At 61.0% G+C, this 55387-nt stretch carries 53 protein-coding genes and 1 pseudogene (1 of these 54 cut by a window edge); 28 read left to right on the top strand and 26 right to left on the bottom strand.

Annotation, left to right across the window (positions count from 1 at the left end; translation table 11 throughout):
* Together RLEG4DRAFT_RS60710 and RLEG4DRAFT_RS60705 are read right to left on the bottom strand one after the other, a co-directional pair.
* A protein-coding gene (locus RLEG4DRAFT_RS60710; protein ID WP_003576564.1) for an ABC transporter permease subunit crosses the window boundary here: on the bottom strand, positions 1 to 31 show its beginning. The gene continues 1271 nt to the left of window position 1, outside the view; only the first 31 of its 1302 coding nucleotides appear in the window; its start codon is at positions 29 to 31; the stop codon falls past the left edge of the window.
* 59 nt (positions 32 to 90) lie between these two features.
* Positions 91 to 1437, bottom strand: coding sequence for an extracellular solute-binding protein (locus RLEG4DRAFT_RS60705; protein WP_003576566.1), 1347 nt, complete (start codon positions 1435 to 1437; stop codon positions 91 to 93).
* 335 nt (positions 1438 to 1772) lie between these two features.
* Between RLEG4DRAFT_RS60705 and RLEG4DRAFT_RS60700 the strand changes: the two genes are divergently transcribed.
* Both RLEG4DRAFT_RS60700 and RLEG4DRAFT_RS60695 read left to right on the top strand, forming a co-directional pair.
* Positions 1773 to 2231 carry a YbaK/EbsC family protein gene (locus tag RLEG4DRAFT_RS60700; RefSeq protein WP_003576568.1) on the top strand — a complete coding sequence of 153 codons (459 nt, stop codon included), beginning with the start codon at positions 1773 to 1775 and terminating at the stop codon, positions 2229 to 2231.
* A gap of 84 nt (positions 2232 to 2315) precedes the next feature.
* Complete coding sequence (locus tag RLEG4DRAFT_RS60695) at positions 2316 to 3347, top strand: Tim44 domain-containing protein (RefSeq protein WP_003576570.1); 1032 nt, start codon at positions 2316 to 2318, stop codon at positions 3345 to 3347.
* Between the two features lie 85 nt (positions 3348 to 3432).
* Here the strand turns inward: RLEG4DRAFT_RS60695 and RLEG4DRAFT_RS60690 are convergent, their stop codons facing one another.
* A complete protein-coding gene (locus tag RLEG4DRAFT_RS60690; RefSeq protein ID WP_003576572.1) occupies positions 3433 to 4464 on the bottom strand; it encodes a hydroxyacid dehydrogenase in 1032 nt (343 codons plus the stop codon).
* Positions 4465 to 4755: 291 nt separating this feature from the next.
* Here RLEG4DRAFT_RS60690 and RLEG4DRAFT_RS60685 point away from each other — a divergent pair, with 291 nt between their 5' ends.
* The 7 genes from RLEG4DRAFT_RS60685 (at position 4756) to cydX (ending at position 12680) form a co-directional block, all read left to right on the top strand.
* Positions 4756 to 5355 (top strand): HupE/UreJ family protein, encoded by a 600-nt coding sequence (locus RLEG4DRAFT_RS60685; protein WP_003576573.1) that lies wholly within the window; start codon positions 4756 to 4758, stop codon positions 5353 to 5355.
* Positions 5356 to 5639: 284 nt separating this feature from the next.
* Positions 5640 to 6218 (top strand): GbsR/MarR family transcriptional regulator, encoded by a 579-nt coding sequence (locus RLEG4DRAFT_RS60680; protein ID WP_003576575.1) that lies wholly within the window; start codon positions 5640 to 5642, stop codon positions 6216 to 6218.
* Positions 6219 to 6222: 4 nt separating this feature from the next.
* Positions 6223 to 7953 (top strand): thiol reductant ABC exporter subunit CydD, encoded by a 1731-nt coding sequence (gene cydD / locus RLEG4DRAFT_RS60675; protein WP_003576577.1) that lies wholly within the window; start codon positions 6223 to 6225, stop codon positions 7951 to 7953.
* The gene (locus tag RLEG4DRAFT_RS60670) at positions 7950 to 9641 is read left to right on the top strand and encodes an amino acid ABC transporter ATP-binding/permease protein (RefSeq protein WP_003576579.1); all 1692 of its coding nucleotides are present in this window, start codon (positions 7950 to 7952) and stop codon (positions 9639 to 9641) included. The genes cydD and RLEG4DRAFT_RS60670 overlap by 4 nt, the downstream gene beginning before the upstream one ends.
* Positions 9642 to 9718: 77 nt before the next feature.
* Positions 9719 to 11299, top strand: coding sequence for a cytochrome ubiquinol oxidase subunit I (locus tag RLEG4DRAFT_RS60665; RefSeq protein WP_003576581.1), 1581 nt, complete (start codon positions 9719 to 9721; stop codon positions 11297 to 11299).
* Positions 11300 to 11305: 6 nt separating this feature from the next.
* Complete coding sequence (cydB, locus tag RLEG4DRAFT_RS60660; RefSeq protein ID WP_003576583.1) at positions 11306 to 12460, top strand: cytochrome d ubiquinol oxidase subunit II; 1155 nt, start codon at positions 11306 to 11308, stop codon at positions 12458 to 12460.
* Positions 12461 to 12557: 97 nt separating this feature from the next.
* Complete coding sequence (cydX, locus tag RLEG4DRAFT_RS60655; protein WP_003576584.1) at positions 12558 to 12680, top strand: cytochrome bd-I oxidase subunit CydX; 123 nt, start codon at positions 12558 to 12560, stop codon at positions 12678 to 12680.
* Positions 12681 to 12724: 44 nt separating this feature from the next.
* On the opposite strand, the gene RLEG4DRAFT_RS60650 is transcribed toward cydX, so the two are convergent.
* The 5 genes from RLEG4DRAFT_RS60650 to RLEG4DRAFT_RS60630 form a co-directional block, all read right to left on the bottom strand.
* A complete protein-coding gene (locus RLEG4DRAFT_RS60650) occupies positions 12725 to 14728 on the bottom strand; it encodes an aldo/keto reductase (protein ID WP_003576586.1) in 2004 nt (667 codons plus the stop codon).
* A 37-nt stretch (positions 14729 to 14765) separates the two neighbouring features.
* The gene (locus RLEG4DRAFT_RS60645; RefSeq protein WP_003576587.1) at positions 14766 to 15848 is read right to left on the bottom strand and encodes an ABC transporter ATP-binding protein; all 1083 of its coding nucleotides are present in this window, start codon (positions 15846 to 15848) and stop codon (positions 14766 to 14768) included.
* 18 nt (positions 15849 to 15866) lie between these two features.
* On the bottom strand, positions 15867 to 16703 hold the full coding sequence (locus RLEG4DRAFT_RS60640) for a carbohydrate ABC transporter permease (RefSeq protein WP_003576589.1): 837 nt from the start codon (positions 16701 to 16703) through the stop codon (positions 15867 to 15869).
* Positions 16700 to 17560, bottom strand: coding sequence for a carbohydrate ABC transporter permease (locus RLEG4DRAFT_RS60635; RefSeq protein ID WP_003576592.1), 861 nt, complete (start codon positions 17558 to 17560; stop codon positions 16700 to 16702). The genes RLEG4DRAFT_RS60640 and RLEG4DRAFT_RS60635 overlap by 4 nt, the downstream gene beginning before the upstream one ends.
* Before the next feature lie 88 nt (positions 17561 to 17648).
* Positions 17649 to 18923 carry an ABC transporter substrate-binding protein gene (locus RLEG4DRAFT_RS60630; protein WP_003576594.1) on the bottom strand — a complete coding sequence of 425 codons (1275 nt, stop codon included), beginning with the start codon at positions 18921 to 18923 and terminating at the stop codon, positions 17649 to 17651.
* A gap of 86 nt (positions 18924 to 19009) precedes the next feature.
* Between RLEG4DRAFT_RS60630 and RLEG4DRAFT_RS60625 the strand changes: the two genes are divergently transcribed.
* Positions 19010 to 19930, top strand: coding sequence for a helix-turn-helix domain-containing protein (locus RLEG4DRAFT_RS60625; RefSeq protein ID WP_003576596.1), 921 nt, complete (start codon positions 19010 to 19012; stop codon positions 19928 to 19930).
* Positions 19931 to 19945: 15 nt separating this feature from the next.
* Here RLEG4DRAFT_RS60625 and RLEG4DRAFT_RS60620 read toward each other — a convergent pair whose 3' ends face one another.
* From RLEG4DRAFT_RS60620 to RLEG4DRAFT_RS60610, 3 genes are read right to left on the bottom strand one after another with little or no spacing between them, the layout of a single operon-like run.
* A complete protein-coding gene (locus RLEG4DRAFT_RS60620) occupies positions 19946 to 20341 on the bottom strand; it encodes a VOC family protein (RefSeq protein ID WP_003576598.1) in 396 nt (131 codons plus the stop codon).
* A gap of 18 nt (positions 20342 to 20359) precedes the next feature.
* On the bottom strand, positions 20360 to 21454 hold the full coding sequence (locus RLEG4DRAFT_RS60615; RefSeq protein ID WP_003576600.1) for a Gfo/Idh/MocA family protein: 1095 nt from the start codon (positions 21452 to 21454) through the stop codon (positions 20360 to 20362).
* 10 nt (positions 21455 to 21464) lie between these two features.
* Entirely contained in the window at positions 21465 to 22475 is a 1011-nt protein-coding gene (locus RLEG4DRAFT_RS60610; protein ID WP_003576601.1) for a Gfo/Idh/MocA family protein, read from the bottom strand.
* A 368-nt stretch (positions 22476 to 22843) separates the two neighbouring features.
* Here RLEG4DRAFT_RS60610 and RLEG4DRAFT_RS60605 point away from each other — a divergent pair, with 368 nt between their 5' ends.
* Positions 22844 to 24004 (top strand): fumarylacetoacetate hydrolase family protein, encoded by a 1161-nt coding sequence (locus tag RLEG4DRAFT_RS60605; protein ID WP_003576603.1) that lies wholly within the window; start codon positions 22844 to 22846, stop codon positions 24002 to 24004.
* A 59-nt stretch (positions 24005 to 24063) separates the two neighbouring features.
* On the opposite strand, the gene scpA is transcribed toward RLEG4DRAFT_RS60605, so the two are convergent.
* A complete protein-coding gene (gene scpA / locus RLEG4DRAFT_RS60600; RefSeq protein WP_003576605.1) occupies positions 24064 to 26202 on the bottom strand; it encodes a methylmalonyl-CoA mutase in 2139 nt (712 codons plus the stop codon).
* A 98-nt stretch (positions 26203 to 26300) separates the two neighbouring features.
* Between scpA and RLEG4DRAFT_RS60595 the strand changes: the two genes are divergently transcribed.
* Positions 26301 to 27659 (top strand): LLM class flavin-dependent oxidoreductase, encoded by a 1359-nt coding sequence (locus RLEG4DRAFT_RS60595; protein WP_003576607.1) that lies wholly within the window; start codon positions 26301 to 26303, stop codon positions 27657 to 27659.
* A 1-nt stretch (position 27660) separates the two neighbouring features.
* Here RLEG4DRAFT_RS60595 and RLEG4DRAFT_RS60590 read toward each other — a convergent pair whose 3' ends face one another.
* From RLEG4DRAFT_RS60590 to RLEG4DRAFT_RS60570, 5 genes are all read right to left on the bottom strand, one after another.
* Positions 27661 to 28314 carry a methionine ABC transporter permease gene (locus RLEG4DRAFT_RS60590; RefSeq protein ID WP_003576609.1) on the bottom strand — a complete coding sequence of 218 codons (654 nt, stop codon included), beginning with the start codon at positions 28312 to 28314 and terminating at the stop codon, positions 27661 to 27663.
* Positions 28295 to 29380, bottom strand: a complete 1086-nt coding sequence (locus RLEG4DRAFT_RS60585) for a methionine ABC transporter ATP-binding protein (RefSeq protein ID WP_003576610.1) — start codon at positions 29378 to 29380, stop codon at positions 28295 to 28297. Before RLEG4DRAFT_RS60585 ends, RLEG4DRAFT_RS60590 begins: the two co-directional genes overlap by 20 nt.
* 89 nt (positions 29381 to 29469) lie before the next feature.
* Entirely contained in the window at positions 29470 to 30309 is an 840-nt protein-coding gene (locus tag RLEG4DRAFT_RS60580; RefSeq protein WP_003576612.1) for a MetQ/NlpA family lipoprotein, read from the bottom strand.
* 244 nt (positions 30310 to 30553) lie between these two features.
* Complete coding sequence (gene msuE / locus RLEG4DRAFT_RS60575) at positions 30554 to 31114, bottom strand: FMN reductase (RefSeq protein ID WP_003576614.1); 561 nt, start codon at positions 31112 to 31114, stop codon at positions 30554 to 30556.
* Between the two features lie 212 nt (positions 31115 to 31326).
* Positions 31327 to 32529, bottom strand: coding sequence for an MFS transporter (locus tag RLEG4DRAFT_RS60570; RefSeq protein WP_003576616.1), 1203 nt, complete (start codon positions 32527 to 32529; stop codon positions 31327 to 31329).
* A gap of 345 nt (positions 32530 to 32874) precedes the next feature.
* Between RLEG4DRAFT_RS60570 and RLEG4DRAFT_RS60565 the strand changes: the two genes are divergently transcribed.
* The 5 genes from RLEG4DRAFT_RS60565 (at position 32875) to repB (ending at position 38186) form a co-directional block, all read left to right on the top strand.
* Positions 32875 to 33333: a helix-turn-helix domain-containing protein gene (locus tag RLEG4DRAFT_RS60565; RefSeq protein ID WP_003576618.1), complete on the top strand. Its 459-nt coding sequence runs from the start codon at positions 32875 to 32877 to the stop codon at positions 33331 to 33333.
* Between the two features lie 26 nt (positions 33334 to 33359).
* Positions 33360 to 35309: an SARP family transcriptional regulator gene (locus tag RLEG4DRAFT_RS60560; RefSeq protein ID WP_003576620.1), complete on the top strand. Its 1950-nt coding sequence runs from the start codon at positions 33360 to 33362 to the stop codon at positions 35307 to 35309.
* Between the two features lie 130 nt (positions 35310 to 35439).
* On the top strand, positions 35440 to 35679 hold the full coding sequence (locus RLEG4DRAFT_RS60555) for a hypothetical protein (RefSeq protein WP_003576622.1): 240 nt from the start codon (positions 35440 to 35442) through the stop codon (positions 35677 to 35679).
* Positions 35680 to 35876: 197 nt separating this feature from the next.
* Positions 35877 to 37091: a plasmid partitioning protein RepA gene (repA, locus tag RLEG4DRAFT_RS60550; RefSeq protein ID WP_003576624.1), complete on the top strand. Its 1215-nt coding sequence runs from the start codon at positions 35877 to 35879 to the stop codon at positions 37089 to 37091.
* Positions 37092 to 37133: 42 nt separating this feature from the next.
* Positions 37134 to 38186: a plasmid partitioning protein RepB gene (gene repB / locus RLEG4DRAFT_RS60545; protein ID WP_003576625.1), complete on the top strand. Its 1053-nt coding sequence runs from the start codon at positions 37134 to 37136 to the stop codon at positions 38184 to 38186.
* 47 nt (positions 38187 to 38233) lie between these two features.
* Here the strand turns inward: repB and RLEG4DRAFT_RS60540 are convergent, their stop codons facing one another.
* Positions 38234 to 38584, bottom strand: coding sequence for a hypothetical protein (locus tag RLEG4DRAFT_RS60540; RefSeq protein ID WP_037093334.1), 351 nt, complete (start codon positions 38582 to 38584; stop codon positions 38234 to 38236).
* 57 nt (positions 38585 to 38641) lie between these two features.
* Between RLEG4DRAFT_RS60540 and repC the strand changes: the two are divergent.
* The 3 genes and pseudogenes from repC to RLEG4DRAFT_RS60525 form a co-directional block, all read left to right on the top strand.
* Positions 38642 to 39006: pseudogene (gene repC, locus RLEG4DRAFT_RS60535) on the top strand (replication initiation protein RepC); the annotation flags it as partial.
* 226 nt (positions 39007 to 39232) lie between these two features.
* Positions 39233 to 39799, top strand: a complete 567-nt coding sequence (locus RLEG4DRAFT_RS60530; protein ID WP_003576626.1) for a sugar transferase — start codon at positions 39233 to 39235, stop codon at positions 39797 to 39799.
* 123 nt (positions 39800 to 39922) lie between these two features.
* Positions 39923 to 41947: a polysaccharide biosynthesis protein gene (locus RLEG4DRAFT_RS60525; protein WP_003576628.1), complete on the top strand. Its 2025-nt coding sequence runs from the start codon at positions 39923 to 39925 to the stop codon at positions 41945 to 41947.
* 73 nt (positions 41948 to 42020) lie between these two features.
* Here the strand turns inward: RLEG4DRAFT_RS60525 and RLEG4DRAFT_RS60520 are convergent, their stop codons facing one another.
* From RLEG4DRAFT_RS60520 to RLEG4DRAFT_RS60510, 3 genes are all read right to left on the bottom strand, one after another.
* Positions 42021 to 43295, bottom strand: a complete 1275-nt coding sequence (locus RLEG4DRAFT_RS60520) for an O-antigen ligase family protein (protein WP_003576631.1) — start codon at positions 43293 to 43295, stop codon at positions 42021 to 42023.
* A 357-nt stretch (positions 43296 to 43652) separates the two neighbouring features.
* Positions 43653 to 43904, bottom strand: coding sequence for a hypothetical protein (locus tag RLEG4DRAFT_RS60515; RefSeq protein ID WP_003576632.1), 252 nt, complete (start codon positions 43902 to 43904; stop codon positions 43653 to 43655).
* A gap of 27 nt (positions 43905 to 43931) precedes the next feature.
* Complete coding sequence (locus tag RLEG4DRAFT_RS60510) at positions 43932 to 44330, bottom strand: DUF2934 domain-containing protein (protein WP_003576634.1); 399 nt, start codon at positions 44328 to 44330, stop codon at positions 43932 to 43934.
* 152 nt (positions 44331 to 44482) lie between these two features.
* On the opposite strand from RLEG4DRAFT_RS60510, the gene RLEG4DRAFT_RS60505 reads away from it, so the two are divergent.
* Together RLEG4DRAFT_RS60505 and uxuA are read left to right on the top strand one after the other, a co-directional pair.
* Entirely contained in the window at positions 44483 to 45202 is a 720-nt protein-coding gene (locus tag RLEG4DRAFT_RS60505) for a GntR family transcriptional regulator (protein WP_003576636.1), read from the top strand.
* A 44-nt stretch (positions 45203 to 45246) separates the two neighbouring features.
* Entirely contained in the window at positions 45247 to 46434 is a 1188-nt protein-coding gene (gene uxuA / locus RLEG4DRAFT_RS60500; RefSeq protein ID WP_003576638.1) for a mannonate dehydratase, read from the top strand.
* Between the two features lie 59 nt (positions 46435 to 46493).
* Here uxuA and RLEG4DRAFT_RS60495 read toward each other — a convergent pair whose 3' ends face one another.
* Positions 46494 to 47141, bottom strand: coding sequence for a TetR/AcrR family transcriptional regulator (locus tag RLEG4DRAFT_RS60495; protein ID WP_003576640.1), 648 nt, complete (start codon positions 47139 to 47141; stop codon positions 46494 to 46496).
* Positions 47142 to 47277: 136 nt separating this feature from the next.
* Between RLEG4DRAFT_RS60495 and RLEG4DRAFT_RS60490 the strand changes: the two genes are divergently transcribed.
* Together RLEG4DRAFT_RS60490 and RLEG4DRAFT_RS60485 are read left to right on the top strand one after the other, a co-directional pair.
* Positions 47278 to 48459, top strand: a complete 1182-nt coding sequence (locus tag RLEG4DRAFT_RS60490) for an HlyD family secretion protein (RefSeq protein WP_003576642.1) — start codon at positions 47278 to 47280, stop codon at positions 48457 to 48459.
* Between the two features lie 23 nt (positions 48460 to 48482).
* The gene (locus tag RLEG4DRAFT_RS60485; RefSeq protein ID WP_003576644.1) at positions 48483 to 50066 is read left to right on the top strand and encodes a DHA2 family efflux MFS transporter permease subunit; all 1584 of its coding nucleotides are present in this window, start codon (positions 48483 to 48485) and stop codon (positions 50064 to 50066) included.
* A gap of 96 nt (positions 50067 to 50162) precedes the next feature.
* On the opposite strand, the gene RLEG4DRAFT_RS60480 is transcribed toward RLEG4DRAFT_RS60485, so the two are convergent.
* A complete protein-coding gene (locus tag RLEG4DRAFT_RS60480; protein ID WP_003576647.1) occupies positions 50163 to 51032 on the bottom strand; it encodes an aldose 1-epimerase family protein in 870 nt (289 codons plus the stop codon).
* Positions 51033 to 51141: 109 nt separating this feature from the next.
* Positions 51142 to 51471, bottom strand: coding sequence for a DUF6665 family protein (locus tag RLEG4DRAFT_RS60475; protein WP_003576649.1), 330 nt, complete (start codon positions 51469 to 51471; stop codon positions 51142 to 51144).
* A gap of 143 nt (positions 51472 to 51614) precedes the next feature.
* Between RLEG4DRAFT_RS60475 and RLEG4DRAFT_RS60470 the strand changes: the two genes are divergently transcribed.
* The 4 genes from RLEG4DRAFT_RS60470 to RLEG4DRAFT_RS60455 all read left to right on the top strand — a co-directional run bounded on the left by RLEG4DRAFT_RS60470 (position 51615) and on the right by RLEG4DRAFT_RS60455 (position 54654).
* The gene (locus RLEG4DRAFT_RS60470) at positions 51615 to 53237 is read left to right on the top strand and encodes an ABC-F family ATP-binding cassette domain-containing protein (protein ID WP_003576651.1); all 1623 of its coding nucleotides are present in this window, start codon (positions 51615 to 51617) and stop codon (positions 53235 to 53237) included.
* A gap of 99 nt (positions 53238 to 53336) precedes the next feature.
* Positions 53337 to 53729, top strand: coding sequence for a VOC family protein (locus RLEG4DRAFT_RS60465; protein WP_003577247.1), 393 nt, complete (start codon positions 53337 to 53339; stop codon positions 53727 to 53729).
* Positions 53730 to 53798: 69 nt separating this feature from the next.
* Positions 53799 to 54389: a hypothetical protein gene (locus RLEG4DRAFT_RS60460; protein ID WP_003576655.1), complete on the top strand. Its 591-nt coding sequence runs from the start codon at positions 53799 to 53801 to the stop codon at positions 54387 to 54389.
* Positions 54390 to 54489: 100 nt separating this feature from the next.
* Positions 54490 to 54654, top strand: a complete 165-nt coding sequence (locus RLEG4DRAFT_RS60455) for a DUF1328 domain-containing protein (protein WP_003571841.1) — start codon at positions 54490 to 54492, stop codon at positions 54652 to 54654.
* Between the two features lie 80 nt (positions 54655 to 54734).
* On the opposite strand, the gene RLEG4DRAFT_RS60450 is transcribed toward RLEG4DRAFT_RS60455, so the two are convergent.
* Complete coding sequence (locus RLEG4DRAFT_RS60450) at positions 54735 to 55091, bottom strand: hypothetical protein (protein WP_003576657.1); 357 nt, start codon at positions 55089 to 55091, stop codon at positions 54735 to 54737.
* A 33-nt stretch (positions 55092 to 55124) separates the two neighbouring features.
* Positions 55125 to 55373: a membrane protein gene (locus RLEG4DRAFT_RS60445; RefSeq protein WP_003576658.1), complete on the bottom strand. Its 249-nt coding sequence runs from the start codon at positions 55371 to 55373 to the stop codon at positions 55125 to 55127.
* Positions 55374 to 55387: the final 14 nt, after the last annotated feature.

Here is a 55387-nt window from a genome sequence, read left to right as displayed (position 1 = left end):
TCAGCAGCCCGAGCGTTCTGGACGATTTCATGGAAGGCCTCCTCGCGGAACCGTCCGGGCGGCGGGATTGCCACCGCCCGGAGGAATGCTTCAGCGGATGACGATCTTGTCGCCGAGCGTGCTCCTCAGCTCGCTCTCGGCATCACCGACCGCGGCGTCGACGGTCTTGGCGCCGGTCCAGGATGCCTCAAGGTTCTTCCACATGATGTTCCAATATTTGCCGAAATCGGAATTGTTCGGCATCGCATTGGCATGCGGCAGCAGGCGTTCGGTGGCTTCGCGGGTCCAGCGGTCGGCCGAGTAGAAATCGACTTCCGATTCCGCCTCGGAAATGCCGAGATGGGCTGATTTGACCGCATGCAGCGCGTTGATGCGCGGCTCGGAGGCAATGGTGACCAGCTGGGCGGCGATCTCGGTGTCTTCCTTGTCGTGACCTGCGGTCAGGAGGTAGACGAGCGGGTGGGTCAGCGTGTTGGCCTTGCCGCCTTCGCCGGCCGGGATCAGCGTGAAGATCACGTTGCCGAAGAAGTCCTTGAGGCCTTCCTGGTTGACGAGGCGGGCATAGTGCCAGGTGCCCCCGTCCCAGATGCCGGCCTTGCCGGTCGCGACTTCCTTCCACCACTGGTCGCCCGGCATGCCGATGTGGTTCTTCTTGGTGACGCCCGCCTTAACGGCATCGGCGAAGAACTGATAGGTACGGGTCATCGCCGCCTTGTCGAAGACGAGCTTGCCGTTTTCCTCCATCGTGCCGCCGAAGCTGGTATAGAACTGCCAGTAGTCAGGGCCGTTGCTGGTGCGCGGATAGAAGCCGTAGCCGGGCTGGACGAGGCCTTTGTCCTGCATCTTCTTGGCGTCTTCGAGCAGGTTCTTCATGGTGTACTTGCCGTCCTGAACGTTCTGCGGCAGCGCATCCAGATCGGCGTCGCTATAGCCGATCGCCTTCATATACGGCTTCCAGAAGAACATCGGCCGGGATTCGGCATCCTGCGGAATGCCGTAGACGGTGCCATTGTAGGAGGCGATCTTCAGCAGGTTTTCGTAAATGCCATTGAGCGGCCAGGAGTCGAGATCGACGTAATCCTCGATCGGAACGATGAGGCCGGCCTGCGACCAGGGCGCGATGTCTTCATGGCCGCTGACGACGATGTTCGGGGCGGTCTTGGCTTCCGCCGCAAGGGTCAGCGCCTGCTTGAAGTCCTCCCAGGCGGAATAGGGCTTCTTCTCGACGGTGATCTTCAGATCTTCACCCTTCAGCGCGGCCTGGCGCTGCAACTGCTGGGCTGCGATCTCGATGGCGTCGAGGCGATAGACGTCGTTGGGGCCGGTGCCGCCGGCCCAGACGCTGATATGAACATCCTTGGCAAGCGCAATTGCAGAGCTCGAGGCCAGGATGGCGGCAGCGATGGCGAGGGATTTCAATGTCGGCAAAATAGTCATTTTCTTCATCTCCCCAGAAGAGCAGTGTGAGGCCTCTTTGACGGGTCATCACTGGTGTTGACGGCCGCTTCGAAAACCCACGAAAACGTGACATGTCCGCTCTAGGGGGTCGATGTAACGGCCGAATGACAAAATTGAGCACGTGTGCAAAATTATTATGACGATGTCCTGACGACTTGCAAGCGGCGGTTTTCGGCGGGCATGTTTTACGCTTGAAATTGCGCGATTCCTCATGCGTGCGGCGCGTCTTTTGAGACGCTGCAATACTTTCCACCTCGCATCGTGCTTTCCAAAAACCGGTTCCGATTTGCGGGCCGATGCGCTAGCATCGCGCAATGAGCCTTGAATCCGTCCGCGCCTTCCTCCGTGCGCATGCACCCGATATCGAAATCATCGAAACCGCCGAGAGCTCCTCGACGGTGGCGCTTGCGGCCGAAGCCCACGGCGTCGAGCCCGCCCAGATCGCCAAGACGATCTGTCTGCGTGTCGGCGAGCAGATGATGCTGGTCGTTGCCAGCGGCATGGCACGGCTCGACAATCGCAAGTTCAAGGATACGTTCGGCGCCAAAGGGCGCATGCTCGATGCCGAAGAGGTGGTAGCGGTCACCAGCCATCCGGTCGGCGGCGTCTGCCCCTTCGGCCTGCCTTCGCCACTGCCGATCTATTGCGATATCTCGCTCAAACGCTTCGACGAAGTCGTGCCCGCCGCCGGCTCGACGAATTCGGCCGTGCGCATCGAAACCGGGCGACTGGCGGCGCTGACCGGTGCCAGCTGGGTCGACGTCTGCCAGTAAGGCGGCGAAAAAACTTCAAACCCCGGAAAGAGTACCTATATCCTATCCCAACATGCCATGATTGCGCATGACAGGAGATCAGGAATGCCGAGTGCCGTTTCGCGTTTTGCCAAGATCGCGGCTATTGCCGCACTGACGAGCGCTACCATTTTTGCTTCCCTCGATAGTGCCGAGGCGCGCCGCGCCGGCAGCTTCGGTTTCGGGAGCCGCGGCACGCGCACCTTTCAGGCTCCGCCCGTCACCCGCACGGCGCCTGCACCCGTCGCGCCGATCGAACGGTCGATGACCCCGCGTCCGCAGACGACGGCACCCGCTACCGCGCAGCAGCCCTTCGGCACCCAGCGCCCCGGTCTCTTCGGGGGCTTCGGGCGTTCGATGATCGGCGGCCTGATTGCCGGCGGTCTCCTCGGCATGCTGCTTGGTCACGGTTTCGGCGGCGGCTTCGGCTTCCTCGGCATGCTGCTGCAGATCGCGCTGATCGGCGGCGCCATCATGCTCGCCATGCGTTATTTCGCCAACCGTCGTCAGCCTTCCTACGGCGCGGGTGGCCAAAGCCGGCCATTCGGCCAATCCAATGGCGGCCAATCCTCTGGCGCCCAGTCCTTTGGCATGTCGCCCGCGAATAATTCGTCCTTCCGGATCCCCGCGATCGGTTCCGGCTTCGGCGGGCAGCCTGGCGGCAACCGCCCGACCGACGAGATCGGGCTGGCGCAGGCAGATCTCGACCAGTTCGAGAAATTGCTGACCAGCGTGCAGACCGCTTACGGCGCCGAGGATTATGGCACTTTGCGCCGGCTGACGACACCCGAAGCGATGTCCTATCTTGCCGAGGAACTTGGCGAAAACGCCACCAACGGCGTACGCAACCGCGTCTCCGACGTCAAGCTGCTGCAGGGCGATATTGCCGAGGCCTGGCGCGAAGACGGTCAAGAATATGCGACGCTCGCCATGCGTTATAGCTCGATCGATGCCATGGTCGAACGCGATAGTGGCCGCGTCGTTTCCGGCGACGACCACCGTCCGAGCGAAAGCACCGAGGTATGGACCTTCGTGCGCAAGCCGGGCGCCGACTGGAAGCTCGCGGCGATCCAGGGCACAGGGCAGCGCGCCGCTTAAAGCTCCCGCGCATCGCACGATGCTATGTAAGCCGAGCCTTGGTTTTATGTCGCCCGAAACCGCTCAGCAGTTTTGGGCGACTGATTTAATTTACCGCGACCGGTTTGGAGCGCATGCGCGACACCGTCTCGCGTTCGGCTCGCTTGCAGCGCATCGGCGGCAGGCCGCGATCCACCAGGTCCATGTCTTCGAGCACCATGTCGCCCATCTTCTTGAAGGCACTGTCGAGCGCGCCGGCGCGGTGTGCCGAACGGATGAAGCCTTTCAGGCTCCGCACCGGGTGATCGGGCGGCAGCGGCTCTTGCGGGTAGACGTCGCTCGCCGCGACGATGTGGCCTGACGAGACGGCCGCCATCAGCGCTTCGAAATCGACGACGTCAGCGCGGCTGAGCAGGATGAAGGCCGCGCCCCGGCGCATGCTGGCGAAGGCCTCGGTGCCGAGGAATCCTTTATTTTCGCTGGTGACGGCTGCGACGACGAAGACGAAGTCGCTCTTCGTCAGGACCTCCTCCAGGCTTGCGGGCTCAACGCCGTTTTCCTCGAGGATCGAGCGGGGCAGCCAGGGATCGAATACCCTGATGCGGGCCCTGAAGCCGGAGAGCAGCCGGCGCAGTGCCTTGCCGAGATCGCCGAAGCCGACGATGCCGATCTCCGAGCCGGCAATCAGCCGCGCGCTTGCATTGCCCTCCCCGCCCCAGAGTTCGGCGCCCTCGCGGAACGCGACGTCCGCATCGACGATGCCGCGCGCAAGCGCCAAGGCGAAGCCGAGACCGATTTCGGCGACCGGTTCGGCAAAGACCTGGCCCGTGGTGACGACATGAATGCCGCGCTCGAAGAGCACGTCATAGGGCATGTTGTTGAGAAGATTGCTTTCGACGTTGAGGATCGAGCGCAAGGCCGGCATTTTTGACAGCGTTTCGGATGAAAGCGGCGGTTGGCCGATGATGTAGCGCGTCTTGCCGAGAATCTCGTCACCAAGGCCGGCGATATTGTCCGGATCGGCTTCGACGATTTCGTATTTTGCATGCAGTTCGGCGCGCGCCTTTTCGCTGAAGATCAGATCGAGCGTGCGTGGCTCGGGCGCGCTGATCGCCAGCGGCCGTTCGGTGTTTGTCATCGGTATCTCCTCCATCGCGGCAGTTTGCGCCGTCTCCGTCGGACGATTGATAGCCTCTGTGCGGGAGCCTTTCCAGATCACGGAAAGTGGAATGTGAAAGGACCCGCCTCTCGGTGTGGCGCCGCTTTCGAAAGTGGCATCTGCCTATCAGATAAGCAATTGAATTGGCTTGGCATTTGGCGAACGCAGCGTTGACGGCGCAAACGCTTTGAATTAGCTTGATGCTCGCGCCTGAACCATACCTTTGTTCAGCGGCCGCAGGATACTCGAAACTCACGAGGGGAATGAGCAATGAAATCAGCACTCAAGAGCGGCCTGCTTGCTTTGGCTGGCGCAGCGCTTCCAGCCGTTGCCTCCGCCCATCCTGCGATCGGGGAGGCTGCCGGTTTCAGCCATGGCTTTGCCCATCCGATGTCGGGCCTCGATCATGTCCTCGCCATGGTGATGGTCGGCGTTTTTGCATTCCAGCTCGGCGGCCGCGCCACCTGGCTGGTGCCGACGACCTTCGTTCTCATCATGGCGCTCGGTGGCGCCCTCGGCGCTGCCGGTATCAATGTTCCCTTCGTTGAACTGGGCATCGCGCTTTCCGTTGTCGTGCTCGGCGCCATCGTTGCGCTTGATGTCAAGGCGCCGCTCGCTGCAGCGCTCGGCCTTGTCGGCCTCTTTGCAATCTTCCACGGTCATGCGCATGGCGCCGAAATGCCGGAAAACGTTGCAGGTGCCGCCTATGCTGCCGGTTTCATGATCCCGACCGCACTGCTGCATGCCGCCGGCCTCGCGCTTGGTTACGCCATCGGCCAGGCCGGTGAACGTCGGGGCGTCTTCGTGACGCGCGTCGCAGGCGGCATCGCCGCCATATCAGGCGTCGGCATTCTGGCCGGCTTGATCTAAGCCGCCTCGATCGGCGGCGGCGCGCGTAAACGCCGTTAGTTATTGCAGTCAAATCAGAACGCCCGGCATGCGTAGCGCATGGCCGGGCGTTTCCACGTCCGCAAAGTGCTGCGGAATTGATCCAAGTCAAATCCGGCCGCGTCGCTTCCTGTTATATCCGAGGCACGATCAACGAACGGACATCCAAATTGACGCAGGGCCGCCTTGCCGATTGTCGGCGGGGCGCGAAGGTCGATATAGTGATTTCAGAAATTACTGAAATAACAGACGCAACGGAAAAGACTATGAACCTGCCGCCTCTCGTCCAGTCCTTCGTTCTCCATTTCGGCGAAATGGGCTCCCGCTGGGGAATCAACCGCACCGTCGGCCAGATCTATGCCCTGCTCTACGTTTCGCCCGCGCCGATCTGCGCCGAAGAGATCGCCGATGCGCTCGGCATTTCGCGTTCCAATGTGTCGATGAGCCTGCGCGAATTGCAGGCCTGGAATCTCGTCATTCTGAAACACAAGCCGGACGATCGCCGCGATTTCTTCACCACACCCGATGATGTCTGGCTCATCTTGCGGACGCTCGCCGAGGAACGAAAGAAACGTGAAGTCGATCCGACGCTGTCGGTTCTGCGTGAGATTCTGATGCAGCGACCGGCCAGCGACGCCGAACGGCATGCGCAGGCGCGCATGAGCGAAATGCACACGCTGATCGAGCAGCTGACGCATTGGTATGAGGACGTTAAACAACTTGAAACGGAAAGGCTTGCAACGCTACTCTCGCTGGGCGCGAAAGTGACGAAGCTTCTGGAGGCCAAGGACCGGGTCGTTTCGCTCGGCCGCAGCCGCCGGCCGAATCCTGCGAACAAGAGTTAGCGCCATGGGCACGGCTTTCTTCGACGCGAAGGACAGATCAGAGGCTCAGCCGCTGGATGGCGATGCGGTTTCGTCGCGTGGTGACACGGCAAAAAGCCGGCTTCGCAAAGCGGCGATGCTGCAGGCACTGGCCGCCGCCTTATGGATTCCGCAGGCGGGGTTGCTGGCCGTTTCCGTTGGCCGCATCGCCGATGGCGGCGGATTATATGATGTGCTCTGGCCGGCATTCGGCATCCTTCTCCTCGGAATTGCAAAAAGCTGTTTCGACGCGGCTGGCGGCCGCCTCGCCTTTCATGCTGCGCGCGCCGAGCTCAGCCGCAGGCGGCACATTGCTATCGCCGTGCTTTCCCTATCGTCGCCGATTGATCGCGGCCGGCCGGTTTCCGGCAAGGCCGCAAGCGTGATTGGGGAGCAGGCCGAACTGATCGTCCCCTATCTCGCCCGTTTCCAGCCGGCGCGCATGAAGGCGAGCCTGGTGCCGCTCGTCATCCTTGCCTTCATCCTTCCGGTCTCCTGGATCGCCGCCCTAGTTTTGCTGTTTGCGGCGCCGCTGATCCCCATCTTCATGGCGCTGATCGGCTGGCGTGCGCAGGCGGCCAGCGAAAAACAACTCGTTGCAACCGGTGGGCTCAACGGTTTCCTGCTCGATCGGCTGCGCGGACTGGCGACGATCCGTGCGCTCGATGCGGTTGATGCGACCGCGCTGCGGCTCCGCCGCGAGGCGGAATCGCTGCGCCTGCGGACCATGGCGGTGTTGAAGATCGCCTTTCTCTCCTCGGCCGTGCTCGAGCTTTTCGCAGCGCTGGGCGTTGCGATGATTGCCGTTTATGTCGGCTTCAGCCTGCTTGGCGAAATCCGCTTCGGCACCTGGACAGGCCGGCTCGACCTAACCCAGGGACTGTTCATCCTGCTGCTCGCGCCGGCCTTCTTCGAGCCGTTGCGCGAACTCTCGGCCGTCTGGCACGATCGGGTGGCCGGCGAAGCGGCGCTGAAAGCGCTGGACGCTATAGCTACAGGCGATTTGCCGATCCGGGGATCGGCCGAACCTTGCGCTCTCACCGAAACCGAGGCGCCTGACATTCGTCTTGAAAATCTCGCCTTCCGTTATGGCGTGGACGAACCGCTGATCCTCGACGGTTTCAACCTCGAGATCGCTGCAGGCGAACATCTGGCGCTTCTCGGCGCCAGTGGCTCCGGCAAATCGACGCTTCTTTCGCTGATATCGGGGCTGGCGCCCTGCACCGGTGGGCACATCGTCATCGGCGGCGTCGAGCTTGCGGATGACAGCGCCGCGGTGGTGCGCGGGGCCATGGCGTGGATCGGCCAGCAGCCGCACATATTTGCCGGCACCATCGCAGGCAATATTTCACTCGGCAGACCGGGCATTGCACGTGACGATGTCACGGATGCGCTTGGTGTCGCGAGACTCGGCAAGCTTGCCGAGGCCTATGGCAATCGGCCACTCGGCGAAGGCGGCATTGGGCTTTCCGGCGGCGAGGCGCTGCGGCTGGCGATTGCGCGTGCGGCCTGCAATCCGCATCTCAAAATCATCCTGGCCGACGAGCCGACCGCCCATCTCGACGCCGCCACCGCCGCCGAAGTGACCGAGAGCCTGCTTTCGCTCGCCAAGGGCCGCACTTTGATCGTTGCGACCCACGATCCGGTGCTTGCCGCGCGCATGCATCGCATCGTCCGCATCGACGCCGACATCATGATGAGGGAGGCGGCCGAATGAGTAGATTTGCTGCGGACCTCAAGCCGATCCTGCATCTCTTCCTTGCCGAGCGCCGGCGCGCACTGCTGCTCGGCGCAGTTCTTTCGGCAATGACTGTTATGGCGGGCATAGCCCTGCTCGGCCTTTCCGGCTGGTTTATCACCGCCACTTCGCTTGCCGGTCTTTCGGCCGCAGCCGCCATCACCTTCGACGTCTTTGCGCCTTCAGCCGGCATCCGACTGCTCGCCATCGTCCGCACAGTGGCGCGCTACGGCGAAAGGCTTGCGACCCATGATGCAACGCTCGGTGTACTTGCCGCTCTGCGCGAAAGGCTGTTTCGCGGCTTCGCCGAACCGGGTGCTGCGCGCGCGCTGTCGCATCGGCCGGCAAAGCTGCTGTTCCGACTGACGGCCGATATCGATGCGCTCGATTCTCTCTATCTCCGCATTCTCGTGCCGGCCGCGGTCGCCGTGGGGGCAGCCCTGGCTGCAAGCGTGGCGCTGGGGCTGATGCATCCCTTGTTCGGCCTGGGCTTCGGCCTGTTTCTCGCTGGCACCGGGCTGGGGTTGCCTGTGATCGCCGGCCATGCGGCGCGCAAACATGCCCGCCGGCGCGCCCATGGCATCGAGGCGCTGCGGTCGCGGACGATCGATCTCGTTGCCGGCCAGACCGATTTGCTGATGGCCGGCCGGCTGGCCGCGCAGAAAGAGGCGATCGCTGCGGCCGATGGCTACGCCGCCCATGCCGACGATCGGCTGAACCGTGTGGAAACCGGCCTGACATTCGGCTTCGGCCTCGTCTCGACCCTTCTGTTGACCGTATCGCTGCTCGCTGTCGCAGCTCTGGCGGAATCGGAGATGATTACCGCTCCCGTCGCCGCACTCGGGCTGCTCGTCGCCTTCGCGGCGGTCGAACCGTTTGCGGCGCTACGCCGCGGTGCACTGGAACTTGGCAGGACGCTGCTTGCGGCAAGGCGCATCGCGCCGCGGCTTGCCGTCGCAGATGTAACCGAGCCGTTGGTGGCGCCGCCGCCGGGATATGCTTTTTCACTGCCCGACGTGTCGGCCTTCCATGAGAATTCCGCCGTTCCGGTGCTCCAGGGCATCGACCTCGCGCTGCAGCAGGGCGAACGCCTGGCCGTCATCGGCAGCAGCGGCGCCGGGAAGTCGAGCCTGCTCGCTCTGCTTTCCGGCGAATTGCCGGCAAGCACGGGAAGCGTTGCCGCGGTAACGGCGACACTGCTGACGCAGCGGACAGAACTCTTCGAGGATAGCCTGCGCGGCAACCTCCTTCTTGCCAACCCGGATACCGGCGAAGCCCGCCTTCGCGACGTGCTCGCCGCCGCCGGCCTGCTGGCTGATGTCGAGGCCATGCCGCGGGGGATCGATACGCCGCTCGGCGAAGGAGGCCTCGGCCTTTCCGGCGGCCAGTCGCGCCGGCTGGCGCTTGCCCGTCTCTTCCTGCGCGACACGCCGCTCTGGTTGCTCGACGAGCCCACAGAAGGCCTCGACGGCGCCAACGCCCGCGACGTGCTCTGTCGTCTCGCGGCGATGGCGACAGGCCGCTCGCTGGTGATCGCCACCCATATCCGCCGCGAGGCCGCGATCGCAGACCGCATCGCCGTCATCGAAGGCGGCCGTATTTCAGAGATTTCACGCCGCGGAGAGGCGGCGTTCGAAAAGGCGCTCGACCGGCTTCGGCCGGATTGAGCGAGACCCGCATGCCCTCACGCGCCGGCCGGCGCTGAGGAACGCTCCGTACCCCCTGGGACCGTGGGAGAAAGACTATGGAACTAGATATCGTCGCGCTATCGCGCTTCCAATTTGCGCTGACGGCGCTTTACCACTTCCTGTTCGTACCGCTGACGCTCGGCCTGTCCGTGCTCTTGGCGATCATGGAAACCGTCTATGTCATGACCGGCCGCCAGATCTGGCGGCAGATGACGAAATTCTGGGGCACGCTGTTCGGCATCAATTTCGTGATCGGCGTCGCCACCGGCATCGTCATGGAATTCCAGTTCGGCATGAACTGGAGTTATTACAGCTATTATGTCGGTGACATCTTCGGGGCGCCTCTGGCGATCGAAGGCCTGATGGCTTTCTTCCTCGAGGCGACCTTCGTCGGCCTGTTCTTCTTCGGCTGGGACAAGCTGTCGAAGGTCGGGCATCTGGTCGCCACCTGGGCGGTGGCGCTCGGCTCGAATTTTTCCGCACTCTGGATCCTCATCGCCAATGGCTGGATGCAGAACCCCGTGGGATCGGCGCTCAATCCGCAGACGTTGCGCATGGAGATAACAAGCTTCTTCGACGTGGTCTTCAACCCTGTCGCCCAGGCGAAGTTCGTCCATACGGTGTCGGCGGGTTATGTCTGCGCCTCGATCTTCGTGCTCGGCGTCTCGGCCTGGTATGTGCTGAAGGGCCGGCATATCGAGCTTGCCAAACGGTCGATGACGGTGGCCGCCTCCTTCGGCCTTGCCTCGGCGCTCTCCGTCGTCGTCCTTGGCGACGAGAGCGGTTACCTCGCGACCGAGAACCAGAAGATGAAGCTCGCGGCGATCGAGGGCATGTGGAAGACGGAACCGGCTCCGGCCGCCTTCACTGCCTTCGGCTTCCCTGATCAGGACGCGCGCGAGACGCATTTCGCCGTCCATATCCCCTGGGTCATGGGGCTGATCGGCACACGCTCGCTGACAACGGAGATCCCCGGCATCGACAAGCTCGAACAGCAGGCCGAGACCCGCATCCGCGACGGCATCAAGGCTTACGATGCGTTGATGCAGATCCGTGCCGCACCCGCGCAGGATCAGGTGGCACAGGAAGTGCGCTCCTCCTTCGAGGATCTCGGCCATGATCTCGGTTATGCCCTTCTTCTGAAGCGCTATGTCGACGATCCGCGTCAGGCGACCGACGCGCAGATCGTCCAGGCTGCGCGCGATACGATCCCGCATGTGCCGACGCTCTTCTGGTCCTTCCGCATCATGGTCGGCCTCGGCATCTTCTTCATCCTGTTGACCGCAACTTTTTTCTGGCTGTCGGCCCGCCGCCATCTCGAAAAATATCCGCTGCTGCTGCGGATTGCCGTGCTGGCGATCCCCCTGCCCTTTGTCGCGATCGAGCTTGGCTGGGTCGTTGCCGAGTTCGGCCGCCAGCCTTGGGTGATCGAAGGCGTTCTGCCGACGGCGGCGGCCGTCTCCAGCCTCGGGGCCGGCACCGTGCTGCTGACGATCATCGGTTTTGCCGCACTCTATACGGTGCTGATCGTCATCGAAATGAGCCTGATGATCAAGGCGATCAAACAGGGGCCGGAGCCGGACGACGAGCCGGAAGCCGTCCTGATTTCCGAAACCCTCGTCCCGGCGGCGGAGTGACCTGCCATGATCCTTCACGAACTCATCGATTATGAAACCCTGCGCGTCATCTGGTGGCTGCTGCTCGGCGTGATACTGATCGCCTTTGCGACCACCGGCGGCTTCGACCTCGGCGTCGGCACGCTTCTGCCTTTCGTCGCCAGGACCGACACCGAACGACGCGTGGTGATCAACACCGTCGGCGCCACCTGGGAAGGCAACCAGGTCTGGTTGATCCTTGGCGGCGGTGCCATCTTCGCCGCCTGGCCGCCGCTTTATGCGGTCTCCTTCTCGGGCTTCTATCTGGCGATGTTTGCGATCCTCTTTGCGCTCATCCTGCGCCCGGTCGGCTTCAAATACCGGTCGAAGCGGGAAAGCGCCACTTGGCGCAACGGCTGGGACTGGGCGCTTTTCATCGGTGGCTTCGTGCCATCGCTGATCTTCGGCGTCGCCGTCGGCAACGTGCTGCAAGGCGTGCCCTTCCGCTTTGCCGACGATATGCGGATTTTCTACGAAGGCTCGTTCTTCGGTCTGCTCAACCCTTATGCGCTGCTTTGCGGGCTGCTTTCCCTCGCCATGCTGACGATGCACGGCGCGGCCTGGCTGGTGCTGAAGGCGAGCGGTCCGGTTGCGGAGCGGGCCAGAAGCTATGGCAGCATCGCCGCCCTTGCCGCCATCGTGCTTTTTGCGCTTGGCGGGCTCTTCCTGTGGATCGGCGTCGACGGCTACCGCATCACCAGCGATATCAGCCCGATCGGGCCGTCCAATCCGCTGCTGAAGACCGCGGTGCTCGAAAAGGGCGCATGGCTTGTCAATTACACCACGCATCCGTGGATGATCATCGCACCGGTCCTCGGTTTTGCCGGCGCGGCCTTGGCCTTCTTTGCCATGCGGGCAAGGCGCGAGATCATGACGCTGCTTTTCAGCAAGGTCGCGATATCGGGCATCATCTCGACGGTCGGCCTCTCGATGTTCCCGTTCATCTTGCCCTCCTCGCTCGATGCGCGATCGAGCCTGACGGTCTGGGATGCATCTTCCAGCCACATGACGCTGTTCATCATGCTGGTTGTGTCGGCGATATTCCTGCCGATCATCTTTGCCTACACGGCCTGGGTCTACAAGGTTCTGTGGGGCAAGGTCGACGAGAAATCCGTCACCGACAAAAACAGCCACGCCTACTAGAGCGGGTCAACAACCGATCCAACCTTTAATTTTACGCAATTCCGGACGGAAAACCGCTTCGCACTTTTCCTGGAATTGCTCTGAGGGAGACAAAACGATGTGGTATTTCGCATGGATCCTCGGCCTGCCGCTGGCAGCCGCCTTCGCCGTCCTCAACGCCATGTGGTATGAGCTGATGGACGACGCCGCCGGAAACAAGGCGTCCGAAACGCGCAATTAGATATGGAAAGGGCGCGGTTTCAGACCGCGCCCTTCCTTGTTGTCTCAGCCTTCCAGCCACTTTACTTGATCTGGCGTCAGCTTAAAGTCGAGCGCCGAAAGACTGTCTTCCAGTTCGGCGACGGTGCGCGGTCCGATCAGCGGAATGACCGGGAAAGGCTGGGCGATCACATAGGCAAGCGCGATATGGATCGGATTGCGGCCGAGCTTGTTGGCAAGCTCGATGGCGCGGTCGCGGCGTCCGAAGTTACGCTCGGAATACCAGACCCGCACGATCTCCTCATCATCCCGCTTGTCGCGGCCGGCGCGATCGGTGAAGAAGCCGCGGCCTTGGCTCGACCAGGCAAAGTTCGGGATCTGCTTCTCGTTCAGCCACTTTTTCCAGTCGTCATCGGAGGCGGCGACACAGCCGGCCCAGATCGGATCGAGCATCTCGGCAAGCGAGAAGTTATTGGAGAGCGCCGCCGGCGGCGCCTTGCCGGTCTTTTCCGCATAGGCGATTGCCTCGTCGAAACGTGCCCGCGTCCAGTTCGAGCCACCGAAGATGCCGCGGATGCGCCCGCGCTTGACCTCGGCATCCATGGCATCGACGAACTCGCCGACGGGAACGTCGGTATTGTCGCGATGCATGAAATAGATGTCGACATAGTCGGTCTTCAGCCGGGCGAGCGATTGGTCGAGCTGCTTGGCGATCATATCGGGATAGCAGAGCGGTGAATGCGCGCCCTTGCCAATCAGCACGATCTCCTCGCGCGGCACCTTGCGGCTGGTGTGCCAGTCGCCGAAGATCGCCTCCGTCTTGCCGGCGCCATAGACATAGGCCGTATCGAAGGCATTGCCGCCAGCCTCATAGAAAGCGTCGAGCGTCAGCGAGGCGGCGGCGAAGTTCGGGAAGAACTCGAAGCCGAGCGTGACGACCGAGGCCGGCTTGGAGATGCCGGGAATCTGGCGCTGGGGAATGCTGTTGCCGCGAGCAACCGTGCCGCCTGATATGTTGGCCGTGCGCTTTGCGGCTTTCTCGACGCCGTATTCGAGGCCGACAGAGGCCCGCCACTGGTCGAGCACGCGCAGGTTTCCGATCGAATCCGCCCAGCTCATGCCGGGAGCGCTGAACTCGTTTCTGCCGGCGCGGATCGCATCGCCTGCCGCATCGGCCTCGAAGGAGTAGAGCCAGCGATCTTCCTTGACCTCGACGGTTTCTCGGCTGCCGCTCTTGAAGATCTCGATCTTGCCGGTGCCGCCCTTGTGGCCGGAGGCGAACCAGAAGTCGGCGACCTCGATGCGGCCCTCGGAGCCGATGATGCGCAGCACATTGTCCTGCTGCGCCATGATCGAGCAGGAGACTTCGGCGATGATCTCGTTCGGGAATTTGAGCACGGCCGACGCCCATTCGTCGACGCCGCTCTCGCCGAGATGGGCGACGCCCGAAACTTTCTCCGGCTCGAGGAAGGCCTTACCTTCCGTGGCGCCGGCAATCAGCCTTGCCATCGAGACCGGGTAGCCGCCGACATCTAGAATACCGCCGCCGGCGGTATCATTGGCGAACAGCCGATGTTCCGGCCTGTAGCTGCCCATATTGAAGCCGAAGCTCGAGCGGATGATGCGGACGGTGCCAATGACGCCGCTCCTGATCAGTTCGACCAGCTTTTCCGTCTGCGGATGCACGCGGTACATGAAGGCCTCGCCGGCAAAGACGCCAGCTTTCTTCGCTTCGTAATAAACGGCTTCGGCATCATAGGCCGAAAGTGCGATTGGCTTCTCGACGAGAATATGCTTGCCGGCGCGCGCGGCCTTGATCGCCCATTCGGCATGGCCGGTGTGGGGGACGGAGATATAGACCGCATCAACTTCGGGGTCGGAAAGCAGCGCCTCGTAGCCATTGACGATGCGGGCGCCGGGGAAATTTTCGGCAAGTCCCGGCTTGGAAGGATTGCGGGTGGCGATCGCCACCAGTTTGCCGGTTCTGGAATGGGCGACGCCGTCTGCGAAGGTGCGAGCGATGGTGCCGGGGCCGATGATGCCCCAGCGGATCGGGTGATCGGAAGTCATGGAAACCTCTTTCGTCTTTCTGCCTTGGGATTGCGGTTTAGCGAAGCCGTTTGCCGGCGCCGTCGAAAAGGAATGTGTGGCTTGCGGGAAGACCGACGGTCAGTGTCTCGCGGTTGCCGGCGGTGCGCGATTCCGGGCGCTCGATGATCAGCTGTTCGTTGCCGATGGCGGCGTAGATGTAGCTGGTATTGCCGAGATGCTCGGCAACGTCGATTGCGACGGTGAGATCGGCATCGCCCATGCCGGCATCGACGAAATGCTCGGGACGGATGCCGAGCGTCACCTTCGTGCCGGCTTCGATGGGTTCGCTGAGGGGCAGCGGCAGGCGCGTATCGGCTTCGCTTTCCAACGCGATCACCACCCTGCCCGGCTGGCTCTCGACCACGACGGCTTTGAGGAAATTCATCTTCGGGGAGCCGACGAAACCGGCGACAAACTGGTTGGCGGGGTCGTCGTAAAGGTCGAGCGGCGCGCCGATCTGCTCGATATTGCCGGCGCGCAGCACGACGATCCGGTCGGCAAGTGTCATCGCTTCCGTCTGGTCGTGGGTGACGTAGATCATCGTCGTACCGAGCTGCTTGTGCAGCCTGGATATTTCGACGCGCATCTGCACGCGCAGTTCGGCATCGAGGTTCGACAAGGGCTCGTCGAACAGGAAAACCTCGGGTTCGCGGACGATTGCGCGGCCGATTGCGACGCGCTGGCGCTGACCGCCGGAAAGCTGCTTCGGCCTCCGCTTCATCAGCTCGGTGATCTGCAGGATCTCGGCGACATGGCGCACGCGCCGCTCGGTATCGGCCTTCGGATTGCCGTTCATCCGCAGACCGAAACTCAGGTTTTCCTCAACGGTGAGGTGCGGATAGAGCGCATAGGACTGGAAGACCATGGCGATGCCGCGATCGGCCGGCTCGACGTCGTTGACGACCCTGCCGCCGATCTGAAGCTCGCCGGAGGTAATATCCTCGAGACCCGCGATCATGCGCAGCAGCGTGGATTTTCCACAGCCGGAGGGACCGACGAAGACGACGAATTCGCCGTCCTTCACCTCCAGATTGGCGCCATGGATGATCTCAAAGCCGCCGAAGCGCTTGACGATATTGCTGAGTGAAAGCTCTGCCATGCAGCTCCCCGATTCCGATTACTTGATTGCGCCGGCCGCGATGCCGGCGATGAAATGGCGCTGGAGAGCCACGAAGACGACGAGGATCGGCGCCGTCAGCAGCACCGCCCCGGCCATGATGCCGCCCCAGGAAACCTTGGTGAGGCCGATCAGCGTTCCCAATGCCACCGGCGCCGTCATCATTCCCGGTCTGGAATTGATGAGCAGCGGCCAGAGGTAATTGTTCCACGAGACGAGAAAGAGGATGATCGCCAATGCGGCCATCGTCGGTCGCGCCAACGGCAGGGCGATGCGCAGGAAGATCTGCCATTCCTTGACGCCTTCGACGCGTGCCGCATCGAAGAGTTCACCCGGCATCATCGAAAAGGACTGCCGCATGAACAGGACGCCGAGGGAATTAAAGAGCGGCGGCACGATCAATGCCACCCAGGTGTTCGCCAGCTTGAATTCGCGTGCCACCATGATGAATTGCGGGATGACGACCACCGAGAAAGGCAGCGTGATCGTGCCGAGAATGATGGCGATGACGATGGAGCGGCCAACGAAACGATAACGCGCCAGCGCCCACCCCGCCATCGAGGTCAGCATCACCGAGAGCACGGTGTAGATCATCGCGACGCCGATGGAGATCACCATAGCGCCGATGAAGTCGGTATCGGCCTGCAGGTTCTTGAAATTCGCGACGAAGTTGGTCGATGGCCAGAGCACGATGTCGGGGCTGAAGATGCCGTTGTCAGGCATTGTCGAGAAGACGAACATCATCCAGAGCGGAAACAGCCAGATCAGCGCCAGCGGCGCCAGCGCAGCGTGCAGCGCGATCTGACGGATGAGAAGGGATTGCGACTTGGATCTCATTTCGGGTCCCTCCCGATCCAGAGATTGAAGAGGGAGATCACCACCGCGAGAGCAGCCATCGTATAGGCGATCGCCGAGGCATAGCCGAAGTTCAGCGAGGTGAAACCCTGGCGATAGAGGAAGAGGCCAAGTGTCTCCGTACCGCCGCCCGGACCACCGCGATTGGTGATGAGGAACGGCTCGGTAAAGAGCTGCATGGTGCCGATCACCGAGAGCACCACACAGAAGAGGATGATCGGTTTTAAGAGCGGAAGGGTGATGTGGAAGAACTGCTGCACCTTGCTCACCCGGTCGAGCGTCGCTGCCTCGTAGACATCGTCCGGAATAGACTGCAGGCCGGCGAGGATGATGATGGCATTATAGCCGGCCCAGCGCCATGTGACGGCGAGGATGATCACGGCCATAGCGGCATTGGCGTTGTCGAACCAGGATACCGGGCTGAAGCCGACCGCTGCGATCATCTTGTTGATGATGCCGAAATCGAGGCTGAACATCAGCCGGAACACAGCGGCATAGGCGACCTCGCCGACAACGACGGGGGCAAAGAAGGCGAAACGGAAAAGCGGGCGCGCTTTCAAGAGCGGCGAATTGAGCAGCACGGCCATGACGGTCGCCAGCGCGATCATCACGGGAACCTGGATCACCAGGATGATCAGCGTGTTGTAGAGAGCGTTATAGAAGGCGGGGTCGTAGAAGAGCCGGCCCCAATTGGCCTGGAAACTGTATTTCCACGGATTGATGCGGGTGTTTTGAAAGGAAATCAGGAATGAATCGATGATCGGCCAGACCCAGAAGGTGGCAAAAACCAGCAGATAGGGGGCGAGGAACGCATAGGCGCTCCGGGTTCTGAATGGCATCGAGCCTCCTCCACATAAAACGAATGAATGACCCGCCCGCCCGAAGGCAGGCAGAAAGCCGGGCGCCTGAAGCGCCCGGCATCGTCATTCATTGCGCGACCGGAAGACCGGTTGCCGAAGCGATCTGCTTGGCGGCATCGTCGAGGGCCGTCTTCGCATCGGGATAGCCGCCGGCGAAGAATTTCGCCTGCGTTGCCTTGAAGATGCCTTCAGCATCGCTCTGGAAGGCGGTGCCGCGGCTCGGTACGATCTTCGGCAGCGTCGCCAGGATATCGGCCCAGACCTTCTGGCCGCCCCAATAGGGCTGCGGCTCGCTGACGAAGGGATCCTTCTCGGCAGAAAGCAGCGACGGGACCAAGCCGAATTCCTTCAGCATGGTGACCTGACCCTCGTTCGTACCAAGGGCGTAGTTGACGAATTTCCAGGCCGCGTCCTTGTTTGCCGAGGTCGCCGAAATGGCGAGCGACGAACCGCCGAGATTGGCGGCATGCGGGCCATCGGCCGTCAGGCTCGGCATTCTGTAGACGCCCCACTTGCCCTTGAGATCAGGCGAGGTCGAGCGCACGGTGCCTTCATACCAGCCGCCATAGAGCTGGCTTGCCGCTTTGCCAGCGGTATTGGCCTGGATCTTCTCGTCCCAGTTGGCCGCAGTCAGCGTGCCCGCGTCTTTCATCTCCTTCACCTTTTGCAGCGAAGCGACGCAGGCCGGCTGGTTGATGGTGATGTTCTGGCCATCGGTCGAGAAATAGCCGCAGCCCTGTTCATTGGCGATCATGCGGAACCATTCGCTGTCGCCGTTGAAATCGGCCTGCGCCATGACGACGCCGGGATTGGCAGCAGAAATCTTCTTGCCGGCGGCGATGAAATCGTCCCAGGTGCTGATCGTGCTCGGATCGACGCCGGCCTTTTCGTACATGTCGCGGCGGTAGAAGACGGCGACCGGACCGGAATCCCAGGGCATGGCATAAGCGACATCGCCGACCTCAAGTTCGGTGCGCTTGAAGTCGGGGAACTTCGCCTGGATATCGGCCGTGTAGCCGAGCTCCTTCAGATTGGCGAAGCAATCCGGGAAACGGCTCCAGAAGATTTCAGCCTCGAAATTCTCAATGCTGACAATATCAGGCAGGCCGTCGCCGCCGGCAGCGCAGGCAGCGAGCGTCTTGTCGAACACCTGGCTGTTTCCAAGGTCCTCGACGGTGACCTTGATATCGGGAAACTGTTTGTTGAAGCCTGGAAGCGTGGACTTCAATGCCGATGCGGCGACATTCCAGCTCCAGATGGTCAGATTGGCCGGTTCAGCGAATGCAGAGCCGGTAGCGAGCAGTGCGATAGCTGCGGTCGCAGCGAGAAGTTTGAAGCGCATTGAAAATCCTCCCTTTTCAATTGCCGATCTTTCACGAACGCGGTTAGACTATCTGCAAAGGAGCGGGTGTCTCCTAAAAAGGGAACATGGATTTGGCGGAAAGTAAGGTCGGCACGAGTGCAATCTATCAGCCCGGCGCAAGCAGCATCGAGGGTTCGCCGACGGCGCTGCAGATGTTTCATGCCCATCCGCTCGTCATGGCCATGCCGCACTGGCATGCCCAGGTCGAGGTCAACTACGTCATGCGTGGCACGGTTCATTATCGGATGAGTGACCACGAATTCCGGCTGAACGCCGGCGAAATGTGCCTGTTCTGGGGTGGGCAGCCGCATCAGATGGATGAATCCTCGGATGATTCGCTCTATGCCGGTGCCCATCTGCCGCTCATCTATTTCTTCCGGCTGCGTCTGCCGATCAGCATTTCCAGCCGGCTGATGAAGGGCGAGACGCTGCTGACCTCGGCAACCGATGCCGCCGACAACGAGAACTTCGCCCGCTGGTCTCGCTATTCCAAGTCTGGCGATGCCGCCAAGGCCCAGCACGCGGTCGACGAGTTGCTGCTGCGCATCGAGCGCATCGCACTCGAACCCTATTCGATGACGACGTCGAAGACGGCCGTCAGCCTGGAAGGCGATCAGCCACACCCGAATTCCTCACGCAGCGTCGCGCGCATGTGCGATTTCATCGCCGCCAATTTTCTGCACGACATCGATTCGGTCGATATCGCCCGCGCCGCCGACCTGCATCCGAAATATGCGATGAATCTGTTCAAGCGATCGACCGGCATGACGCTCAGCAAATATGTGACGCTGCTCAGGCTGTCGCGCGCCCAGGCGATGCTGATGAGCGAAGGCGCCAATGTGCTGCAGGTGGCGATGGACAGCGGCTTCGGCTCGATCAGCGCCTTCAACAAGTCCTTCCGTCACATCGCCGGCATGTCGCCATCGGACTTCCGCCGCGATATCCGGCTGGTGACGACGATCCCCGCCGGCGCCTTCCGGAATTAGCTCTGGATCCTTCGCCTACCGTTTCTCGGCGAGTTCGATCTGAATGCCGTCGGGATCGCGCAGGAAGGCGACCTTGTGCAGCACCTCGGCATTGACTGCCAGGCGCGGCCGCTCCTTGATCTCGATGCCGGCCTTTTCCAACCGGGCGAAGGCCTCATCGACACTTTCGAACAGGAAGGTCAGATGGCGCAGGCCAGCCGTACCCTCCGGCACATCGACCGCCCGTGCCGCACCACCCGCAGGTGCGACGATTTCGAGCATGCCGCCGCCGGCATCGAGAAAGGCGATCTCTCCGCCGTCAGCCATGACCTTGCGCAGATGCAGCTTGAGGCCGAGCAGGCCGCAGTAGAAATCGACCGTGCGGGCCATATCGCTGACCGTCATGCCGACATGCTCGAAGGACTTCAGCATGGAGTGTCCGTCCCCTGCTCAACCGGCAGCCGCGCGCCGTTCATCTTCCGGAAGCCAGGAGCGATAGAGCGGATGATCGGCAGCGATCGGCATCGGCGTCGGCTGGCCGGTGCGCTGCGAGAAGTAGGCTGATGTCACCAACTCCAGCGAATTGCGGGCATCCTGCAGCGTCACCGGCGGCTCCGTGTCTTCAATGATCGCTTGATGGAAGAGCTCGAATTGACGGGTGTAACCGTCCTCGCCGGGCACATAGGCGGCGAGTGCTGTGTCGATTTTCGCCTGGTGCTCCTCTGTTCCAGCGGTAAAGACCCAGGGATCGCGGCCCATTGTATAGGGCTCGAGGATGCTTTCGGCGACGAGATCGCTGAAGCAGAAGCGCAGCCGCGAGATTTCCTTGCGCGAGCCGAGCGTCATCGACAGCGTCGCCAGCGAGCCGTTCTGCATCTTCACCGAAAGGGCGGCCGTATCCTCGACCTCAATCGGATTGACCAGCGTCGCGCCATAGGAAAACACCTCGGCGCAGGGGCCATGCACATAGTTCAGCATGTCATGGGCGTGGATCGCATGGCCGAGAAGGCCGCCGCCGAGTTCGGTCGCCCATTTGCCGCGCCACGGCACGGCATAATAATCCGGGCCGCGCCACCAATGGGTCTCGATCGTCGTCAGAAACGGCTTGCCGGCAAGGCCGGTTTCGATCAGCAGCTTCAGCTTCTGCAGGCCGGAGCCGTAGCGATACTGGAAAATCGGCATCAGCTTCCGGCCGGGGAAACGGGCGAGGATGCGGCCCATCTCGTCGACCTCGGCGATGGAGCCGAAGAGCGGCTTCTCGCAGATCACGTGTTTGCCGGATTCGATCCCCTTGCGGCAGAGCTCGAAATGCGAGCTCGGCGGCGTCGAAATGTCGATGATGTCGAGATCGTCTCGGGCAAACAGCGAATCCGTATCCTGCGTGTATTCGCCGATGCCGTATTCCTCACACAGCGCCTTGCCGCGCTCCTCATCGAGCGAGCAGAGCACGGGCACCTCGAAGAGATCCTTGTTCCAGCCGAAGCCGGCCAGATGCCGCGCGGCAATGCCTGCGCCGATGACCCCGACGCGCAATTTCCTGGTCATGATATCCTCCTCAGCGAGCGCCGATCTGGGCGGCTTTCGCCTGGGCTTCGAGCGAAAGGCGGCAGACTTCGAAAACGTGATCCTGCGTCATCGCCGTCTGCGTGCGGTTGCCGACATCGGCGGTGAACGCATCGAAATAATCGAGTTTTTCGTCGCTGCAGTCGATATGGGTCATTTCCTTGCCGTTGACGAGGAAGAGGTGATCCTTGCCCGGGCGGCCGGCAATATCGATATATTTGCGCAGCTCAATATAACCCTCGGTGCCGAGGATGGTCAGGCGCCCATCACCCCAGGTCGGCAGCGCCTCCGGCGTGAACCAGTCGACGCGGATATAACCTGCCGCCTTGTCTGAGCGCAGCAGCACCTCGCCGAAATCCTGGAAGGCCGGCTTGTCGGGCATGCCGAAATTGCCGATCGAGCTGGCAACCACCTCGCCTGAGGTCGAGCCGGTATAGAACAGGAACTGGTCGACCTGATGCGAGGCGATATCGACGATGATGCCGCCGAAGGCTTCGGGGTCGAAGAACCAGTCCGGCCGGGTGGGCAGCTGCAGCCGGTGCGGACCGACGCCGAGCGTCTGGATCACCTTGCCGATCGCGCCGTCGGCGACGAGCTTGCCGGCTTTGACGGCAGAGCGCACGCAATGGCGTTCGGAAAAGCAGATCGAGAAGATCTTGCCGGTCTCGGCGACCGTACGCTTGACTTCTTCGAGCTGGGCGAAGGTCGTTACGCCGGGCTTGTCGGTCATCACGTCCTTGCCTGCTTTCATCGCGCGGATGGCAAGCCCGGCGCGGTCGCGCGGGATGGCGGCAATGCAGATGACATCGATCGACGGATCGTCGAACAGCTTTTCCCGGTCGATCTGCGGCGCATCGGGATAGGTCTTCTCGAAGGCCTCGCGCAATGCCGGCACTGAAGTTTTGGGGCAGTAACCGACAAACTCGCCGCCTGATGCCAGCAAGCCCTTCACGTGATCGAACGTATGCCCATGGTCGATTCCGACGACGGCAAATCTCAACATCGCTGCAATATCCTCCCGGGATTTTCTGAGCGCCGGCTGGCGCCGGCATCCGCATGTCGGGCAAAACAGATAACGAAAGCTGGCGTCTGTCAAGGCAAGATCAGCGATGAAATGGCCCATGCTAAGAATTAAATATATGAAATATAACGATTATTTTGTATCTAAATAGTTATTTTGCGTGCTTTCGGCGATTCGAAATTTGGCCAGAAGCCCGCAGTCGATCCGATCGGGCGAAAGTCTTTTTCCCAAGCCTCCCTTGCCCGACCTCGATGAATGTGATCGATTTCAGCCGCCGCCGGGCTGGAGGGCGGCAACGACCCTGAAAGATTTCAAAGAGCGCTCCCGGCTCGCTGTGATGGAAGATCGCCATGTCTCGTTCTCTTCTCGATGCCGCCGCTTCGGGTGGTCTTTTTGTCGGCCGCGTCTGGAATCCCGAGGTTGCCGGGCCGAGTGTCGTGACATTGCGGGACGGCCTGCTGCTCGACATCACCTCGCGCGAGACGCCGACGCTGAGCGCCCTGCTCGAGCGACAGGATGCCGCCGATTTTGTCCGTGCTGCCAAAGGCAAGGCGATCGGCTCACTGGAGGAAGTGGCCGCCAACAGCACCGGAGCGCCGGATGAGGCTCACCCCTATCTGCTGGCGCCTGTCGACCTGCAGGCGGTCAAGGCCTGCGGCGTCACTTTCGCGCAATCGATGATCGAGCGCGTCATCGAGGAGAAGGCCGCCGGCAATCCGGAGCGCGCCGCCTCGATCCGCGAGCGCGTCAGCACGCTGATCGGCGGCAGCCTGACCAATCTCAAGGCCGGTTCGCCCGAAGCAGCCAAGGTCAAGCAGGCGCTGATCGACGAGGGCATGTGGTCGCAATATCTCGAAGTCGGCATTGGCCCCGACGCTGAAGTTTTCACCAAGGCGCCGGTGCTGTCCTCGGTCGGCTGGGGTGCGGATGTCGGCCTGCACCCGATTTCGACCTGGAACAATCCCGAGCCCGAAATCGTGCTTTCGGTCAACAGCCGCGGCGAGATCCAGGGGGCGACGCTCGGCAATGACGTCAACCTGCGCGACGTCGAAGGCCGCTCGGCGCTGCTGCTCGGCAAGGCCAAAGACAACAACGCCTCCTGCTCGATCGGCCCCTTCATCCGCCTGTTCGATGCCGGTTACAGCCTGGAGGATGTGCGCAAGGCCGAACTCGACCTGAAGGTGTCAGGCCAGGATGGTTTCGTGTTGCACGGCAAGAGCTCGATGTCGCAGATCAGCCGCGACCCGACCGATCTCGTCAAACAGACGGTCGGTGCGCATCATCAGTATCCCGATGGTTTCATGCTCTTTCTCGGCACGCTGTTTGCGCCGACACAGGATCGCGACGCGGCGAAGCAGGGTTTCACCCATAAGATCGGCGATGTCGTCGAGATTTCCTCGGCCGGCCTCGGCACGCTCGTCAACACGGTACGCCTTTCCACCGAATGCCCGCCCTGGACCTTCGGCATTTCGGCGCTGATGAGCAACCTTGCAAAGCGTGGGTTGCTCTAAGCAATTCCAGCAAAAGTGTGCAGCGGTTTTTGCGTGCGGAATTGCGCAACTGTAATGAGCTATTGATTTCGCCGCCTGCCCTGCAGCAGGTCGAGGACGGAGTTTGCCGCTTCGAGGACATTGGTGCCCGGACCGAACACGGCTGCAACGCCATGTTCGTGCAGGAATTCATAGTCCTGCCGCGGGATGACGCCGCCGCAGACGACGATGATGTCGTCACCGCCCTTTTCCCTCAGCCTGTTGATCAGCTGCGGCAGCAGTGTCCTGTGCCCTGCCGCCAGCGACGAGACGCCGACGACATTGACCTTTTCATCGAGCGCCAACGCGACCGCCTCTTCGGGTGTCTGGAACAGCGGGCCGGCGAGCACATCGAAGCCGATATCGCCGAAGGCCGAGGCGATCACCTTGGCGCCGCGGTCGTGTCCGTCCTGACCGAGCTTGGCGACCATGATCTTCGGCCGGTGTCCCATTGCTTCCGTCACCTCCGTCATGCGCGACTTGAGCACGGCGAGCTCCGGCTCGTCGTCATAGGCCTCGCCATAGACGCCGGTGATGACCTCAGGCGTGGCCGTGTGATCGCCGAAGGCCTCGCGCATGGCGTCCGATATCTCGCCGACGGTGGCGCGGGCCCGCGCCGCTTCGATGGCGGCTTCGAGCAGGTTGCCGCGGCCGCTGCGTGCGGTCAGCGTCAAGGCGGCCAGTGTTTCGCGCACGGCGTTGCCGTCGCGGCGGCGCTTCGTTTCCTCGATGCGTTTGATCTGCGCGGTGCGCACTGCGCTGTTGTCGATCTCCAGAATGTCGATCGGCTGTTCGTTGTCGAGCCTGTAGCGGTTGACGCCGACGATGACCTCCTCGCCCTTGTCGACGGCTGCCTGGCGGCGGGCGGCGGCCTCCTCGATCAGCCGTTTCGGCAGGCCGTCATTGACGGCCTTGGTCATGCCGCCCAATGCCTCCACCTCCTCGATCAGCGCCCATGCCTTGTCGGCAAGCTCCTTCGTCAGGCTCTCGACGTAATAGGAACCGGCCAACGGATCGACCACCCTGGTGACACCGGTTTCGTGGCTCAGGATCAGCTGCGTATTGCGGGCGATGCGGGCTGAAAATTCCGTTGGCAGCGCGATCGCCTCGTCGAAGGAATTGGTGTGCAGCGACTGCGTGCCGCCGAGTACGGCCGACATCGCCTCGAAAGCGGTGCGGATGATGTTGTTATAGGGATCCTGCTCCTGCAGCGAGACGCCGGAGGTCTGGCAATGGGTGCGTAGCATCAGTGACGAGGCCTTTTTCGGCTGGAACTCCTCCATGATCTTCGTCCAGAGCAGCCGGGCGGCGCGCAGCTTGGCGGCCTCCATGAAGAAGTTCATGCCGATGGCGAAAAAGAAGGACAGCCTTCCGGCGAAATCATCGACGTTGAGACCCTTGGCGATCGCCGCTCTGACATATTCCCGGCCGTCAGCCAGGGTGAAGGCGAGTTCCTGCACCAACGTCGCGCCGGCTTCCTGCATGTGGTAGCCGGAAATCGAGATCGAGTTGAATTTCGGCATCTCCTTTGCGGTATATTCGATGATGTCGGCGACGATCCGCATCGAGGATTCCGGGGGGTAGATATAGGTGTTGCGGACCATAAACTCCTTGAGGATGTCGTTCTGGATGGTCCCGGACAGATCGGCCTTCGAAACGCCTTGCTCTTCGCCGGCAACGATGAAGGAGGCGAGGATCGGGATGACGGCACCGTTCATGGTCATCGACACCGACATGTCGGCAAGCGGAATGCCGTCGAACAGGATCTTCATGTCCTCAACACTGTCGATGGCGACACCGGCCTTGCCGACATCGCCTTCGACCCGCGGATGGTCGCTGTCATAACCGCGATGGGTGGCAAGATCGAAAGCGACCGACAGGCCCTTCTGGCCGGCGGCGAGGTTCTTCCGGTAGAACGCGTTCGACGCTTCCGCCGTCGAGAAGCCGGCATATTGGCGGATCGTCCAGGGCCGACCGGCATACATCGTCGCGCGCGGGCCGCGGGTAAAGGGCGAAAAACCGGGAAGCGAGCCGAGGTGGTCCGCACCCTCGAGATCCTCGGCCGTATAGAGTGGCTTGACGGCGATGCCTTCCGGCGTTTGCCAGTTCAGCGTTTCCGGCGCGGCGCGCAATTCCTTTTGCGCCAGCTCCGCCCAATCCGACAGCGTCTTTTTCGTCATGCCTTTCCTCCGGCTTATTTCGCCCGCACCCTACCATTTCACGGGATCGCCGTGCGATACCAATCCTTGATTTTTATTCCAGGCCCAGGATTCGTCTCATGAAGACAATGCAGATCTATGCCTTCGACATGAACTGCGTCGGGCATATCAACCACGGCCTGTGGACGCATCCGCGCGACCGGTCGGTCGAGTATACCGATCTCGACTACTGGACGGAGTTCGCCAGGACCGCCGAGCAAGGCAAGCTGGACGGCATCTTTCTCGCCGATATCGTCGGCGTTTATGACGTCTACAAGGGGAGCCCGGCGCCGGTAATCGAGACGGCGGCGCAAATCCCGGTCAACGATCCGCTGATCCCGATTTCGGCGATGGCCTATGTTACGAAAAATCTGGGTTTCGGCGTCACTGTCAATACTACCTACGAGCCGCCCTTTTTGCTGGCGCGGCGCATGTCGACGCTCGACCACCTGACCAAGGGGCGGATCGGCTGGAACATCGTCACGGGCTATCTCGATAGCGCTGCCCGCAGCATGGGTTTCGACACGCTGCCGGAGCATGATGCGCGTTACGATGCTGCCGAGGAATATCTTGAGATCGTCTACAAGCTCTGGGAGGGCAGCTGGGGCGACGATGCGGTGCTGCGCGACAAGTCGGGCGGCATTTATGCCGCTCCATCGAAGGTGCGTGCCGTCAGTCACGACGGCAAATATTACCGGATGGAGGGTATCCATCTTGCCGAACCCTCGCCCCAGCGCACGCCCCTGCTCTTCCAGGCCGGCGCTTCGGCCCGCGGGCAGGATTTTGCAGCCCGCCACGCCGAATGTGTCTTTATCGCCAGCCCGAACCCCGGGGCGGCCCGGCCGACCGTCCATGCGCTCCGGGCGAAGGCGGAGGCATTCGGCCGTGGCGGAGCGGCCTTGAAGATCGTGAATCTGATCACCGTTGTCGTCGGGCGGACGGAGAGGCAAGCGCAGGACAGATTGGAGGACTATCGCCGACATGCGAGCGTCGAAGCCTCGCTTGCGCACTACTCTGCCTCGATCGGCATCGACCTGGCGAAATACCAGCTGGATGACGTTGTCGACCAGAGCTCGACCAACGCCAATCAATCGGCGCTTGCTGCAATCACCAAGCAGGCGGCAAAGCCAGTGACGAAGCGAGAGATCGTCGACCAGATGGTGCTTGGCAGTCGGATTAAGCCGATGGTTGGCGCGCCGGAGCAGATCGCCGATCGCCTACAGACATGGATCGCCGAAGGCGATATCGACGGCTTCAACCTGGCACGGACAGTGGCACCGGAGAGCCTGCGGGATTTCGTCGAACTGGTGGTGCCGGTGCTGCAGGAGCTTGGCGTCTTCAAAGCGGACTATTCTGAGGGACCATTGCGGCAAAAACTCTTCGGCGGCGGGAACGGCAGATTGCCCGCCGCTCATCCCGCCGCCAGATTCCGGCGCTAACTTATTTATGGTCCAGCTTGGCAACCAGTCGATCGCCAATCCATTGGATGCCGCAGACGAGGACGATAAGGACGACCACCACCGTGATCATCACATCGGTTTCGAAGCGCTGATAGCCGTAGCGGATGGCCAGATCGCCGAGGCCGCCGGCGCCGATGGCACCCGCCATCGCCGAAGCGCCGATCAAGGTCACCAGCGTCACGGTGAAACCGGCGACGATGCCGGGCAGCGCTTCGGGCACCAGCACTTCGCGGATGATCGTCCAGCGGTTGCCGCCCATGGCGCGCACGGCATCGATCAGCCCGCGGTCGACCTCGCGCAGCGACACTTCGGCGATGCGGGCGTAATAGGGTGTCGCCGCGATGGCGAGCGGCACAATGGCCGCCCAGGTGCCCAGCGCCGTGCCGACGATCAGCCGCGTCAAGGGGATCAGTGCCACCAGCAGGATGATAAAAGGCACCGACCGGAAGCCGTTGATCACGGCGCCGAGCCCGCGGTTGATCCAAAGGTTTTCAGCAATGCCTCCGCGTGCCGTGACGACAAGGGCAAGACCGAGGGGTAGGCCGGCAACGAGCGAGATCACGCCTGAGGCGACGGTCATCAGGATCGTCTCCCAGAGGGAGCGTATCAGCAGTTCAAGCATGATCGGTGTCATAACCAAGCACCTCCACCCGGGCGGATCGGGCCATCAGAAATTGTTCGACCTTTCCGGCAAGCGCGGGGTCGCGCGTGGGAACGGCGACGAAGAACCGCGCCACCGGCTGGTTCTGGATGTGGTCGATGCCGCCATGGACGAGGCGGAAGGAATGCGGCAGCGCCGCCGAAAGTTCGGCAAACAGCGCGCCTTGGGCTTGCGGCCCGGCGAGATCGACGCTGAGGATCGCCTCGCTGCCCGCCTTCGCCGAAAGCCTACCGGCGATGTGGTCGGGAAGCTGCGGGCGGATGCCGCCGAGCAGGCTCCTGGTGATGGCGGCTTGTGGCTCGGCAAAGACCGACCAGACTTGCCCCTCTTCGACGATCCGCCCGGCGTCGATGACTGCGACGCGGTCGGCAATACCGCGCACAACTTCCATCTCATGGGTGATCAGCAGAATGGTCAGCCCGAGCTTACGGTTGATGTCCTTGAGCAGCGCCAGGATCGACCGCGTCGTTTCCGGGTCGAGCGCCGATGTTGCCTCGTCGGACAAAAGCAGCGCCGGGCGTGCCGCGAGTGCGCGGGCAATACCGACGCGCTGTTTCTGGCCGCCGGAGAGCGATGATGGATAGGCTTTCGCCTTGTCGGCAAGGCCGACGAGATCGAGCAGCTCATGCGCCCGCTGCAAGCGCTCTCTCCTGCCGACGCCCTCAATCTTCAGCGGCAGCGCGACATTCTCCTCCACGGTTTTGGCGGACAACAGGTTGAAATGCTGGAAGATCATGCCGATGCGACGACGCAGCGGCTGCAATTCCTGCTCGGCAAGCGCCGTGATATCGCGGCCTTCAATCAGGATCTCGCCGCTGTCGGCGCGCTCCAGGCCGTTCAGGCAGCGGATAAGCGTCGACTTCCCGGCGCCGCTGCGGCCGATGATCCCCAGGATCTCGCCTCTTTTCACCGTCAGCGAAACACCGTCGAGGGCTGGCGTGGTTCCGAAACGCCGCTTCACGTCGGTCAGCCTCACTACTTCGGTCACTGCCGCTTGCGGCTGTGCCTCGATCGCTGTCGCGGAAACAAAGGAATTCATGTGCTTTTCCTGACAAATATTGAAGGCGGCCCGGGCAGGGAACGCCCGGACCGCCTCTCGGCAGGCCTTAACCCCGGCCCGATTTCGGATCAATAGGCGCTGAGACCTGTCCCCTTGTAGACCTTGTCAAATTCGGCCTTGACGGTGTCGTTCTGATAGGAAGACACGAGTGTCTTGACCCAGTCGGCGTCTTTATTGTCGTCCTTGACGGCAATGAAGTTGCGGTATGGATTATCAGTGATCGGCTCCTGGGCAATGCGTTCGGCCGGAGAAAGGCCGCTCTTCAGGGCCCAGTCGGTGTTGACGACACCGGCATCCAGATCGTCGATCGAACGGCCGACGATGCCGGCGTCGAGTTCCTTGATCTCGATCTTCTTCGGATTGTCGGTGACATCGGCGACGGTTGCGAGAATGCCGGTGCCTTCCTTCAGTTTGATCAGGCCTTCACTCTGGAGAACGCGTAGCGCCCGTCCTTCGTTCGAGGGATCATTGGGAACGCCGATGACAGCACCTTCCGGGATTTCGGCAACTGACTTGTACTTCTTGGTGTAGAGGCCGATCGGCCAGACGCCGGTATAGCCGACGCGAGTGATGTGATAGCCGTGCTGCTTGATCTGGTTATCGAGATAGGGTTGGTGCTGGAAGGCGTTGGCGTCAACCTCGCCGCGCTCCAGCGCTTCATTCGGCTGTGTGTAGTCGTTGAAAATAACGGTCTCGATCTTGAGGCCCTTCTTGGCCGCCTCGCTGGTGACCACGCGCCAGATGTCCTCCTCCTCGCCGGCCATAATGCCGACCTTGATCGACTTGTCCTCGGCGAAGGAAGGAGCGGGCGCTGCAAAAGCAAAGAGCGCAGCAGCGGAAACGGCGACGGCGGCAAGGGCCGCACGGCGCGAAAGCTGGAAGTCGTGAAGATTTTTTTTCTTGGTCATTTTGTATCCCGTCTGACTGAATGAGGCCAATCGCCCCGAGCCGGCTGATCATGGCAAATGCACGCATCAGGAGCGAAGCACGAACGTCTGATGTGTGGGAGGGGTCGGAAAAACTCTTGCCCCCCTGTCGATATCGGCAGGATAAATTTCCATAAAAATTGTGGATTACACCCGCCCGCAAGCATTATCTAAAAAACGAAAACGGCGCCTCCGGGGCGCCGTTTCAAGCCATTTCCTGCCCGCTTCATTCGGCCGCGATAAGCGCCTGATTGCTGATCGGAAAGAAGGCTGCGAGCTCGCCGATGACCTCCCCGATCCGCTTGGAAAGCGGTTCGGATGAGACGCGATAGTCGGTGAAGTCGCGATCGGATGCGTAGACCGCCGTCGGCAGCGTGTGAGACATGAAGAAGCCGAAGAGCGGGCGCAGCTGGTGCTCCACCATCAGCGCATGCCGGTCGCCGCCACCTGTTGCGGTGATGATGATCGGCTTGGCGCGCAGTTCATGCGGGTCGATCAGATCGATCAGATGTTTGAACAGGCCGGGATAGCTGCCCTTATAGGTCGGCGCGCCGATGACCAGCAGGTCGGCATGGATGATATCGTCGATGACTTCCATGGCGCGACTGTCGAGATCGTCACGGCGCAGCGCCTGGCCAAGCGAAGGGCCGACATCGGTCAGATCGTAGAGGGTGTTGTCGAAGCCGTATTTCTCGCCGGCCAGGCCGGCGATGTTTTCGACCAGCGTGAAGGTCTTCGAGGGACGGTTGAAGCTACCCGCAAGGCCGACCAGTTTGTAAGCAGACATGCCATTTCCTTCCAAAATCATTCGACCGATTATTGGATAGATATTATCTATAAAAATAGTGGATTAAAGAAATGCTGATCCCTCTTCACCATGATGAGGAGAAAAATACATTCTCATCTGCAGGCGATCGCCACTTGAGAGACCGCACCATCCGTCAAGCCCGGAATATGGGATATTGCGGGCCCGATGCGTTGTCGAAGCGCGATATCGCTTCAGGCCGGTTTTGGCTTCGGGATGCGCGGCAGGAAGATCGTCAGCAGGCCGAGAAGCGGCAGGTAGGAGCAGATGCGATAGACAAAGTCGATGCCATGGGTGTCGGCGAAACTGCCGAGCAGCGCCGCACCCAGCCCCCCTGCCCCGAAGGCAAAACCGAAGAAGACGCCGGCAATCAGCCCGACGCGTCCGGGCACCAGTTCCTGTGCGAAGACGACGATTGCCGAGAAGGCCGAAGCGAAAATCAGGCCGATGGCGACGCTGAGCACGCCCGTCCAGAAAAGGTTTGCATAGGGCAGCATCAGCGCGAAAGGAATGACGCCGAGGATCGAGAACCAGATGACGAAACGGGCGCCGAAGCGATCGCCGATCGGTCCGCCCAGGAACGTGCCGACGGCGACCGAGCCGAGGAACAGGAAGAGCATCAGCTGTGCCTGCTGGACGCTGAGCGCAAACTTGTCGATGACATAGAAGGTGAAGTAGCTCGACACGCTCGCCATGTAGACGTTCTTCGTCGCCGTCAGCAGCACGAGGATGGCGAGCGCCCAGACGACCCTGTTCTGCGGCAGCGGCAGAGCCCGGCTCACCGCCGGCTTGCTGGCGTTCTGACGACGATGGCCAATATACCAGTTTCCGACCCAGCTCAGCACGACCATGCCGAGCATGGCGATGGCGGCAAACCAGGAGACGCTGTGCTGGCCGAGCGGCAGCACGATAAAAGCCGCGAGCAGCGGACCGATCGCCTGGCCGGCATTGCCGCCGACCTGGAAGAAGGACTGTGCGAAACCGTGGCGACCGCCGGAGGCAAGCCGGGCGACGCGCGAGGATTCCGGATGAAAGACCGCCGAACCGAAGCCGATCAGGCTGGCGGCGACGAGTAGCAGTGCGAAACTGCCGGCATTGCCGAGCAGGATGAGGCCGCAAAAGGTGCTCGCCATTCCGACCGGCAGTGAATAGGGCATCGGCCAACGGTCGGTGACGATGCCGACCAGCGGCTGCAGAAGAGACGCCGTGACCTGGAACGTCATTGTAAGCAGGCCGATCTGCACGAAATCGAGATCGTAATTCGCCTTGAACAGCGGATAGAGCGAGGCGAGCAGCGACTGCATGATATCATTCAGCATGTGGCAGAAGCTGACTGCCACCAGGATAGACATCGTTGTTTTTTCGAAACGGGGCGCGCTCTCGGCAACGGTTGCCATGGACATTTCTCCTCGACGGCCCGGTTGGTTGCCGTGCCGCGTCGCTTTGTTCGATGGATTTCGGGCGATCGGGGCTGGGAAAGAGGATCAAGCGACGGTCGCTTAAGTGCATCTAGCGTAAGCCGGGAGGCAATTACAGCCCAGTTTCATCAGGATCGGTACGGCTTTTGTTCGATTTGCGCTTTTGCCGATGGATTTCTGCATGGTCTTTTCGGGCTTTCATATTACAGTCGATCGCGATCATCGCATATCGAATAAGCTATATGAAAACAAAGCATGGAAAAACAACGCGGGGGATACTACAGCTTGAACGATTGAAAATACGATCGAGGCTGAAAACACGCGATGAATGTCAAGACACCGAATGCAATAGACGGCTATGTCGGATCGCGCATACGAATGCGCCGGCAGCTGCTCGGGATGAGCCAGGAACGGCTTGCCGAGCAAATCGGCGTGACCTTTCAGCAGGTTCAGAAATACGAGAAGGGCATCAACCGCATCGGCGCGAGCCGTCTGCAGCGAATCGCCGAGGTGCTTCACACGTCGCCGAGCTTCTTCTTTGAACAGGAAAATTCCGAGCCGTTGACGCTGCAAGGGCTGGATCTGCCCGCAAATACGGATCCGGTCGCCCAATTTCTGCGAACGAAAGAGGGATTGGTGCTCAATCGCGCCTTTCTGAAGATCGCCGACCGGAATATCCGAGGAACGATCATCGCACTGGTGAATGCGATGGCGCAGGCGGAAAGCCGCGGTGTAACATTGGGCACTCCGGTAGCGGACAGTACACTTCCGCTTGGAGAATAGTCAGGCAGTCGGCAGGCAATATCCGCATGAAGCTCAGGCTCGAGTCATTTGGTGAGTTGCGGCTGATCGACCCGGCCGGTAAACCAGCGGCGTTCCCGGAAAAGGGCCTGCTGGCCATTTGTTATCTGCTGGACCGCGATCTGCGAGACGGGACTGGTAGCGAATATCCGCGGCCGGCGCTGGCGCGCTTCTTGTGGGACAGCCATGACAACTCCGACATCATGGCCAACCTGCGAAAGACCATATCGCGCATTCAGGCGCGTCAAATCGAACTCGGTACCGAGCTTCTGGCCTTCACGGCGACCGGTGTGCGGGTCAGGCCAGATGCATTTTCCGGTGATCTCTTCGAACTCACCAACCCCGAAGGCGAAGGCGCAGTTGACAGGCTGCAGCGGCTGGTTGCCCTCCTTCGACAGGATTTCCTGGCTGGGCTCGCCGACCAGAGCGTTAATACGCGGCAATGGATCGCCGGCCAGCGCGACAGGCACATGGCCGTCCTGGTGGATGCGCTGAAGACGGCGCTGCCAATGGCCCAGTCGCGAGAGGATGTCAGCCTGATCAAGGAGGCGGCGCTTAGGATTTTCCGCGAGGCACCGGATGACGAGAACATTCGTCGTATCCTTCTCGATGCCTATGAGTCCGAAGGAGAGCTGGAGAAGGCGCGCCGGCTTTTCGAAAGGAGCAAGCACGAGCTGGAAAGCGAATTCGATATCGGCCTTGACGTGCAGGCGCTGCGAGAGGTCCGCAAAATCTTCGCCGGTGGTCAACCACCGCAGAGCGTTGCGATGCCGCTCAGCGACGGCGGCGTTCGCGTTCCCGGTCCCCTGCCCCGTCTGGTGCTGCTGCCGCCGGGTGGGACCGGTGCGGTCGGCGCCGTGCCGATGCTCTCCGAGGCGCTGATCGAGGACGTGACCATCGGCCTTTGCACACTGAATACGGTTTCGGTGGTGGCGCCCCATACGGCCGCTCGCATCGCACACAATGCCGACAAGGCTGAGCTGATACTGCGCCATTCGATTTCCTATGTTCTCGACACGAGGCTGACCGATCGTGCCGGCAGCCCTGCGCTCTTTGTCCAGCTCATTTATGCCGGCAGCGATGAAGTCATCTGGGCCGAGCGTTTCAGCCTCGAGAAATACGAACTGATAACCCACCGGCGCGAAATCGCCCGGCAGATCGCCAGAGAGCTTGCCGGGCAGGTCCGCCGGCATGAAACCATGCGCGATTCCTTCGAGGGCAATTCGGCCGCCTATCACAGCTACCTTCTCGGTCTGCGGGATGTGAAGCGGCTTGCCCTCCCCGATGTACGCCGGTCCCGAAAGGCTTTCCGCGAGGCGCTTCAACACAGCGCACATTTTGCCCCTGCGCTCAGCGGATTGTCGCGCACGTTTCTCGTCGAGTGGCTGCTGACGGCACGTGGCGACAGCGAGTTGCTCGGGCTTGCGGAGGACTATGCGAACCGGGCGATCGCCGCCGATCCGTCTTTTGCGGCCGGCTTTCGTGAGCTCGGCGTTGCCAAACTTTATCTCGGGGACCTTGATGAAAGCGTCCTGGCGTTGAAGCTCGCGGAAGAGCTCAGCCCGCATTATGCCGACGGCATTGCGAGTTATGCCGATACGCTCGTCCATGCGTCGCGCCCTGCCGATGCCTTGGCCAAGATCGAGCGGGCCATCTCACTCAATCCGCTGAGCCCGACCGACTATCTATGGACGGCGGCCGGCGCGAATTTCGCCCTCGGCCATTATGCCGAGGCGCTCGAGCAGATCGCCCTAATGGACGACCGCACACCGGCCGACCGGCTTTCGGCTGCCTGCTGGGCCATGCTCGGCGATATGAAAAACGCGCGTCTCTATATGCGCAAGGTGCGTGAGATCTATCCGGATTTCGATGTCGACAAATGGCTTTCCGTCGTCCCCTTCAAGGAACAATGGCAGAAGGAACAGTATCGGGAGGCGTTACGCAGGGCTGGCTTCTGAAGTCCGGCACCGACAAGTATAAGCCGGCAAATCCTGTCACGCCTGTGTCACGCGCGTTTTTCGTTCAAGAGGATTAAGCTGTCTTTGCTCTGTCGGCATGCGCCGGCAAGGGAAGCCGGAGAATTCTCAGATGCACGATGCAGCCGAAGCAACGATCACCCCGAAAAGTGACGAAGAGCTCAAGGAGCTGGTATCGCTCGCCCGATTGGTTGCCTATGCCCGAGAGAATGCCAAAGACCTGAACGCCGAATTCTCCGCCTATTGCCTCGACCTTGCGCTTGGCGCCCTGCTCCAGGACCTCGACAGAAGCGGCGTCACCCTTTCCCACGAAAGCGGCCAGGACGGTAATCTGCTCGGCACACGGCACTGAGCGGCGGGCGATTCGGCCCGTAAATACGCGGCTGCTACGCGGGAGCGCCAGTGGACCCGCGTCCAAGCCTTTGAAAAAAATGGACAACCCAGCGGTAGGGTCTTGTTAACCCTATTTGCCTTGCCACTCCTCCAGAATCGTCGCTAAATGCGCTTTCAAAGCTCGCAGGGCTTTTAAATCGCATTTTCGAGATTTCCATGAATATGGCGCCGCAGATAGAAAAAGCAATTTCCGATGTCGACCAACTGATCATTGGTCAGGCCCAAGAGCTATCCGACAAGCTGAAGCAGCATCGGCTCGAAATGTTTCCGCCGCGCGCGCTGAAGGGGCTCAGGGAATTTCAGCTGGCCGAAGTGGCGCGTTTTCTCGGCGTAACCAGCGGCTACCTTCGCAATCTGTCGCTGGAAGGCAAAGGCGCCCTTCCCCAGGTCACACCGTCGGGCCGCCGGTCTTATACGGCCGAGCAGATGGAAGAGATGCGCAGCTTCCTGGAGCACAATGCCCGCGCCGGAACGCATTATATGCGTCACCGCCAAGGCAGCGAACATCTCCAGGTCGTTGCCGTCGTCAATTTCAAGGGTGGCAGTGGCAAGACCACGAGTGCTGCGCATCTTGCCCAGCACCTTGCCCTGACCGGTCACCGTGTGCTTGCCGTCGACCTCGACCCACAGGCGTCGCTTTCCGCCATCCACGGTTTTCAGCCGGAGTTCGACGTCAGCGAGAATGAGACGCTCTACGCCGCCATTCGCTATGACGATCAGCGGCGGCCGCTGAGGGATATCATCCGGCCGACGAATTTCCCGAACCTGCATCTGGTGCCTGGCAATCTCGAGTTGATGGAATTCGAGCATGATACGCCGCGCGTGCTTGCTCAGGGCAAGGCGGGCGACTACGGGCGCGTCTTCTTCGCGCGGTTGGACGAGGCGCTGTCTTCGGTCGCCGACGATTACGACGTCGTCATCATCGACTGCCCTCCCCAGCTCGGCTTTTTGACGATGAGCGCCATTTGCGGCGCAACGGCGGTTCTGATCACCGTGCATCCCCAGATGCTCGATGTCATGTCGATGTGCCAATTCCTGCAGATGCTCGGCGAAGTCCTGAATACGCTGAAAGGAGCCGGCGGCAACATGAACCTCGACTGGCTGCGTTATCTCGTGACCCGCTACGATCCGCAGGACGGGCCGCAGACGCAGATGGTCGCCTTCATGCGTTCGATGTTCAAGAACCATGTGCTGACCAATCCGATGTTGCGCAGCGTCGCGATCTCGGACGCGGCGATGACCAACCAGACGCTTTACGAGGTGGAGCGGAGGCAGTTTACCCGCGCGACCTATGATCGCGCCATGGAGGCAATGGATGCCGTCAACAATGAGATCGTCGATCTCATTCACAAAGCCTGGGGGCGGAAATGACCGACAAAGTTTACTGCGGTAAACAGGGGCGAGGGCCGACTGATGGCACGTAAGAATCTCCTCTCGGGCCTGATGGACGATTCCAAGAAGTTTACTGCGGTAAACAATGAGGACGAGCCGCTTCAGAGGGACGAGAAACACCAAATCACCTATAAGGGCATCGGCGCGCTCGGCGCCGTCACGCGCAGTATCGATGCGCTGGCTGCCAAGGCGGACGCGGCCAAAGCGATCGAGGAGAAGCTGGCGACCGGCGAGACGGTGATTGATCTCGACCCTGCCCTGATCGAAGATTCGTTCGTGACGGACCGGTTGGCCCATGCCGACGAACAGTTTCGCGAATTGGTCGAGGCTATCCGCCTGCGTGGTCAGGATTCGCCGATCCTCGTCCGCCCGCATCCTGACAAGGACGGTCGATATCAGATCGCCTTCGGCCACCGTCGCGCCCGGGCCGCCAAGGAACTCGGCCGACCTGTCCGCGCCATCGTCAAGAAACTTGACGATCGCGACCATGTCATCGCCCAGGGTCAGGAGAACTCAGCGCGCGCCGATCTCTCGTTCATCGAGAGGACGATGTTTGCCGACAAGCTCGACACATTGGGTTTCGATAGGGAAACGATCATGTCGGCGCTCAGCGCCGACAAGACGACAGTTTCCAAAATGCTGTCCGTCACCAGGCGGATCCCAGCGGAAGTCCTGGCTGCGATCGGCGCGGCAAAGACGACCGGCCGTGACCGCTGGCACGATCTGTCGGTAAAGTTCGAGACCGAAAACATCTCAGCGCGGGCGATCGAGTTCAGCAGGTCGGCGGAATTCGAGACAGCGGAGCCGGATGCCCGCTTCGATATGCTGGTTGCCTTCATCAGCAGGAGGCAACAACCGACGTCATCAACAGCGACGCGTCAGCCTGCGGCTCACGTCTGGCAGCGCAAGGACGGCGCGGTCAAGGCGAAGATCAAGGATGACGGGAAACAATTCACCATCGCGCTGAAGGCGGAAAGGGCGTCTGCCTTTGGAGCCTATATCGCCAGCAACCTGGATCATCTTTACGAGGCGTTCGAGAAGACACAGGATTTGACGAAAGACGGAGATCAATAAGCACAAGAGAAGGCCCCCGAACGTAGCCGTTGCGGAACCTCTTTGATCTAGACACCCGGAGAATCACATTTCCTCGAATCATAGCCAAGAGGCACCGAATTTGATGGCGATGGAGGGGGGCTGCCGGCGATTGGAGTACGATTCACCTGCATTTTCGCAACGCTGTCGAGCACCTGCCACGGTCGCAGTCGGCCAAACAGGTCGCCGCCACCCTCGACGAGTTGGAGCTGCTGCGCGAGGAGATCGTCATTCAGTTGGAAATGCGGCAATGCCCAACATTCTGAGCGGCACATATAGAATTCAAATCCATACTGCATCTTGCGACGTCGGATGTTCGATCGGAAGGTCGGGCCGAAGCGATAGCCCAAATACAGAAAGATCAAGGCCAGAACGAGCATGTCTCCGGGGCACGCGTTATCTCCGCTGCCAACGTTGGGCCATTCTTTCCGCTGGTGCTGGTGCTGGTGCTGCAGGCCTGCCCTGAGATCGGAGCCTATGGCCCTCATGGGACGGTCGGCACGTGGCGCGATCTGATGGCGGCGGCGGTCGCCGTTCGTTCGATGCTCGGAGTGAGGCCGTCGGCCTCCTGCGAGATCATGGGACCTGAAAATGCCGCCACCGTGATGGCCTGGTCCTGGAGAGGGCAGGGCATATCAACTCGGCCGGCGGTTGTCTGAGCGATCTGACACGCCGCGGCGAGAGAGGAGAATTTGCCATCGGTCCGATGTTGATGGCCCTTGCGCGTCGCCGATCAGAGGGAAGACAGGCTAAAGGTTCGCTTCACCTGTCCGGTGCAGCCATTATGTTTAATAAACCGTGACGGAAATGAAAGCCGCGATAACTTCGAATTGGGAGCTTTTTGCTTTCATTTCACGGAGTTAGGTGACTGCGGAGATCCTAAAGCTAAAGCGAACGATCAATCTCGACCCAGTCGCCGACAAGGAATCCCGATGTCTCGCAGTTGACGCGAAACGTTTTTTGACGATACGGCAAGGCGATAGGGCAAAGAGCGGTAACCGTCGGTGAGCAAGGAAGAGCAGCTTAACATGGGTTTGAAACGGGGAGTGGATTTTTTCCTGGCTTTGATTGCGTCGGTGATCCTGCTCGTTCCGATCCTTATCGTTGCTCTTTGTGTTCGCCTTACCTCGCCGGGACCAATCCTCTATTGGTCAAAACGTGTCGGCCGTTTCAATCGGATCTTCCTGATGCCGAAATTCCGCAGCATGCGGGTCGATACGCCAACGGTGGCCACCCATCTGCTCGAAAATCCGGATCGGTTTTTGACACCCATCGGCTCGTTTCTGCGTAAATCGAGCCTCGACGAACTGCCGCAACTTTGGTGCATTCTGAGGGGCAGGATGAGTTTTGTCGGCCCACGGCCGGCGCTCTACAATCAGGATGATCTGATCGAGTTGCGAACAGCCCACGGTGTCGACAAGCTCCTGCCCGGATTGACCGGGTGGGCGCAGATCAACGGCCGCGACGAGTTGCCGATTCCGGAGAAGGTGAAATTCGACGTCGAATATCTCGAGCGGCGTTCATTCGGCTTCGACATGCGCATCCTGTTTCTGACCGCAGGCAAGGTAATCCGCCGCAAGGGAATACGGCATTAAGCTACCTACTTCTGATAGATAAGCGGTGCGGAAGGCATTGATTTCCGATTATTTCAGTTGCGCTCGTTGCGGAAAGCGACAAGAAGGTTGGTTGTCTGTTGATCTGCGAGACGCTGGTAAGCAATGCCTGAAAATTCTGCCTCCGAGGCACCACGCTCACGATGGTTGTTAGTGCCGCTGCAGGCGCTCGTCGCTCCTTTGCTGGCGATGCCACGGGTCGCCAAACGCGCTCTGGCTTTGCTGGTGGATTCCAGCTTTTGTGTTCTGACGATCTGGCTGGCCTATTGCTTCCGGCTGAATGAATGGACGGTGCTGACCGGCGTGCAGTGGCTGCCGGTTTTCGTTTCGCTGTGCATGGCGCTTCCCATCTTCATCGTCATGGGCATGTATCGGGCGATCTTCCGTTATGCCAATCTGGCCGCTTTCATTACGGTCCTGAAGGCGATTGCGATCTACGGCTTCGCCTTCATGACGATCTTCACGGCTCTCAGCGTCCCGGGAGTTCCGAGAACCGTCGGCATTCTCCAGCCTTTCCTTCTGTTGATCGGGATCGGGCTGTCGCGGCTGGGTATCCGCTATTGGCTCGGAGATGCCTATCAGCGTATCCTTCACAAGAATATGCTCGCGAAGGTCCTGATCTATGGGGCGGGCAAGGCCGGGCGGCAACTGGCGGCTGCCCTGACGAACAGTGCCGAGCTCAACGTCGTCGGCTATCTGGATGATGATCCGCGCCTCAAGGGCGGCGTCATGGGTGGCTTGCCGATTTATGACCCCGCGGATCTCCCGGTGCTTGCCGAAACGCTTGGCGTGCACAATGTGCTTCTTGCTCTTCCATCGGCATCCCGCCAGCGGCGCAACGAAATCCTGGAGCATATCCGCAAAGCCAGGGTGAATGTTCGCACATTGCCGGATCTGACGGCACTTGCCCAGGGACGTGTCACTGTTTCCGACATTCGTGAGCTGGAGATCGAAGATCTGCTGGGGAGGGAAGCGGTCGCGCCGCGCCAGGAATTGCTCGACAAGGCGATGCGCAACAAGGTGGTGATGGTCACCGGCGCCGGTGGCTCGATCGGCGGCGAGTTATGCCGCCAGATTCTGCGAAACGCACCTTCCAGCCTGATCCTGCTCGATCAGAACGAGTTTGCGCTTTATAATATCGATGCGGAATTGCGGAAGCTGGCCGAACTCTACGAGCATGAAGATCTGCAGATCGTTCCGATCCTCTGTTCCGTCCGCGATCAGGATCGCATGGAGCATATCATCCAGAGCTGGCGACCGCAGACGATCTATCATGCCGCCGCCTACAAACATGTGCCGCTTGTCGAACATAATGCCGTGGAGGGCATCAAGAACAACGTCATGGGTACGCTTGTTGCGGCTCGCGCAGCGTATAAATACGGTGTCTCGAATTTCGTGCTGATCAGTACGGACAAGGCGGTGCGTCCGACAAATGTGATGGGCGCCAGCAAGAGGCTGGCGGAGATGGTTCTGCAGGCGCTCGCAGCAGAATCGACGACCGACAGAATGCGAACGAATTTTTCCATGGTCCGCTTCGGAAACGTGCTCGGCTCCTCCGGATCCGTCGTGCCGCTTTTCAGGCAGCAGATCAAGGAAGGTGGCCCCGTTACGCTGACACATCGCGAGATCACCCGCTATTTCATGACCATTTCGGAAGCCTCGCAGTTGGTCATCCAGGCAGGGGCGATGGGGGAGGGTGGCGATGTTTTCCTGCTCGATATGGGAGAACCCGTTCGCATTGCCGATCTCGCCCGCAAAATGGTGGAGCTGTCCGGATTGGCCGTCCTTGACGAGGATAATCCAGACGGGGATATCGAGCTTTCGGTTACCGGTCTCAGGCCCGGCGAGAAGCTCTATGAAGAACTGCTGATCGGGGATAATCCGGAAACAACCGAACATCCCCGGATTATGAAGGCGCGTGAGGATTTCCTGTTCTGGCCGGAGCTTTTGAAAAAGCTCAACTCGCTCAACGCGGCATTGGATCGAAACGATATGGTCGCTGCACGTGCGACATTGGCCGAGCTTGTTTCGGGCTATTCGTCGACGGGTGAGGTCTCGGATCTGGCTTTCACCGGAGCCGAAACCAATACCGCAGCCGCAGACGTCAAATCGCGTCTGCGTCAAACTTGATTCATGCAACGCGCTTTAGTTTTTTATGCAAGTCGTCATCCCGGAACCGCTGCGCACTTCCGGGTGACTGGCATCAAATTTGGACGACGGGCGCAAAGCCTGTGCTGCCGCGATCCACGCAAATAAGGGCGACCAGATAGGCGAAGATCGGATCCAGGGCCTTCTGATTGAACATGATACCAAAGCTGCCGGTGATGACGTAGCTGCTGACGAGCAGAAGAGCGAGCGCAATGGCCAGATCCCGGCCCGGCCCGGCTTCCTTTCTCCAGGCGCCGATCACCGGCGTCGCGAGCATCAGCGACAGCGCTGCAATGCCGAAAATGCCGGCATCGATCCCCGCAGTCAGAAAACCGTTGTGAACATGCGAATAGGTTAGTTGCGGCCTTATGTTTTCGGGCAGCTCTGCCAATACCGAAGCCATCCGGTTTTGCGGGCCATACCCCGTCAACGGGTCCTTGCTGATCGCCGATATTGCACCCTTGTACAGAGCGTACCGGGCACTCAGCGACGTGACTTCGCCGTCGCTGCGTTCGAGCGATGCCATATTTTCCTGCAACGCCTCGATGCGATGAAGGATTTGGCCGCTGCCGAGGGCGATAAGTCCCGCAAACAGCAAAGAGCCGGTGATGGCAAGGCTGCGTAAACTCAGATGGAAGCTGTGTTTGCGAAAATACCAGAGGAAGATGACGATATGAACGGGAATGACCAGCCAGGCCGAGCGTGTTCCCGAAAGCAGCACGCAGCCCAGACCGGCGGCATATCCCAGTATGGCAATTCTCTGCTCGACACTCTTGGGTGATTGAACGTTGAGAAGAGCGATGCCGCCGAAAAGAACGCCTATGACGCCCAGCAGTGCGGCGTTCGAAGTCCCGGCCTCTGCCCTCTCCATCAGGAACATGATCTGCAGCAGACTGAAAAGAAAGGTAACGATCATGCCGATACCTGCGCCGAGGATAAACAGTGGCACAAGGCGGCCATCGGGAGACTGGCGCATCCTCGGTAGAACCAGCCAGACCGCAAAGAACGGCAGCAGCCGGAATATCCAGTCCAGTTCTTCGGAGTAGGGCGGATTGACGAATATGCTCGCGATCATCACCAGCGGGTAGATCGACATGCCAATGGCAACCAGCCGGTCGGATTTCGACAGGTTCAGGGCCAGGCTGCCCGTCGCCAGACAGTAGAGGCCCCACACCATCGATCCGAGGAGGATGAACGAGTTGAAGTTCGGGGAAAGTCCGGGAAGGATGGCAAAGAGAAAGACCGCAATGCGGTTGTTCCGATCGAGTGCGCTTGCCGCCCCACTTTCGGGATAGAGCAATGCTATCTTCAGTTGTCCGAGGTATTTCACTTGCCGATCCTGACCATGCCGATGCCGTTTCGCTAAGGATCGTGATCACGCCTGTCAAGCCGGGGATTGCGTGCAATCTATGGCTTTAAGCCTCGTGGCATTCCAGCAACAGGATTTATGGGCGGAGGCGGTTCTATGAAATGTCGGAATCCGACATAAAGGCCAGCTTCAGCAATAGACACGTCTGAGGTGCAGTTGGTCGAAGGTTTGGTCGGCATATATGTTCGCGTAAAACCGTTGAGCGCGACCGCCCGCCCAAGGGATTGCAGGGCAGGCTGCAAAGCATTGACAGACATGATGCGCGGTCGCCACCCTACGACCAGCTCATAGAACCTCGCTGCCGCTAAAGAGTTACCGCTACCGCCAATATCGGCGTGCCATATTTTCGGTCGAAGATCGACCGAGCAGATAGCCCAGGCCGAATGCCAGAATGCCGGTGCCGAGCAACAAGGCGCTTGCGGTTTGCGGGTGATCCCTGACGCCGGTGACGACCGCGTAGGCCTCACGCCTCACCCCATCGGCGGCCGACTTCGCGGCTTTGGTCAAACCCTCGGGCTGCTCAGCCGGCGTTCCGGTGAATCCGGCGTTCAAGTTTTGTTTGTCGGCCATGTCTGGTCCCTTCCTGAAATCGGTGGTTCAACTCTGCTCGCGCGTGCCGGGGGAGGCTTCGCGTTGATCAGCATCTTCGAGATCCGTTTTGACGAGGAATGCATCGGTATGTTCGCGCGCGGCCTCTCGCAGGGCAGCGAGATTTGGCGGATTGCCGATCTCGCCCTGCTTATCGAGTTCGTGCTCAGCCAGGGTCCAGTGATGCCGGTGCTGGCCTTCTGGCCTGCCTTCCTTTTCCCAGAGGGAATAGGCCTTTTTCCGGATCTCCTCCTCGCGGGGGGCTGCGGGCGATCCGCCGTTCTGCCCGGCGAATTTGTTTGCGGCGGGCCGAGCTTTCTTCCGTTCGCGCGCCTCCGCGGCAGATGGAAATTCTGGCTGGGCGCCGTCTGCCTTTTCGCTTGTCTTGCGTCGTACTGGGTTTTTCATGAGCGTCTCCTTGCGGATTTCAACCCACTCGGCCGATCTAAGTTCCAAAAAGACCGTCTTGACGGATGGACACCCATCAACTCGGCATGGGTTGGCAAGGTAAGATGACTGGTATACTAGTATGCCAAACAGTCTCAACCGTCCTTATTGTTATGCCGCAGGCGTCAGAAACCGAAGTTTTGATCATCCCGTCGCAAGACATCGGCGGCAGGCTGCGCCGGGTCACCACGGCCGGCGCCATTTATGAGCGCCTGCATGCCAATATCGTCTCCCTGCGGATGCCGCCTGGCATGCCGCTGCAGGAAAAACGCATCGCTGAGGATTTCGGCGTCAGCCGCACACCGGTGCGTGAGGCACTGCTCAGGCTTTCCGAAGGCGGGCTGGTCGATATTTATCCGCAGTCGGGCACTGTCGTGTCGCGGGTGCCGGTTTCGGCAATCCCCGAGGCGGTCGTCATTCGCAAGGCGCTCGAAGGCACGACGGTCGAGACTGCGGCTCTGACCGCCACCGCCGCCGATATTGCCCGCCTGGATGCCATCATCGCCCGGCAGCGGTCCCATGCTGCGACTGGGGATAGCTCGAGCTTCCATGAAGAGGACGAGGCCTTTCACGAAGCGATCGCCCAGATATCAGGTTATCCCGGCATCTGGGTGATCCTGAAGACGGTCAAGGTGCAGATCGACCGGGCGCGGCGGCTGACGCTGCCGGTGCTGGCGCGGATGGACAATGTAGTGCACGAACATATGACTATCCGCGATGCGCTGGCCGCCCATGATGCGACGGCTGCACGTGATGCGATGGTCCATCACCTGAGCGCCGTCATTCCCGATGTCGACGAGCTGCGCTCGCGCTACCCCGACTATTTCTGCTGACGGCAGGACCGAACACGAAACGACAAGCGAGGGAAGGAACAAGCATGCGGCAAGGTTGGAGATGGTTCGGACCGGAAGCGCCGGTGACGCTGGATGAGGTTCGTCAGACGGGCGCAACCAATATCGTCTCTTCGCTGCACCAAGTGCCGATCGGCAGGGCCTGGACGGAAAAGGAAGTGCGCGAGCGCCAGTCGCTGATCGAGACGACGCCGGGCGATCGTTCGCCGCTCGTCTGGTCGGTGGTCGAAAGCATTCCGATCCCCGATGCCGTCAAGCGCAAGGGCGGGGAGGCGAAGGCCGAAATCGAGGCGTGGATCGCCAGCCTCGAAGCGGTCGCCGCCTGCGGCATTCCGATCGTCTGCTATAATTTCATGCCTGTCGTCGACTGGACCCGCACCGAACTCGATTTCGTGACGCCGACGGGCGCCACGGCCATGCGCTTCGATCATGAGCGTTTCGCAGCCTTCGATCTCTTCATTCTGGAACGGCCGGATGCGGCACAGCACTATTCCGCGGAAGACCGCGAACGGGCGCGTATCGTCTTCGAGGCGATGTCGGAGGAGGAGATTGCCGAGATCACCCGGATCATTACGTCGGCTCTGCCGGGTTCGACCACCGAGCCTCTGACCATTCCGGCCTTCCGGGAAAAGCTGGTCGCCTATGGCGGAATCGACGCCGCAAAGCTGCGCCGGCATCTGATCGAATTCCTGGAGGCGGTGACGCCGGCGGCCGAAGCGCGCGGCGTCAAGCTGACGCTGCATCCCGACGATCCGCCGCGTTCGCTGTTCGGCCTTCCCCGCATCGCCTCGACCGCCGATGATTATGCCGCTCTCTTCGACGCGGTGCCGTCGGCAGCGAATGGCATGTGTTACTGCACCGGCAGTCTCGGCGTGCGCGCCGAGAACGACCTGCCAGCGATCGCCCGGCGCTTTGCCTCGCGCATCCACTTCGCCCATTTGCGCGCCACGACGCGCGAGGGCGACGGCCGGACGTTCCATGAAAGCGCGCATCTCGAAGGCGACGTCGACATGGTCGCGGTTCTCCGGGAACTGGTTGCGGAAGACCGCCGCCGCAGCGCGCAAGACACAATCGTCTTCCGCTCGGACCATGGTCACCGCATGCTCGACGATCTCGATAAAACAGTCACGCCGGGTTACCCTGCCATCGGCCGCATGCGCGGCCTTGCTGAACTCCGCGGCATCCTGCATGCGCTGGGTGCCCCGCCGAACTGAAGGCGTCCCGGGGCCGCTCGTCGGCAGATATTATCGCGCTCTGGAGCTCGAGCAGCACTTCAGAGCGCGCAGCCCTTCAAAAATAGATCGGCGCACATCTTCGCCCGCGCTGCGATCGCATCGATCTTCGGCGGCTGCTCCTGGCGCAGCATCGCCGCGCGCTGCGGCTCCATGATCATCATGCCGCGCAGCATGCCGCAGGCGGCGTGCGGATCGTCAAGTGTTATCAGCCCGCGGTCGATCTGTTTGCGGAGCCAGTCCTCCATCAGCGTGTTGGTCCTGACGATGGCCTTCTCATAGAAGCTATTGGCGATCTCGGGAAAACGGTCGGACTCGCTGATGACGAGCCGGGTCATGGTAATCGTGTCCAGCGAGAGCGTCAGCATGCCATAGGCCATCAGCATGCGCTCCACCCCCTGCCTGAGATCCGTGACGGCGAGTGTGCTTGGGTCAAGCGCCATGAGAAAGCGCCCGGTCCGCTCCGTGATCATCTCCGAAAAGAGATCCGCTTTGGTCGGAAACAGGCGGTAGAGCGTCTTGGTCGAGACGCCCGCCTCCTGGGCGATGGCGGCAATGCTTGCCGCCGCATAGCCATTCTCGTGAAATTGGCTGTTGGCCGCCTCGATAATCACGCCTCTCGTATCCTCGTCGCAGCGGACTTGCGGTCGGCCTCGCGGCCTCTTCTCGATTTCGTGATTTTGGACCATGATAATTTTCCAAATTCCGGTTGACATCCATTTTCTAATACATATTTTGGAAAATATCAAGTTTCCTAAAGTGCATTCCACCCGAATTCAAAGGCCGCGGCCGATAGCGACAGCGACCACTCCCAGGAGAGAGACAATGTCCATCAAAACGCTGCAGGCTCTGAACAACAACGCACCTGCCACAGAAACCACAGCGGAAGCCGCGCCGACAACCCTTGACGCCGGCAACACACCCCGCATTGCTGAGGCTGCCGTCGTTTCGGAGCCGCCCGCTCGAAAGCGCCGTGGTCGCGGATTGCTGTTGGGCGCAGCCGCTGTCACCCTGATCGCCGCAGGCGCCTATTATGGCCATGACTATTGGACGGTCGGGCGCTTCCACATCTCGACCGACGATGCCTATGTGAAGGCCGACAACACGACTGTCGCACCGAAGGTTTCGGGCTATCTCGCCGAAGTCCTCGTCATGGACAACGAGGCGGTGAAGGCCGGTCAGGCGCTTGCTCGCATCGACGACCGCGATTTCCGCGCCGCCCTCGATCAGGCCAAGGCCGATGTCGCAGCAGCTGAGGCGACGCTCAATGCAAAGCAGGCGTCGCTCGACATTCAGCAGTCGACAATTGCCGCTGCCCGCGCCACCGTCGAAGTCGACAAGGCCAACGAGACCTTTGCCGAACAGAACAACAAGCGTTACGCCAATCTTGCGACCAGCGGTTATGCCCCGGTGCAGACGGCGCAGCAGGCAGCTTCCGCCATCGCCGCAGCTCAGGCCACCATCGTTCGCGACAGCGCTTCGCTCGACGCCGCCGTCAAGCAGGTCGATCTTCTGAACGCCGAGCTTGCCCAGGCGAAGGCTGCGCTTGCCCGCAGCCAGGCCGTCCAGCATCAGGCCGAGCTGAGCCTCTCCTATGCAACGATCACAGCACCCGTTGACGGCACCGTCGGCAACCGCACGCTACGGGTCGGCCAGTATGTCCAGGCCGGTACCCAGCTGATGTCGGTCGTGCCGACGAGCGCGGTCTATGTGATCGCCAACTACAAGGAAACGCAGCTCACCGACGTCCGCGCCGGCCAACCGGTGGAGATCGAGGTTGATACCTTCCCAGGCCGTACCTATCACGGCCGTGTCGACAGTCTCGCTCCGGCAAGCGGCCAGGAATTCGCCCTGCTGCCGCCTGACAACGCCACTGGCAACTTCACCAAGGTCGTCCAGCGCATCCCGGTCAAAATAGTGCTCGATGGCGACGCTGCGCTCAGTGGCGACCTGCGCCCGGGCATGTCCGTCCAGCCGAGTATCGATACCAAGAACGACCGCAGCTAGGCCGGGGACAAGGAGTTCGTGTCATGTCCACCATCGCAGCAACAGCCTCAGCCACGTCGCAGCCGCGCGCCAGCACCAGGGAATGGATCGCCGTTCTCGCCGGCATGATCGGCGCCTTCATGGCAATCCTCAACATCCAGATCACCAATGCCTCCCTCCTCGACATCGAGGGCGGCATCGGAACGGGCGTCGATAACGGCGCATGGATCTCCACCTCCTACTTGATCGGCGAGATTGTCGTCATTCCGCTGACGGCGTATTTCAGCAACGTTTTCTCGTTCCGCCGCTATATCCTCGTCAACGCAATCCTATTCCCGATCTTCTCGATGGCTTGTGCCTTCGCCCATGACTTGGGTACGATGATCGTTCTGCGCGGCCTGCAGGGCTTTGCCGGCGGCGTGCTGATCCCGATGGCCTTCACCATGGTGCTGACTAAGCTGCCGAAGGGCCAACAGCCGCTCGGCCTTGCGATCTTCGCGCTTTCGGTCACCTTTGCTCCGGCCATCGGCCCAACGATCGGCGGCTACCTGACAGAAAATTACGGCTGGCAGACGATCTTCTTCATCAACACTATTCCGAGCCTGATGATGGCGGCCGCCCTCGCCCTGACACTGGACAAGCAGCCGATGCAGCTTCACCTTCTGAAGGAAGGCGACTGGGCCGGGATCATCACCATGGCGATCGGGCTTTCGGCGCTGCAGACGGTGTTGGAAGAAGGCAACAAGGAGGACTGGTTCTCCTCGCCCTTCATCGTCAAGCTCAGCATCCTTGCCTTCGTCTTCCTCGCTGCCTTCATCTGGATCGAGCTGACCGTCAAGAAGCCGCTGGTCAAGCTCAGCCTGTTGAAGCAGCGTAATTTCGGCATTGGGGTTGCCGTCAACGTGCTGGTCGGCGTCGCTCTCTTCGGCAGCGTCTATATCCTGCCGCAATATCTCGGGCAGGTGCAGCGCTACAATGCCGAGCAGATCGGCAATGTGCTGGCCTGGACCGGCCTGCCGCAGTTGTTGCTCATCCCGCTCGTGCCGATGATGATGAAGCGCTTCGATGCCCGTTACATCGGCTTCCTCGGCATCTCGATCTTCGCGATCAGCTGCTTCATGAACGTGATGCTTTCGGCCGATACCGCCGGCGACCAGTTCTGGATCCCGAATATCGTCCGCGCCATCGGCCAGGCGCTGGTGCTGACGCCGATCACCGCCATCACCACCGCCGGCATCGCAGCCACTGACGCGGCCGCCGCCTCGGGCCTGACCAACATGCTGCGCAATCTCGGCGGCGCGGTCGGAACGGCAACGCTCGGCACGGTGCTGACCAAACGCGAGCAGTTCCACTCCAACATCATCGGCCAGTCGGTGACACTCGGCCGTGACGAAGTCCGCAACCGTCTCGACCAGGTGACGGGCTACTTCATGTCTCACGGCGTCTCCGACCACGCGGTCGCAGCTCAGAAAGCTGTCGTGGCGCTTGGGCAGATCGTCAAACGCCAGGCCCTCAGCATGGGCTTCAGCGATACCTTCGCCGTTATCGGGACTGTGCTTGCCATTGCTGCCATTGCTCTGCTCTTTGCCCAGAAGCCACGCGCGGGTGGCGGCGCCGGCGCCCACTAAGGTCGGCCCCTGCTAAGATTCCGGGTAAGCGCAACAGAAGAAGCATGACAGAGAAAAGCCCTCCTTCGCCGCGAAGGAGAGCTCTTTTTGTGAAGGCTATTGCGGAATCTCGACGGTAAAGGCGAAGCTTGCCACGCCACCCGGCGCCAGGATGGTGGTGGAGGGACGTTTCGACAGCTCGCTCGAACCTCCGGCCTCTGTAGCCGTTCCATGCCAAGGCTCGACGCAGATGAAGGGCGCGCCCGGCTTGGTCCACAAGGCGAGATTGGGCAGGTTTTTGAAGCCAAACCGCAAGCTCGGCCCACCTTCGGCGCCGTAGCGCAACCCTTCGCCTGCGCCTTGCGGGAAGATCATCGCATCCTGGTCGAACATTGCGTGATCCAGTACCAGCCGACCGGCATTGAACGGGGAGGGCAGCGTTGCAGGATTGATAAGGCCACCCTCCAGCCGTACGAGCCTCGGTTCGGCTTCATTGTCGAGCGTGACGGTATGGGCGCGCCCGGCAGCACCGGGCAGCGGCCAGACGAAGGCCGGATGGAAGCCGAGCCCGAACGGCATCGCCTTTTGGTCGCGGTTGGCAACCTCTGCTGTCACCGTCAAGGCGCGTCCCTCGACCGCATGCTCCAAAGTCAGCTGAAAGTCGAACGGATACACCGCCCGGGTTGCCTCCGAGGCGACCAATTCGTGCCGGCACATCGTTTCCGTGGATGCTGCAAGCCTAAACTCGCTCCGGCGGGCAAAACCATGCTGCGCCATCGGGTAGACGGTGCCGTCGATCGTGATCCTGTCGTCCGGGGCCTTGCCCACGATTGGAAACAGGATTGGCGAGCGCCCGGTCCAGAAGGCGGCGTCGCCTGTCCATAACCAGGAGCGTCCGTCGCTTGATGTGAGCGCCTGCATCTCGGCGCCGAGGGGAGAGACGTCGACGGTGAGATTCTGATTGCCGATCCGGATTAAGGTTGGCATCGCAATTCCCTTTCGCGCTGGTTCGCTACCAAGCCATACCTTCCCGCACCGGGGATTTCCACCAATAGGTGGAAGGCAGTGGTGACGGCGACCATGTGTCGGTCGGACGCTATTTCCTGATCGCACCCAATCTTGCGATCACCTCTTTCGGGATGCCATAGCGCTGAATGGCATCGCGATTGTTGCGCAGCCCGCAGATTTCGCGCTGGATGAAGAACGCCCAGACGGCGTCGGAGGCTGCATTGAGAAGCATCTCGCGGTCTTCGGCACTCTGGCGCTCCGCAGTCCAGGCTTTCAGGTTGGCAATCGCCGCCTCCACCTTCAGCCCGTGACGGCCGAGCGAGTCGGCGCGTTCCGCCATCAACTCGTATTCGAGGACGTTGAAGCCGTTTCTATCCTGCTGCGATTGTCTGAAGGATTGCGGCGGACGAACGCTCATTGGCACGAATTCCCTTCGGCGGAGGCGACAATCTTAGCCAATCCGGCTCGACAGATCGAGAGGCTTTGAAACGGGCCTATCCCGGCATTTCCATGCATGGCATAAGGGCGCCGAAAACTTTCCCCCTAGGCCCAGCGCACATCATGATTCGTATCGAGAACATCAGCAAACAGCTCAGTCACCGGATCCTCTTCATCGAGGCGTCTGCAGCGCTCAACAGAGGCGAGAAGATCGGTCTCGTCGGCCCGAACGGCGCCGGCAAGACAACGATCTTCCGGATGATCAACGGCGAGGAGCAGCCCGATGAGGGGCAGGTCTCCTGCGAGAAGGGCGTTACCATCGGCTACTTCAACCAGGATGTCGGCGAGATGGCGGGTCACAGTGCGGTTGCCGAGGTGATGAATGGCGCCGGCCCGGTCAGCGTCGTTGCCGGCGATTTGCGCGAGCTCGAGGCGGCCATGGCCGATCCCGAGCAGGCCGACGACATGGACAAGATCATCGAGCGTTATGGCGAGGTGCAGGCGCGTTATGAGGAGCTGGACGGTTATGCGCTCGAAGGACGCGCCCGCGAAGTGCTCGCGGGCCTGAGCTTCAGCCAGGAGATGATGGACGGCGATGTCGGGGCGCTGTCGGGCGGCTGGAAGATGCGCGTGGCGCTCGCCCGCATTCTATTGGCGCGACCCGACGTCATGCTGCTCGACGAACCGAGCAACCATCTGGATCTCGAAAGTCTGATCTGGCTGGAGGAATTCCTGAAAGGCTACGAAGGCGCGCTGCTGATGACCTCGCACGACCGCGAGTTCATGAACCGCATCATCACCAAGATCATCGAGATCGACGGCGGCACGTTGACGACCTATTCGGGCGATTACGAATTCTACGAGCAGCAGCGGGCGCAGAACGAAAAGCAGCAGCAGGCCCAGTTCGAGCGCCAGCAGGCGATGCTCGCCAAGGAAATCAAATTCATCGAGCGGTTCAAGGCGCGCGCCTCGCATGCCTCGCAGGTGCAGAGCCGCGTGAAGAAACTGGAGAAGATCGACCGGGTGGAGCCGCCCAAGCGCCGGCAGTCGGTCGCCTTCGAATTCCAGCCGACGCCGCGCTCCGGCGAGGATGTGGTCAGCCTGAAGAACGTGCACAAGAAATATGGCAGCCGAAGCATCTATGAGGGGCTGGATTTCATGGTGCGGCGGCGGGAACGCTGGTGCATCATGGGTATCAACGGCGCCGGCAAGTCGACACTGCTGAAGCTGGTGACGGGTACCGCCGAGCCTGATAAAGGCAGCGTCGCTCTCGGCGCCAGCGTCAAGATGGGTTATTTCGCCCAGCATGCCATGGATATTCTCGACGGCGAGCACACCGTATTCCAATCGCTGGAAGACCGGTTTCCGCAAGCGGGGCAGGGGCCTTTGCGGGCGCTCGCCGGATGTTTCGGCTTTTCCGGCGACGATGTCGAGAAGCGGTGCCGCGTGCTTTCGGGCGGCGAGAAGGCGCGCCTGGTCATGGCGATGATGCTGTTCGACCCGCCGAACCTCTTGGTGCTCGACGAGCCGACGAACCATCTCGACCTCGACACGAAGGAGATGTTGATCAAGGCCCTGGCGCAATACGAGGGCACCATGCTGTTCGTCTCGCATGACCGGCATTTCCTCGCCGCACTTTCCAACCGGGTGCTGGAGCTGACGCCGGAGGGCATCCATCAGTATGGCGGCGGCTATACCGAATATGTGGCGCGCACCGGGCACGAGGCGCCCGGTCTCAGGAGCTGACATTATTTTTATGCGGCATGTCGAAACCCTCGGCGCCGAAGCGACCAGCAATGAGCCGGCCAACGATATCGGTTGGACAGTCGGAGCAGCGGAGGAGAAATGGTCATGCTGCTGGATAGGATCGAAGTCATCACTCTGTTCGTCGACGACATCGACGAGGCCAGGGCGTTTTACCAAAAGGTCTTTGCCGCCGATGTCGTCTATAAGGACGACGTCTGCTCGGTGCTGAAATTTTCGGGAACGATGGTCAATTTGCTCCGGGGGACCGAAGCGCCGCAGCTGGTCGAGCCCTCGCCGGTGGCGGCATTCGGCTCGGGCAGTCGCGTGCTGCTGACGGTCAAGGTCGACGATGTCGATGCGGTCTGCGCCGAGCTGCGCAGGCTTGGCGTGACGCTGCTCAACGGGCCGATCGATCGTGCATGGGGCCGCCGCACGGCGGCCTTTGCGGATCCGTCCGGCCACGTCTGGGAGGTCGCACAGGAACTGCGCTAAATGTTGCATCGAAGACCTTGGCAAGCCGCTTCCTTCACGTGAAGAGCGAATTCGGCGGCTATTGCCACGATGATGACCAAATTCCGTGGTGTTCGGAGCCCTCTTCATGCAATCGGGGACGGGCGCATCAGCATGGACTGGATCAATCGCTATATCGATCAGCCGCTACTGCACGGCGCGGCGGGCTTGCTGCGGAGCTGGCATCTTCGCACGCGGCAACCGCCGGAGCTGCTGGAGCCGACTTGGAATCTCGTCGTGCTCTCGTTTCTCCTGATCGCGAGCGGACAGGTCCTGGCCGGCAAACCTTTTGCCCTCGGTGTTGCCGCGCTGGTCATGCTGGCGCTGCCCTCCGCGCGAAAACTGCTTTCGGTGATGAGGGCGAGCGGAGGCGGCTACGGCGCCCGGGAATACAAGTCGTTGAGAGCCCGCGCCATCGCCAAACGTGAGGCGGAGTGGTCGGTGCGGATCATCGTCCTGTTTTGCTCTGCCTGCCTTCCCTTCATCGCCCGCATCGACGATCCGGCGGGGGCCTGTTTCATGCTGGGGGCAAGCATCTGGTTCGTCCTGACCGGGCCGCTCAAGGCCTATCTCGAGGCCGCCGAGCCTCCCGAGCCGAACGAAGGTGACCGGATGGTCAGCGGCGCCTTCCATTTTGGCTGAACCGGGCCGATGCGACGTTGCATGCGCCGGCCCTGAGAGGGACAGGGAACCAAATGGGGCGACCTCCGTTATCTCCGCAGCAACGTAAAAGGAGATTGCGATGCTTTATTACGCTCTGGTGTTTCTCGTTGTGGCCTTGATAGCCGGCGTCCTCGGATTTGGCGGTATAGCAGGGGCTTCAGCTTCTATTGCCCAGGTTCTGTTCTTCATTTTCCTGGTGCTGTTCGTCGTATCGCTCGTTATGCGCTTTATGCGCAGAGTATAGTGCGAATAGAATAAGTATAAAAACCCGGCGAACACATCGCCGGGTTTTTCTTTATTGCCGCATCCGTTTTGCCGCCGTTCTCACTGGAGGTTTCCGTTACGGTCATGGTCGGCTGTGGCGAAATCCGCCATGACCCGCTGCATGAATTCGCTTCGGCTGATGCCGCCATTGTGGTTGGTGTCGGTCAAAGTGAATTGCTCGACTGTCAGGATCTGAACCGTCTCATCGGACTGCAGGCTGCCGTCCTTGTTCTTGTCGAGGCTTCCGAACGCCGTGCCCATGAAGGTTTCGTATTCGGAGCGATCGACCGTCTTGCTGGCATTGCCGTCGAGTCGGTCCATCTGGCCCTGATACATCGATCCGGGCTGCTGTTGTTGTGCTGCTGCCCCAAGGCATTGGCACAGGATGAGTGTCGTCGCGAAAGCCAGGGTTTTCATCGCTTGATATCCTTCCCCCATTATCGGCCCCAATTATCGGCAAGCCAGACGATTGCCGACGAAACCGCCGCCGCCTATGCCGGCGCCGATCGCAAGCACCTGCCCGGTTCCAGCCCCGATCGTACTGCCGATCAGGCCGCCGACAATCGCGCCGCCGACGGTTCCCGCAATGCAGCCGAATTCGGAATTGTGATCCGAGACCGCCTGTGATGTCGGTCCGGACTGGCAGCCGGAGACGGCAAGGCATCCCGCCAGCATGATGTTTGTCGTGCGTATGCGCATGTTTCCCTCCCGAT

The organism is Rhizobium leguminosarum bv. trifolii WSM2297 (assembly GCF_000271845.1).
Note: the sequence above shows the minus strand (reverse complement) of the source record. Positions and strands in the feature narration are given on the sequence as shown.

Coding starts and splice junctions, on each gene's coding strand:
- RLEG4DRAFT_RS60640 (WP_003576589.1), bottom strand. CDS start 16,703: ATGAGATCCAAGTCGCAATCCCTTCTCATCCGTCAGATCGCGCTGCAC.
- RLEG4DRAFT_RS60475 (WP_003576649.1), bottom strand. CDS start 51,471: ATGAGCGTTCGTCCGCCGCAATCCTTCAGACAATCGCAGCAGGATAGA.
- RLEG4DRAFT_RS60510 (WP_003576634.1), bottom strand. CDS start 44,330: ATGAAAAACCCAGTACGACGCAAGACAAGCGAAAAGGCAGACGGCGCC.
- RLEG4DRAFT_RS60645 (WP_003576587.1), bottom strand. CDS start 15,848: ATGGCAGAGCTTTCACTCAGCAATATCGTCAAGCGCTTCGGCGGCTTT.
- RLEG4DRAFT_RS60485 (WP_003576644.1), top strand. CDS start 48,483: ATGTCCACCATCGCAGCAACAGCCTCAGCCACGTCGCAGCCGCGCGCC.
- RLEG4DRAFT_RS60685 (WP_003576573.1), top strand. CDS start 4,756: ATGAAATCAGCACTCAAGAGCGGCCTGCTTGCTTTGGCTGGCGCAGCG.
- RLEG4DRAFT_RS60445 (WP_003576658.1), bottom strand. CDS start 55,373: ATGCGCATACGCACGACAAACATCATGCTGGCGGGATGCCTTGCCGTC.
- RLEG4DRAFT_RS60570 (WP_003576616.1), bottom strand. CDS start 32,529: ATGGCAACCGTTGCCGAGAGCGCGCCCCGTTTCGAAAAAACAACGATG.
- RLEG4DRAFT_RS60585 (WP_003576610.1), bottom strand. CDS start 29,380: ATGAATTCCTTTGTTTCCGCGACAGCGATCGAGGCACAGCCGCAAGCG.
- RLEG4DRAFT_RS60635 (WP_003576592.1), bottom strand. CDS start 17,560: ATGCCATTCAGAACCCGGAGCGCCTATGCGTTCCTCGCCCCCTATCTG.
- RLEG4DRAFT_RS60680 (WP_003576575.1), top strand. CDS start 5,640: ATGAACCTGCCGCCTCTCGTCCAGTCCTTCGTTCTCCATTTCGGCGAA.
- RLEG4DRAFT_RS60515 (WP_003576632.1), bottom strand. CDS start 43,904: ATGGCCGACAAACAAAACTTGAACGCCGGATTCACCGGAACGCCGGCT.
- RLEG4DRAFT_RS60465 (WP_003577247.1), top strand. CDS start 53,337: ATGGTCATGCTGCTGGATAGGATCGAAGTCATCACTCTGTTCGTCGAC.
- RLEG4DRAFT_RS60690 (WP_003576572.1), bottom strand. CDS start 4,464: ATGACAAACACCGAACGGCCGCTGGCGATCAGCGCGCCCGAGCCACGC.
- RLEG4DRAFT_RS60630 (WP_003576594.1), bottom strand. CDS start 18,923: ATGCGCTTCAAACTTCTCGCTGCGACCGCAGCTATCGCACTGCTCGCT.
- RLEG4DRAFT_RS60590 (WP_003576609.1), bottom strand. CDS start 28,314: ATGACACCGATCATGCTTGAACTGCTGATACGCTCCCTCTGGGAGACG.
- RLEG4DRAFT_RS60480 (WP_003576647.1), bottom strand. CDS start 51,032: ATGCCAACCTTAATCCGGATCGGCAATCAGAATCTCACCGTCGACGTC.
- RLEG4DRAFT_RS60610 (WP_003576601.1), bottom strand. CDS start 22,475: ATGTTGAGATTTGCCGTCGTCGGAATCGACCATGGGCATACGTTCGAT.
- RLEG4DRAFT_RS60665 (WP_003576581.1), top strand. CDS start 9,719: ATGGAACTAGATATCGTCGCGCTATCGCGCTTCCAATTTGCGCTGACG.
- RLEG4DRAFT_RS60555 (WP_003576622.1), top strand. CDS start 35,440: ATGCACGATGCAGCCGAAGCAACGATCACCCCGAAAAGTGACGAAGAG.
- RLEG4DRAFT_RS60620 (WP_003576598.1), bottom strand. CDS start 20,341: ATGCTGAAGTCCTTCGAGCATGTCGGCATGACGGTCAGCGATATGGCC.
- repB (WP_003576625.1), top strand. CDS start 37,134: ATGGCACGTAAGAATCTCCTCTCGGGCCTGATGGACGATTCCAAGAAG.
- RLEG4DRAFT_RS60670 (WP_003576579.1), top strand. CDS start 7,950: ATGAGTAGATTTGCTGCGGACCTCAAGCCGATCCTGCATCTCTTCCTT.
- msuE (WP_003576614.1), bottom strand. CDS start 31,114: ATGTCTGCTTACAAACTGGTCGGCCTTGCGGGTAGCTTCAACCGTCCC.
- scpA (WP_003576605.1), bottom strand. CDS start 26,202: ATGACGAAAAAGACGCTGTCGGATTGGGCGGAGCTGGCGCAAAAGGAA.
- RLEG4DRAFT_RS60495 (WP_003576640.1), bottom strand. CDS start 47,141: ATGGTCCAAAATCACGAAATCGAGAAGAGGCCGCGAGGCCGACCGCAA.
- RLEG4DRAFT_RS60700 (WP_003576568.1), top strand. CDS start 1,773: ATGAGCCTTGAATCCGTCCGCGCCTTCCTCCGTGCGCATGCACCCGAT.
- RLEG4DRAFT_RS60455 (WP_003571841.1), top strand. CDS start 54,490: ATGCTTTATTACGCTCTGGTGTTTCTCGTTGTGGCCTTGATAGCCGGC.
- repA (WP_003576624.1), top strand. CDS start 35,877: ATGAATATGGCGCCGCAGATAGAAAAAGCAATTTCCGATGTCGACCAA.
- cydX (WP_003576584.1), top strand. CDS start 12,558: ATGTGGTATTTCGCATGGATCCTCGGCCTGCCGCTGGCAGCCGCCTTC.
- RLEG4DRAFT_RS60505 (WP_003576636.1), top strand. CDS start 44,483: ATGCCGCAGGCGTCAGAAACCGAAGTTTTGATCATCCCGTCGCAAGAC.
- RLEG4DRAFT_RS60525 (WP_003576628.1), top strand. CDS start 39,923: ATGCCTGAAAATTCTGCCTCCGAGGCACCACGCTCACGATGGTTGTTA.
- RLEG4DRAFT_RS60695 (WP_003576570.1), top strand. CDS start 2,316: ATGCCGAGTGCCGTTTCGCGTTTTGCCAAGATCGCGGCTATTGCCGCA.
- RLEG4DRAFT_RS60460 (WP_003576655.1), top strand. CDS start 53,799: ATGATGACCAAATTCCGTGGTGTTCGGAGCCCTCTTCATGCAATCGGG.
- RLEG4DRAFT_RS60565 (WP_003576618.1), top strand. CDS start 32,875: ATGAATGTCAAGACACCGAATGCAATAGACGGCTATGTCGGATCGCGC.
- cydD (WP_003576577.1), top strand. CDS start 6,223: ATGGGCACGGCTTTCTTCGACGCGAAGGACAGATCAGAGGCTCAGCCG.
- RLEG4DRAFT_RS60450 (WP_003576657.1), bottom strand. CDS start 55,091: ATGAAAACCCTGGCTTTCGCGACGACACTCATCCTGTGCCAATGCCTT.
- uxuA (WP_003576638.1), top strand. CDS start 45,247: ATGCGGCAAGGTTGGAGATGGTTCGGACCGGAAGCGCCGGTGACGCTG.
- RLEG4DRAFT_RS60705 (WP_003576566.1), bottom strand. CDS start 1,437: ATGACTATTTTGCCGACATTGAAATCCCTCGCCATCGCTGCCGCCATC.
- RLEG4DRAFT_RS60580 (WP_003576612.1), bottom strand. CDS start 30,309: ATGACCAAGAAAAAAAATCTTCACGACTTCCAGCTTTCGCGCCGTGCG.
- RLEG4DRAFT_RS60615 (WP_003576600.1), bottom strand. CDS start 21,454: ATGACCAGGAAATTGCGCGTCGGGGTCATCGGCGCAGGCATTGCCGCG.
- RLEG4DRAFT_RS60605 (WP_003576603.1), top strand. CDS start 22,844: ATGTCTCGTTCTCTTCTCGATGCCGCCGCTTCGGGTGGTCTTTTTGTC.
- RLEG4DRAFT_RS60560 (WP_003576620.1), top strand. CDS start 33,360: ATGAAGCTCAGGCTCGAGTCATTTGGTGAGTTGCGGCTGATCGACCCG.
- RLEG4DRAFT_RS60625 (WP_003576596.1), top strand. CDS start 19,010: ATGGATTTGGCGGAAAGTAAGGTCGGCACGAGTGCAATCTATCAGCCC.
- RLEG4DRAFT_RS60470 (WP_003576651.1), top strand. CDS start 51,615: ATGATTCGTATCGAGAACATCAGCAAACAGCTCAGTCACCGGATCCTC.
- RLEG4DRAFT_RS60540 (WP_037093334.1), bottom strand. CDS start 38,584: ATGCTCGTTCTGGCCTTGATCTTTCTGTATTTGGGCTATCGCTTCGGC.
- RLEG4DRAFT_RS60490 (WP_003576642.1), top strand. CDS start 47,278: ATGTCCATCAAAACGCTGCAGGCTCTGAACAACAACGCACCTGCCACA.
- cydB (WP_003576583.1), top strand. CDS start 11,306: ATGATCCTTCACGAACTCATCGATTATGAAACCCTGCGCGTCATCTGG.
- RLEG4DRAFT_RS60650 (WP_003576586.1), bottom strand. CDS start 14,728: ATGACTTCCGATCACCCGATCCGCTGGGGCATCATCGGCCCCGGCACC.
- RLEG4DRAFT_RS60595 (WP_003576607.1), top strand. CDS start 26,301: ATGAAGACAATGCAGATCTATGCCTTCGACATGAACTGCGTCGGGCAT.
- RLEG4DRAFT_RS60530 (WP_003576626.1), top strand. CDS start 39,233: ATGGGTTTGAAACGGGGAGTGGATTTTTTCCTGGCTTTGATTGCGTCG.